We start from the raw sequence: 53,879 nt of genomic DNA, 5'->3' as shown, positions 1-53,879 counted from the left end.
AAGGAATATTTTTCGCCCCTCGTAGTGATCGAAAAATCTCCCTTCTGAGATGGATTTACTACGAATCCTCGATCTCTAAGACAAAACAGCACCCATCCTTTCAGCGTCTGGTTTGCCGGGTTAAACGGAACGGGGGGGCGATTAAACACATCTTGCATTACCTCAATCAGCGGCATGGCGGCGATCTCCTAACGTCTCTCTTCACTAGCCTAAACCGGAAGGGACGCCAGCAAACCTATAAGAAAGTTTGATACATTAATACTATACAACGATCACGGGTCGTGCGTTTGTCCCCATTTGGGAGTAAACGCCACATATAGGGTACGAGTTTAGAAAATTTTGTAGATATAGCGCGAATGATCGGTTACGCTTAGACTCATTCCTTCGCGTGGGTTGAGTGATTATGTCGTTTGTCGGTTTGCATATTCACAGTGACTATAGTTTGCTGGATGGCGCTAGTCAGCTTCCAGAACTGGTCGAGCGAGCGGTTGAGTTGGGAATGCCCGCGATCGCGCTGACTGACCACGGTGTGATGTATGGCGCGATCGAGCTGCTCAAGGTGACTCAAGGCAAGCTCAAACCGATCATTGGCAATGAGATGTACATCATCAACGGCGACATCACCAAGCAAGAACGCCGTCCCCGCTATCACCAAGTTGTTCTAGCAAAAAATACGATCGGCTACAAAAATCTGGTCAAACTGACGACGATTTCTAATCTGCAAGGCGTTCAAGGCAAAGGAATTTTCTCGCGCCCTTGCGTGAACAAAGATCTTCTGAAGCAATATCACGAGGGATTGATCGTCACGAGCGCCTGTTTGGGAGGCGAAGTTCCGCAGGCGATTTTGCAAGGTAAACCTGAAATTGCGCGTCGAGTGGCAAGGGAATACAAAGAAGTTTTTGGTGACGATTATTATTTAGAAATTCAAGATCACGGGCTACACGAAGAACGCATCGTGAATCCTGAAATTATTAAAATTGCTCGCGAACTTGATATTAAAATCATTGCTACGAACGATTCTCACTATATTTCCTGTTTTGATGTGGAAGCGCATGATGCCCTGTTGTGTATTCAAACCGGGAAGCTGATTTCAGAAGAAAAACGGCTGCGCTACACAGGAACCGAGTATTTGAAATCGGCAGATGAGATGCGGATGCTGTTTCGCGATCATCTGACGCAAGATATTGTCGATGCTGCGATCGCAACCACGTTAGAGGTGGCGGGCAAAGTCGAGGAATACCAGATTATGGGTGAACCCCGCCTGCCTAACTACACGGTTCCTGACGGGTTTACGCCAGATACCTACATGGAAAAGGTGGCCTGGGAGGGGTTATTACAACGTCAGAAAGTAACGTCTCGCGATCAAATTAGTGCCGTTTATCAAGAACGCTTTGTCTATGAACTGAACATGCTTCAGCAGATGGGATTCTCAACGTATTTCTTAGTCGTTTGGGATTACATCAAATACGCCAGAGACAATGGAATTCCGGTTGGCCCTGGACGCGGTTCGGCTGCCGGATCGCTTGTTGCTTACGCGCTTGGCATTACCAATATTGATCCGGTTCATCATGGCTTACTGTTCGAGCGATTTCTCAATCCTGAACGGAAATCCATGCCTGACGTAGATACTGACTTCTGTATCGATAGGCGCGATGAAGTGATCAAATACGTCACTGAAAAATACGGCACAGAGCGCGTTGCCCAGATTATCACCTACAACCGGATGGCATCTAAAGCGGTGCTAAAAGATGTCGCGCGAGTGCTGAACGTGCCGTATGGTGAGAGCGATCGCATGACGAAGATGATCCCTACTGTGCGCGGCAAGCCGACCAAACTGAAGGTGATGATCTCCGACAAAACGCCAGCACCAGAGTTTAGAGAGAAATACGAGAGTGGTGCGATCGTGCCTAACTCTTCTGTCACCTATCGGGATTGGATCGACACAGCCATTCGGATCGAAGGAACCAACAAAAGCGTCGGCATTCATGCGGCGGGTGTAGTGATTTCAGCCGATCCGCTCGATGAAATTGTGCCACTCCAGCGCAACGCCGATGGTGCAGTGTTCACGCAATACTTTATGGAAGATATTGAGTCGTTGGGTCTACTCAAGATGGACTTTTTGGGACTCAAAAATCTGACGATGATTCAAAAAACGGTTGAACTGATTCAGCAAAGCCGTAATTTCAAATTAGACATTGATGAGTTGTCGCTCGACGATCCAGAAGTGTATAAACTTTTGGGCAGAGGTGAACTTGAAGGCATCTTCCAGCTTGAATCTTCTGGAATGCGGCAAGTCGTTCGCGATCTGAAACCATCTGGAATTGAAGATATTTCTTCTATTCTGGCGCTTTATCGCCCCGGCCCACTAGATGCAGGACTCATTCCCAGATTCATCAACCGTAAGCACGGGCGCGAACGAATTGATTATGCCGATGACATTCTGAAGCCGATTTTAAAAGAGACCTATGGAATCATGGTCTATCAAGAGCAAATCATGAAAATTGCTCAGGATATGGCGGGCTATTCTCTTGGTCAGGCGGATTTGCTGCGCCGGGCAATGGGGAAGAAGAAAAAATCTGAGATGGAGAAACATCAAGCGATGTTTGTTGAGGGGGCAATCAAAAATAAGATTCCGCCTAAAGTCGCTGGCGAACTGTTTGATCAGATGGTGCTGTTCGCCGAGTACTGTTTCAACAAATCCCACTCCACGGCTTATGGGTATGTCACCTATCAAACGGCTTACCTCAAAGCGAACTATCGCACTGAATACATGGCAGCGCTACTGACCATTAACAGTGGCGATCAAGACAAGGTGCAGAGATACATTGGCACGTGTCTCAGTCTAGGTGTCCAGATTCAACCGCCGGATATTAACCGTTCTGGCGTGGACTTTACTCCCATTGGCGATCAAATTCTCTTCGGTTTATCGGCAGTGCGGCATGTGGGGATGGGCGTGATCGAAGCGATTTTGGAGGCGAGACGAGAGAAAGGGGCGTTTAAGTCATTGGCGGACTTGTGCGATCGCCTTGATCCCCGAACCGCAAACCGTCGTGCCTTAGAATCATTGATTCACTGCGGAGCCTTCGATCAGCTTTCCAACAATCGCCATCAAATGATCCAAGACCTCGAACTCTTGCTCGACTGGTCGCAGTCTCGTGCCCGCGATCGCGCCAGTGGTCAGGGTAGCCTATTTGATCTGTTAGGCGGTGGCAGCACGCCGCAATCGAGCTACGAACTTGCACCAAAAGCGCCGCCTGTCGCCGATTATCCTCAGCAAGAAAAGCTGCGGCTCGAAAAAGAAGTACTAGGATTTTATATTTCGGATCACCCGCTCAAACATCTGCGAGAAACAGCAAAGATGCTGGCTCCAATTAATTTAGGAGATTTGAAAGAGTGCAAAGAGGGATCGACCGTCAGCGCGATCGCGCTTGTCACTAATATCAAAGCGGTGACGACGAAAAAGGGCGATCGCATGGCAATTTTAACGATCGAGGACCTTACAGGCAGTTCTGAAGCGGTCGTCTTTCCTAAATCTTTTGAGCGGATTCAGCAGCATATTATTCCCGATGCACGACTGATGCTGTGGGGCAAGATTGACAGGCGGGACGATCAGACGCAGTTCATTGTAGAAGATGCGGAACTCATTGAAACCGTGCGGATGGTCATGCTCGAACTTGAACCCCGAATCGCGACTGATGCTTCGGAACAACATCGGCTGAGAACGTTGTTGCGGCAATATCACGGTGAAGGCGATCGGGCCAAGGTTGCTGTGGTTGCGATCGTGGGAGCAAAGGCTCGGCGTCATGTGGTGCGGTTCGGCTCTCAGTTCCGAGTTCAAGACGAGCAAGCGACGGTGATGGCGTTAGAGAAAGCAGGCTTTAGAGCGAGCATATCGTCACTTGTGGCAGGGTGACAGGCTTAGAAGTCCCTCTTCTGCGGGAGAGGGATTTAGGGTGAGGGCGAAAGACGGTTGCAAAAATTCTCATTCTGAACCCCAAAATAAAAAACCCCAGCCGAAGCCAGGGTGAATAATCAGGGTGCATCTACCATTCCACTATTCCCAAATACAGAGACCTATCCGGACAATTCTGAATATTTTTCGAGATCGTCTGCACTTCTTCAGTAATGAGCCGATGTATCGTAGAAATCATGAGTGTGAGAATTTATGGCAATCGGTTACTAAGAACCCTTCCTGGACAAGAAACTCGCCCAACGGTAGCACGGGTTCGAGAAGCGCTCTTTAACATTTGGCAAGGCACGATCGAGGGGTGTCGCTGGCTGGATCTGTGTGCTGGAAGTGGCTCAATGGGGGCAGAAGCGCTCTGTCGGGGAGCCGCGATCGCGGTTGGCATCGAGCAATCGAGCCGAGCCTGTGCGATCGTTGAGCAAAATTGGCGGCAGGTCGCCAAGCCAGAACAACAGTTTCAAGTATGGCGCGGTGATGTTGTAGATCGGTTGGAATCGCTGTCAGGGCAGTTTGATCGGATTTACTTTGACCCGCCCTATGCCAGTGGATTATATGAGCCTGTGTTAAATGCGATCGCGCAATTTCAGCGATTAGCGATCGTGGGCGAGATTGCGGTTGAACACAGTGCCGACCGTTCACAATTCGCGATCGCGGGATTAAAAGTCGTTCGTCAAAAACGCTACGGCAACACCGCCCTGACGTTCTATCAACGCAAAGAAGAGTAGAATTTCAGTAGGAATGAATCCACCCCTATGGCTCGATCTCTCTTCAAAATTGCGCTTTATTCGTCGTTCCTGCCGTTTTTGGTTCCTACACTAGCGGTTGCACTGCCGCCTGCCGACGATTTACCGGAAGAAATCCTGCGAACCGAGATTATTACAGAGGCGCGATCGCCGCTAGATGGCGAACCCCTCACTGCCGCCGAGTACGCAAAGCTTGAGACTCAACTGCAAAGTTCAGTTCAACCGATCGATCCAAAAACGCAAGTTTCACCGAAAGTGCGACGAACAATTAATCTCCTTAGACTACGGAGATTAATTAAGACAGTGTTTCCGTTTATTCCGATTAAGTAGGAGTTAGGGCAGTAAGAACATTTTGACCAAGCTACCGAGGGTACTCAGGATGGCCGGACCTAAACCATTGCCACCTCTATCTTTGGGTGCTTTCTCAGGCGTTTTAAGCACGGTGATTACGGCTTGAGTCGATTGAGCCTGCGCTGTGTCTCCTTGGCGAGTAAACAGGGTTGAGGCGTACTCTAAATCTTGAATTGCCCCAGACTGATCACCCAATTCTAATCGAGCCATACCCCGCGCTAGTTGAGCAGGTGCAAAATCGGGTTGCCTCGCTAGGGTTTGATTGAAATTCTCGATCGCACGCTCGTATTGTTTCTTACTGCCCGCCTCGACTCCCCAACGGTAAAAATCGGTCGCATTTCCAGTCGTAGCAGATAGCCCGATCGCGCCTTGTAGCAACGCATAATCAAGGCGCGTTCCGCTTAAATCTGTATCGGCCAAATAAGCATTCCGCAGATCGGCGCTGCTTAGGTTCGCTCCTGTTAACTTTGCCCCGCTCAAATTCGCGCCATTTAAGGTTGCGCCAGTTAGGTTTGCCCCAGTTAAATTTGCCCCAACAAGATTGGCTTGGCTTAAATTTGCGCCAGCAAGATTGGCTTGACTTAGGTTCGAGCCGCTCAACTGAGCAAATACTAATCCTGCTCTTGTCAAGTCACAATTTTGACATTGCTTTGTCGATAGCAATTTTTGAGTGTGTTCTAAGTTCTCTGCCTGAGCAGGAAGACAAACGCTGACTAGAAGGACAACGGGTAGCAAACGCAATTTCATGAGTTTAGGGGTGAGGAATGTATTGAGCAAGTTTGATGTGTTAAAACAAACTCTAGAATGCCCGTGAAAGTACTCTAGAACACCCCATCGTACTTGGATTTAGAAGTTGTGATTCAGAATTTATGGCACGATCGTAGATATACGTACGCTCTATCTAAGCTCCATGCCTAAGAAACAAAAATTTCCCCATCTCCTTGGCTCTAAATGGACGGCAACAGAGGAGATGTGGGGATGGCGACATTTTCAAGTTGTGAATCGAAAAAATGAAGGTCAGTGGGTGTTTGCTGAAATGACTGCCGCGTGTGACCCAACGGTTCGATTTTGGATGAACGCAAAGCTGCTCAAGAATCGAGATCAGTGGGAGGCGGGTTGGCGATCGCTAGAAGAAATTCAAGATTCAGAATTGAAGAGGAGTTGGTGACGTTTTAGATGTACCAAACTTGATTTTCCATATCCAGATACAAGCGGATGAATAAATCACTCATAAACCTCGCACCGACGGATCAATCAGATCATCCGGGATGCGATTGCGTTCAATATAAACGTTGATTTCATCTTGATGGTCGCTGTAATAACTCAACGCATCAAACACCTGCGCCAATGTTAAGTGAGGTAGACCTTTTGGGATTTCTTCAGGAGCAGTTCCCATTCGCCAAGTTTCGACAATTGCTCTAACAGATGTACGTGTTCCCTTAATAATTGGCTCACCCCTTAGAATACGATCGTCTCTAACAATATAAAGATGCTCTGTTGCTTGAATCATAGTTTTTTGTGTTGTGTCTAACGACCCCGTTCACCCGCATTAACTACTGGAACTTCAACAGCAAGACTCGATACAGTCGGCGTGAAACGGGATATGTTAGACTGCTTAAACTTCAACGAAGCGGAAGGATGTATATCGCTTCGACTGGTTCAGTTCACTATCAGCAGTCCCAATTATACAGAATCTCTGTATAATTCAGGTTTTTCAATGCGGAAGCCTTAATCCAAAAGTTACCTACACCAAGGTCGCGCCACTCAATAGAAATCTTCTCCATTTCACCTGGATCGAAATCAATTTGTAGCAGTAAGACATATGGCTCCTCGTTCCCCGGTAAAGCCTCCCTAAAATCTGCTTGAGTAAAGTGAGGATAACCACCGATTCGATGTCCATTCACGAACCTCTCCTGATATTCTGTCCCAAGCGCGTAGTTATCTGCCTGAAACACGTCCCAGATTTCGTTACCAATCAATTCCTCAAATCGATAATCACAGTCAGAAATTGGTGCAGCCTTCAGATCAAAACTGAGCGCGAAACAATCATCTCGATGAGGAACATAGGAAGGAAAAACATAGAAGGGAATGAATTCTTTACTGTAGTCCCACAATGTAGGCAGAAAATCGAAATCTGTAATGAGATTGTTCTCATTTAGATCTGGTTCCGGAAAGTAGAGAACACGAAAGTTGGATTGCCTCGTGGGATTTTCCCAATCCAGACCATACATTCCATCCCTGGCAATGTAGAACTGAAGAATTCCTGTTCTTGGAAACCCTGCTAAATTTGGAACTTCGTCAAAGTTGATTTGTGCAAGCAAATGAAGATAATCACCTTCTGGGGTTGTAGGATACTCAAAATCTTTAGGTAAATATGGAAATCCTGCAAACTTGCTTTGCCAGATTGTTGTCTTTCTAGTAAACCGCGTTTGAATATCAATATATGTTTTAACCGTTGGTTCGAGCTTGCTTCTAAAGCTCTCTAAATCACCTGGGAGATCAAGATTCACCATATCTTTGGTACTCGCAGTAATTCAACATACATCACACATGATAGAGAACTGAAATGAAGCAGTCTAACGGTGAAGTTATGCGGCGGCAGATATGCTCAAAACGAAGCGAAAGAACTATGCTCGCCGCTCCTACAGAAACGTTAGGCTTCTTTTACCGAGGACTGAAAATCCAGGATCTTGGAATATACACTGTCTACTGACTCTTGTGCGAAAAGTTCGTCCTTCAGCTTAAGATAATTGCCCCCTCTTAGATTACAGGCTGCCCAAAATCGAGCAACCTCGGACGGCTCCATGTGGGCTAAAAGAATTTGCAGTCCTTCCTGTAAGATTTGTTGCTCACTCTTCATTTGAATCATTGTTGCTAATCTCCAAAACGAATGTGACATTATATCTTCTCAAAAATGCGAAAAAGGTAGAGACTTCAATTGCCTCTACCTTTTTTGTGTTAATCAACTGGCAAAGCCAAACTCCAAAGAATTATTCCATTAGTTGCTCTCAAATATTGCCTATTTGGTAACTTTGAAACCGCTTAATTCTAAATACTGCCAAATCACTATCTAATGAAGTGGCGCGTCTTCTAAAAGCGTTCTGCTCCCTTAATTTCTTGACCTGTATACGATCGCGCCGCTTCCCCACAAGTGCGAGGCGTCGGAAATATCTTTGTTGGGTTTGCAATGCCGTGGGGATCAAACGCTTCTCTCACCCATTGCATCGTTGCTAGATCCGCAGGGGTAAACATTTCCGGCATGTAGCAGCGTTTATCAGCTCCAATGCCATGTTCTCCAGAAATGCTGCCGCCGACTTTGACGCAGAGTTTGAGAATTTCACCGCCCAATTCTTCGACCTTTTCTAGCGCTCCCGGTTCTGAGTTGTCGTACAGGATGAGCGGATGCAAATTTCCGTCGCCTGCATGAAACACATTCGCAACGTTGTAGCCATGTTTCGCACCGAGTAACTCAATTTCTCGCAGCACGTATTCTAGCTTCGTGCGCGGAATCACGCCGTCTTGCACGTAATAGTCGGGACTCATTTTACCCATCGCGGCGAAAGCGGCTTTGCGCCCCTTCCAAATCGTGAGACGGTCTTCGAGTTTGGTTGCGATCGCTACATCCCGCGCCCCGTTATGCCGGCAAATTTCTGCCACCCGCAGAGCGTTTACCTCAGCTTCAATCTCTAACCCATCCACCTCAATCAGCAAGATTGCTGCCGCATCGCGAGGATAACAGCCTGTTTTCACAACATCTTCCACGGCATTGATGCTCATGTTGTCCATCATTTCCATGCCGCCGGGAAGGATGCCTGCGCTGATGATGTCTGAAACGGTTGCGCCTGCGGCTTCAATACTGGTGAAGTCAGCAAGTAGAACATAGATCGATTCGGGGGTTTTGAGAATGTTGAGGGTGATCTCTGTCGCGATGCCGAGTGTGCCTTCTGATCCGACAAAGACGCCTGTGAGATCGTATCCGGGCATTTCTGGTAAGTCGCCGCCCAGATCGACGATCGCGCCATTGGGCAACACGACTTTTAGTCCCAATACATGATTCGTCGTGACGCCATATTTGAGGCAATGCACACCGCCAGAATTCTCTGCAACGTTGCCACCAACGGAACAAATAATCTGACTCGATGGATCAGGCGCATAGTAAAACCCAGCTCCGCTCACGGCTTGCGTCACCCAGCTATTGATCACGCCGGGTTGCACGACAACGCGCTGATTTTCAAGCTCGACGCTCAGAATCTGACGCATTAGCGAGGTGACGATCAGAACGCAGTTTTCGATCGGCAGTGCGCCCCCAGACAACCCCGTTCCTGAACCGCGTGCGACGAAAGGGACACGGTAGCGATCGCATACCCTTACGATCGCGGAAACATCTTCTGTAGTGCGCGGCAAGACGACAACAGCAGGGCGTTCTCGGTAGCTCGTGAGACCATCACATTCATAAACGAGTAATTCTTCTCGCTTGCGAACGACGCCATTTTTGCCGACGATCGCCTCAAATTCTTTGACGATCTGTTGCCAGTCTTGCCCAGTTTCCAGCGCGATCATAGGTAGTAATTTGGAACGCTACGTTTACCGTACCGCACTGAAGCAAGTTTTGGTGTTCCACTGCTGCCTCAGAGCTTTTCATTTATCACTGGCAATATTACTAACAGATATTGCTGTCTCGTCATTTTGAGGAGGTGCTGATTAAGCCTTGCACCCGTTGACGAAAAGATTTCAAAGTTTGGCTGCGTCCTGCTGTTTGAGCCTGATCAAGAAACTCAGAAATGAGATCAATGATGGGAAAATCAGGAAAGTGCAAACTTGTCTTTGAATCGTAGTACTGCCCATTTTGAAAAAGACTAACTTGCAGAGTTCCGTCTTTGAAGCGCCACAGTTCTCGAATACCTAATGCTTGATAGACATCCAGTTCAGTTTTAGAGGTAACATCAACTTCAATTGCAAGATCGGGTGGTGGATCAACTGTTAGATCAATGCGATCCTTCCCAATCATTTGAGCGGAGTTTTCAACATAAAAGCAATCATTAGGTTCGATCCCTTTTGACATATCTTGGCGTTTCAAAGTGCTAGAACCAAAACACTCCTTGTCAAGATCAAGTTCTTCTAGAAGAATTTTGACCATATCCCCGATCAAAACTTTGGCTTTTTCGTGTTTTGGTAAGGGCATCCGAATCTCCAAAATCCCATTGCTGTAAGCAATTCGGCTTGCACGCTGCTCGCCCAACTCATCGAGAATCGCTTCAAACTCGCTCCAGTTGACTTCCTGAAGTTGGACTCGTTGCCCAGGATGAACGACAAGTTGCCGAAGTTGCAGCATGACCATAACGGATTACGAGTGATAGATGGTTTTAGTATAAGTCTGTCATCTTTGTCTTTTAGAAAGGGACGCCTGTAGTAACGCTTCGCATTCGCAAAGAATCATGCTGACTTCACCTCAGCCCTACTTTGATGACACTAGCTGCCAGCCTTCAAACGTTGCAACGATTTGCTTGTTGGGATGAGGCAGTTTTGCCAAGTTTGGATCAATCCAAGCGTAGGCTGCTTGGCGCAGTTTTGACGAAGTATCAATGTTTTGGGTTGAGAACGTGCCAATGTTTGGGGTATAGAAGTTAAGCAGCAGGTAGGTTTTGCGATCGCCCCGGCTCAGCCTTTCTTCGTTGACGACAAAATTGATTGGATGAGAGCGCAGCACAGCTTGCACAGTTGATTGCTGCAAAAATGTCTTCAATTTAGGACTGTAATTTCCCCAAAATCCAGTTAAATTCATCGTCGCCAACGCTAACCAGGAGGTGAGTAATAGCCCCGCCATCCACTGTTGAGACGAGCGAACGAGTCCGATCTGCTCACGCCTAAACCACGCAATCGCTGTTCCTAACCAACCTAAACCAATCAGCAATCCCACGATCGCGCCTCGCTCAACGTCTTCGCCCAAAGCTGCGCGAATTTGCGGTGAGACTTGAATTCCAACCGCAAGAGCAATCAAGATTAGCGCTAAACATCCGAGTAGCAAATTCAGACTGGTGAGCAGAGTGCGGTTCTGACGAGTTTGATAAAAATGGATTAATTGGTCGAGCGCGATCGCGGCCAACAGTCCTACAAACGGCATCAGTTGCAACGGGTAATAATGCGTTTTTGTTCCGAATAGCGTTAATTCAACAAACAAAATAGCTGGATAGCCAACGAGCAATAACCAGCTTCGATTTGAACTGACTAATTCTCGAAGCCGTTGATCCCGAAGCGTCCACCAGACGCCACCCAACGCAAAAAATACCCACGGAAATCCATTGGCTGGAATATTCCAGAAATAGTAAAAGCGACCCGCTCCTAAATAGGTCTGTTCTCCCAGGTGAAAGAGTTTTCCAAACAGTCCTTCAACAGGCGAAAGATTACCGTATTGTCGGATGGCAGCGAGCATCCAGCCAACGGGCAGAACTGCACCCAGAACTAAACCTAAATAGAGCCACGGATTCAGCAGGTGGCGATGACGAATCGCGTAGGGAAGCAGCGCGATCGCGGCCGGAATCACCATAAATCCCTTGATCAAAAATCCCACGCCAAACATCGAGCCTGCCAAAATGTACCAAAAAGGGCGCTTCTGGCTACCCGCTTCCAGCAACGCCCAAATTCCCACCAGTTCGATTAAGACTAAAACAGCGTCTTGGGTCGCGAGGCGTCCATATTGCACAACCAGAGGAATAACGCTAAAAATCGCCGCTCCCAGCCACGCTAAACGAGCATTGAGCAGAAAACACCCAATTTGATACGTGAGCAAGACAGACAAAATCCACGCGATCGCGCTTGGCAATCGCGCCGTTCCTTCACTTGTGCCAAACAGCCAAAAGCAACCCGCAATCAGCCATTGAATGCCAATCGTACGATCGAAACTATAGCCACTTCCCCATTGCGGCGTGACCCAATCTCCGGTCAAGAGCAGCGATCGCGCCTGCATGGCATAAATGCCTTCGTCGTGTGCCATCAGACTTTGCTGAGTGCTCCGCAGAATCACCAAGGGCAACACCCAGAGGAGGAGGGAGAAGTAAGGGATGAGGGAGGTCTTCGACCCGCTTCGCGAGGAGGGATGAGGGATGAAGGGTAAGACTGCATTAAGTCGTTTCAAGGAATTACTCCACCTCTTGATCCCCTCTTTATTCATCCCTCATCCCTCATCCTTCATCCCTCCGATTATCCTCCAAAGACTGCACCCAGCGATCGCCCAATGTTACTCGGCTGCATCGCATCGACTGCTGCCGTTGGTTCATAGCCGCAATGAACCATGCAGTCTGCGCATTCAGGATTGCCACTCTTGCGACCGTACTGACTCCAATCGGTGTTGTCAATCAGTTCGCGGAAGGTTTTGTAATGACCTTCATTCAAGAGATAACAAGGCTTTTGCCAACCCAAAACGCTATAACTAGGGCTGCCCCAAGGAGTGCATTCATAATCTTTGTCACCTGTGAGAAAGTCTAAAAACAGGGGGTTGTGGTTAAAAACCCAAGATCTTTGACCCGCTTTAAACGGTGCCAAAATTTCGCGGAACAGGGCTTTGGTTTGTTCGCGCTTGAGGAAATGGTCTTGATCAGGTGCCCACTCGTAGCCGTAGCCAGGAGAAATCATCATGCCATCGACTTTCAAATCGCTGCTGAGAAAGTCGAAGAACCGCTGCATCTCGCCAACGTCAGCACCCTCAAAAATGGTCGTGTTGGTGGTGACACGGAATCCTTTTGCTTTCGCGGCTTTAATCGCAGCAACCGCCGTATCGAAGATGCCCTTACGATCGACACATTTATCGTGCCATTCCCGCATTCCATCCAGGTGAACGCTAAAGCTAAAGTAAGGCGACGGCTCAAATTTGGAGAGACTCTTTTCAAGCAAAATGCCGTTGGTGCAGAGATAGACAAATTTCTTTCTTGCCACCAAGCCCCGCACAATCTCGTCGATTTGCGGATGCAGCAACGGTTCACCTCCTGGAATCGAAACCACGGGCGCACCGCATTCTTCCGCGGCCGCAAAGCACTGTTCGGGCGTCAAATTCTGCTTGAGAATTTCAACAGGGTGCTGAATTTTGCCGCATCCTGTGCAAGCAAGATTACAGCGAAACAACGGTTCGAGCATCAGCACGAGCGGAAATTTCTTGCGCCCTGACAGTCGCTGCCTGACCAAGTAAGAACCAACTGAAATTGCTTGCTGTAACTGAATAGCCATAAATTAGGACTCCTCACGAGGATAGGGATGAGGGATGAGAGATGAGGGATGAGATGAATTGGAAAGCAGGGCGGGATTGAAGATCGCGGCCACTCGCATTACTGCCTCCATCCCTCCTTGCGTCAGCGTTGCCGTAAGGCGTCCCTCATCCTTCATCCCTTTTTTATGTAACCTTTCGATACAAACCAGTCTACGGCATCTTTCAAAGCAGTGGTGATAGGGGTTTGGGGTAAGCCAAGGTCCTGAACGGCTTTTGTTGCATCGTAGTACATTGGATGCTGCGACATCCTCACTCCGTCGATAGGGATAGAGGGGGTTTTGCCGAATCGGGTGAGAACTTGTTCGTCAATCCAGGCGACGCTGAGGGGAATCCAGGCCGACAGCGATCGCGTCGGGGCGGGCAGCCCAGTCAGTTGACTGAGATGGTCGAGCAATTGTTTCAGCGACAGGTTCTGATGGCCTAAAATGTAACGTTCTCCAGAACGTCCTTTTTCCCACGCGAGCAGATGTCCTTGCGCTACATCCCGGACGTGAATCAAATTCAGTCCGGTGTCAACATAAGCGGGCATTCGACGCTGGAGGAATCGCAGAATAATATCTCCAGTGGGCGTAGGCTTGATATCCCACGCGCCGATCGGAGTACTCGGATTGACGATTACCACGTCTTGTCCTGCCTTAGCCGCCGTGATCGCTTCTTGTTCTGCCCAATATTTCGATTGTTTGTAGGCTCCGATCAACGCTTCAACCGGAGATTGATAGCGCTCGGTAGCAGGTTGCCCAGACGGATCAACCCCAATCGCCGCAACAGAACTGGTATAAACTGTTCGCTCAATTCCTGCTTGCTCTGCGGCAGCTAAGATATTGCGAGTGCCAATCACGTTGCTGTGATAGAGAGCGTCGCGATCGCGCTGCCATAGCGAGTAGTGGGCGGCGACGTGAAATAGGGCATCGCATCCCAGCAGCGATCGCGCTAAATCTGGGTCGGTTAAGTCACCATTTACAAGCTCTAGATCCAATCCCTGCAGGTTGTCTAACACACTGTTGGGTCGAACCAGTGCCCGGACGCTGTGACCTCGTTGAAGCAGCGATCGCACTAAATTTGCGCCGACAAATCCGGTTCCGCCTGTGACAAATGCTTTCATGGAATTAGGGTTTGCGGCTAAATTTCTTCGGTTTGAGATCATCAAACAGGGTATACACCACAGGAACGACAACCAGAGTGAGCAGCGTCGAGGTGATGAGTCCACCGGAAATTGCAATTGCCATTGGCGATCGCAGTTCTGCTCCTGCGCCAAATTTTAGGGCGAGCGGAGCCATGCCTAAAATGGTGGAGGCAGTTGTCATGAGGATAGGACGGAGGCGAATCGGGCCTGCCTTGAGAATTGCAGCGCTGCGCTCAAGTCCTTCTCGTCGCAACTGGCTAATGTAATCCACAATCAGAATTGCATTCTTGTTCGCCAACCCTAGCAGAAACACAAATCCGATCAGCGAAACCATGCCAAAATCACTTTGAGTCAACAAAAGCGCCAACATTGCTCCAATTAGCGCCAATGGCAATGACAACGCAATCACTAATGGATCGATGATGTTCCGAAAAAGTGTCGTCAATGCCAAAACAATGCAGAGCGCTGAGAGGGCTAACGTTGTCCCAAAGCTCCTAAAGATCTGGTTGCTGGTTGCCGAATCACCCCCCAAACCTAACGTTACGCCTGGTGGCAAAACGCCTTTTGACGCCTCTACCAAGTTTTTCGTGGCATCTCCTAACGAAAGATTTTCGCTAAGATTAGCGCTAATTTCGACGGCTCGTTCTCCCTTCTGGCGATCGATCTGCTGAATCGTATTGTTAGTGATGGTACTTCCGCTAAGGGTAACGTCAACAAATCCTGGCAACGTTTGAACCTTGTTCTTCAAGTTTGTGGCTGCGGTAGTAAGGGTGGCAATATCATTGCCTCGAATGGAAGCCTGTAAAGGTTTCTGGTTTCCAGCTTCTACAAAGGGAATATCCTCAACGCCAGTCGTTACGCCCGCAATTTGAGGGAGTGTCGTTCGCAATTGATCCTGGACTTGAGCCGTTGGGATGGAGCGATCGTCGCTCAACTTCACATACAGCACGCCCTTATTGGGTTCACCTTCTCGCGACCCGACGGTTGTAAACACTGTCTCAACACCGGGTGCTTTTCTAACCGCATCTTCTAGCTGTTTTGCCACTGCTAATGAACTTTGGAGCGGATTGATCTGAGCCAGCAAGCTAGGATCGGCAGCCAGGGCTTCACGGGAGGGAATTTGGGGCAGGGGAGCAGTATAGCGAACATTAAATTCCCCCCGATCGAGTTTGGGAATAAATCCTTGGGGAATGAACGGCACGATCGCTAACCCTCCCGCAAAACTGAGGAGCGCAATGCCCACAACAATCCAGCGATGACGAAGCGACCACCTTAACAGATTGCGATAGGCATCGCTAAAGTATGTCCAAATCCGCCCGACACGAGGCGCAGACTGTTCGGGTCGGCGTTTGAGTAAATAGAGTGACATCACTGGAGTCAGGGTTCTGGCTACCAGGAGCGACATGATCATTGCCGCCGATACGGTAATGCCAAACGGCTTGAAAAATTGACCGACGACGCCGCCCATCAAACCGATCGGCAAAAACACCGCGACATTTGTAAACGTGGTCGCGGTGACGGTTAAGCCAATCTCATCGGTCGCGTGAAGTGCAGCTTGCTTAGGAGTCTCTCCGTTTTCAATATGACGACTAATGTTTTCAACTTCAACGATCGCATCATCGACGACATTACCCACCACCAACGCTAATGCTAACAGGGTGATGGTTTCCAAGTTAAATCCAAAAATCGCCATGACAATCAACGTGCCGAGCAGCGAAATGGGGATGGCAACCGCCGCAATAAAAGTAGCTTGCCAGTTTCGCAAAAATGGAAAGATTACGATAATAGCAAGCACAATAGCTTCAACGAGAGCCTCGATCGTGGAACTCGTCGCTTTACGAATGTATTCGGCCTGGGTTGCTGCTAAGGAAAGTTGCACATCGGGTAGGGTGCTTCGCAGGCGAGAAATTTCTCGCTCAACCGCCTCAACCACGTCTAAGGTGTTAGCATTACCGCGTTTGATCACCTGAATGGATAGGGCGTCGTTGCCATTAAACCGAACCAACGTGCCGAGAGGAGAAGCGGCGGGAAGGGACGCGGGATCAGGGGGAGCGGCAGGTTCGCCAAGAAGATTGACTTTGAGAACGCCAGGGAGGGCTGCGATCGTTGGCACAATCTGTTCGTTTGCCAGTTTGGATAGGTCGCTCAAGGAGCGGGATGAACTGTCAATCGCATAGCTGACCGCAGCAGATTCGTTGAGGTTGAGCGGAATTACTTTGAAGGTAGAGCCTTGCGGCAATGATGCCGATTTCATCGCCGTTTCTACAGCGCGGCTAGACGCTTCTAGCTCGGTGCCCACTTGAAACGAAAGGCTTACTGCCGACTGACCCGGATAGGACGACGAGCGGACATCGTTGACGTTAGGGAGCGATCGCAACGCATCTTCAATCGGTTGAGTAACCGTGCGTTCAGTATCCGTTGCGCTCTGGGTCGGAGCTTGAGCATTTACCACCACCACCGGAAAAGCAATATCCGGAAACAGCGCGTACTTGAGGGAACTAAATGCCATGATCCCAGCAACTATAGTCGCCAACCAAAAGCCGATCGTCAGCTTTGGAAAGGCGATCGCAAGACGAGAAATATTAAGAAACTCTCGAATTTTTGGCTTTTGAGTTGGCTGTTGCATGAATCCCCACCCGATAACACACTATAAAAATTCAAACTAGTCTGTCTGAATATTTTAACGTTCTAGCTTCAGTCGGCTCTTCTAGTTTTAGGTCAATTGCTCAGTCCGGAAACGCTATGCTGAAAAGCTGCTCACATTTAGCGCTCCATTCACGCGATTAAATGTTCCATGAGTCTACTGATTCTCGTTCCCCAAGGGGCTGAACATCAAGCCGTTTGTCAGGAGTTAAGCCGTTGCTCCAATCCTCCACGAGTGGAGGCAATTCCGATTGGATGCTCTGCGGTGCAGCGCTTTCTGCACTCGACTGATCTTCAAATTTCTCAGGTGGTAGTCATGGGATTGTGCGGCAGTTTGTCTCCTCGCTACGGAGTGGGAGAGGTCGTGCTGTATCAGGAATGCATGGATGGATTAGGACAAGTGAAAGAGTGCGATCGCGCCCTTACCCAACGTCTGCAAACGTGCCTGAACCTGACACCTGTGCGGGCATTGACAAGCGATCGCATCATTGCCTTAGCGAGCGAAAAGCAAGCCTTAGGCAAGCTCCACAACGCTGACGTGGTTGATATGGAAGGAATGGCGGTGATGTCGCTCAGTGCGGCAATCACGATGGTACGAGTGGTCAGTGATGATGTGCATGAGGACGTACCGGATTTGACGGGGGCAATTGATCCGGATGGAAAGCTGCGATCGCTGCCGCTGGCGATCGGACTGATTCGACATCCAATTAAAGGATTTCGATTGATTCGGGGATCGCTGATCGGGCTGCGATCGTTGCGGAGAGTAGCGCGGCTCGTCGTGGAATGTCTGGATGATGAACCTGGGATTGATCAGCGATCGCGTCAACCGTCGTAGAGACGCGACATGTCGCGTCTCTACCGATCCATCGGGCATCCTACCCATTACCCAATCACGGCAATACAATCAATTTCAACCAACACATCCTTCGGTAATCGGGACACCTCGACGCAGGCACGAGCAGGCGCGGTTGCCTCGTCAAAATAGCGGGCGTACACACTATTTACTGTCGCAAAATCATTCATATCTTTTAGAAAGACCGTCGTTCGCACCACATCTGCAAACGTTGCGCCCGCTGCCTCTAAAATTCCTTTTAGACTTTGCATCACCCGTTCGGTTTGGGCAGACACATCTCCTTCAACGATTGTACCCGTTTGCGGATCGAGGGCAATTTGCCCTGCCACAAACACGAGTTGACCTTGAGCCGCGATCGCTTGGTTATAGGGTCCAACCGGAGCGGGAGCCGCATCGGTACGAATAATCTTTCTCATAGGGTCTTTCTCAACATAAGTGGGGGCGGAGTCCATAATTTCGGTACTGTAAATAATCGTGCAAAATGAGATCGTGGTCAAAGCACAGGTTTTTCGGAATCTCCCAAATATTGATTACTTTGACATCTTTGGCGTCATCACCCGCTTTCGGTTCGCCTGTTGCGGTCGCGATGTACACCATACTGATCGTGTGGTGACGCTGATCGCGGGCAGGGTCAGAATACACTTGCAGCAAGTCAACTAACCGAATCTCTAACCCGATTTCTTCCATCGCTTCCCGCCGAGCCGTCTCTTCGGCTGGTTCGCCATAATCCATAAATCCGCCGGGAATGGCCCAGCCATAAGGCGGATTGTGTCGTTCAATCAAAATGATCGGGCGCTCTGGACGATCAATCATTTCGATAATGATATCGACCGCCGGAAACGGGTTTTTGTGATCCACAGATTTTCGCTCGTTGCAACGTTTCTAGAATAGTTGAAATCAGAATTTTGGGAGACTCAGATTTTGCCTGACGGAGAGATTCTAAACTACCTCATCGCTTCGATGGTAACGAGCCCGCCTTCAATAGCTTCAATCTGAAGCTTAAATCCATACAACAAACTCATTCCTACAAGTGGATCTGCATCTGATGCTGCTACGTCCACAACTTGGATTTGACCGTCCCAAATTACGGTTGCGCGGTACATCTCGAAGATAACTTCACTGCCGTCACCCAATGTCCCAACGTCACGAAATATCCACGGTAAGCTAAGAGACTCGATGATCGAGAAGGGAAGAGATAGAAAACCTGTGAAGCCTGTGTCAATCACTGCCTCAATCATTTGCTTAGAAGCATTACTATGACCAACCGCAACCTGGATCATGGCTTCACAACTCTGACTCACAAAGCCTTGCATCATACCGATTGCTTCAGGCTCCGGGAACCAAACCGATAGACTGCACGATGTCCAATCCGAATCACCCAAGGTTGAGCATCGGGGTATCGTTCATAGAGGCGATCGACTGCGACGATCGTGTTGTCTGCCACTTCAAAGGCTCCGGTTTCAATGTCGATCGCAACGATTCTGCCATAATTGCCTTCCTCGACTTGGGAACGCACCTGAGATTGGTAGATCTCATCGCCACGTCGAGCAAATTCCTCTTTGCTGTAGCGGGGTTGGCGAACTGCCATGGGTTGACCTTGTTTCAATGGTTGCCCTTTCATTTTAATCTAGGCGATCTCTTGGAGATAACTGCTTCAGCAGGTTGCTCTCAAGATCTAAGCTTCAACCACGATCGCACCTTAAATCAGAGCATAATCGCTTCACTGAACTAAGGACGCGGCATAACGGTTCGCTTCACCCGCCGCTAGTAATCTTCCGTTCTCAAGCAATCGACTCGATACAGTCGCGATGCAAGCGGATTGTTAGCTGCGCTCTGCCCATACTGTAGCAAAACGTTCAGCCGTCCATCCTACCAAGTCTGATACTTGACCATTCCCAATTTCTACAACTCGTTTGCAGCCATCTCTGCGCTCCACCACATCCACTGCAAAGAACTGACTGTTAATGCGTTTAGCGCACTCTTCAACAATTGCTGGAACTTCCTCATCTGGCAATGCAGCGAATGGCTTGCCGTACACCACAAAGTAACGTCTCTCTGTCTCAGCAATGAAGTCTTCCACTTGCCGCACACAGAGACCACCCTCAATAGTGCCTCTAAACTTTTGCATTTCAGCCACAACGGTTCTAATCGCTGACGGTTCATCAATTATCGACCCCACCGATGTTTTGAGAGACTTCACGTAATCTTTGATAAAGAACCTGCTCCACCCCAACTCACGTAATCCGTGCTCTAGATCATCATCGATCGAAAAGAAGCGCGTTTCTGGCGTTGAATCACGAATCAGTGGATACCAATTCGGTAAGTAATGTGTTGCCAAATATGCATCATCAGAAATTAAAACGTCTGCACCAGCATCTTTTACAACATTAACTAAGCAGGAATAATCATCAGGAGTGATCATCCAGCCCCGATAAATTAGCGTTTCCCCTTGTTCTGGAGTGGGGAAAATTTTGGCTGATCCCGAAGCCAAAACTTCCAAAGAGATAATGGATACTTTAAATCCTACATTTCGCAGACAATCAAGCTGCTCTGAATATGCTTCATCTACCTTCTTAGGATTGAAGTAGTCACTGGGAAAAAGAAATCTCACAAGATCACCTACCAAACTGCTTCGCTCACTAGAATGCCCCATCTAAAACGTACAGCTCTTGTATTTAGACGGATATAGCCCGCCTCATTCTGTGTATCCCCTCTGAAGTTGGAATCTTGAATAGACAGAGATGCTATATAGCACCCCAAATTAGAACATTGTTCAGATTGCATATCTTTCATATCCCTCCAAACTAGAGGATTAGACAGGCAGTTCTCCGCATAATATCCTCAAAGATTAAAGAGCATCCTTATCTCTTCAAAAAATATCTCTTCAGAAGATCATTGTGTTCGCTAAATTATTGACTTCTTTCTTCTAGCCGATTTTCCCTTCCACATCCCGTGCTAGAGTTCACGCATCTTTACTACTCTCTTCTTTATCTATGCATTTCCCTCGTTCTAGTGGTGTTCTGCTCCACCCCACCTCACTTCCCGGTCGATTTGGAGTCGGTGATTTAGGCTCTGAAGCCCATCGATTTATCGATTTTCTGGTGCAGAGTGGGCAGCAATGGTGGCAAGTGTTGCCGCTAGGCCCGACCGGATACGGAGATTCGCCCTACGCCTGTTACTCTTCATTGGCAGGACACCCGTTGCTCATTAACTTGGAGCGGCTCCAAGAACGCGGACTGCTAGACGATGGAGATTTTGCAAATGTGCCAGAGTTCCACCCCGATCGCGCCGACTACGATCGCGCGTATGATTTCAAAATGCCGCTCCTCAGAAAAGCGTGCGAGGCGTTTAAGGCTCATGCTTCTGACTCAGAAAAGGAAGCATTCCAGCAGTTCTGTGAAAAGAAAGCGTTTTGGCTCGATGATTATGCCTTGTTTATGGCGATTAAAAGTGAGCAGAAAAGCGCCAGTTGGCACAAATGGGAACCAGAACTGGCAAAGCGTGATCCAGAAGCACTAGAGCAATGTCGCCATCGCCTCAGTGACGAAATTTTTTACCAGAAATATCTTCAGTTCGAGTTTTTCTGGCAGTGGGCAGACATTAAGCGTCACACCAACGATCGCGGCATTTCAATCATTGGTGACATTCCGATCTATGTCGCTCACGACAGCGCTGATGTGTGGGCAAATCCTGAAAACTTTAAACTCGACCTAGAAACGGGCGAACCGGAACTGATGGCAGGCGTCCCGCCAGATTATTTCAGCGAAACGGGACAACTGTGGGGCAATCCGGTGTACGACTGGGATTACCTCAAACAATCAAACTTCAAATGGTGGATTCAGCGCTTTGAAGCCATGCTCGATTTGGTGAACTACATTCGCATTGACCATTTCCGGGGGTTTGAAGCATACTGGGCAGTGCCTCACGGGGAAGAAACGGCAATCAATGGCGAGTGGATCGAGGCTCCGGGCAAAGAGTTTTTTGAAGCCTTGAGACAGGATCTCGGAAACTTGCCAATTCTGGCCGAAGACTTAGGCACAATCACACCAGAGGTTGAAGAACTGCGAGACATGTTTGGCTTTCCAGGCATGAAGATTTTGCACTTTGCCTTTGGTTCAGATCCAGCCAATCCCTATTTGCCGTTCAACTATCCAACCAATTGCATGGTTTACACGGGAACCCACGACAACAACACGACGATCGGTTGGTACGAATCGCTCTCTGAACACGAAAAAACCAATCTGATGGATTACGTAGGCTGCATTAGCTCAGACGGCATTCATTGGGACATGATTCGGCTGGCATTAAGCTCTGTGGCGGCGCTCTGCGTTTTGCCCATGCAAGATCTCATGGGCTTAGGCGCAGAGGCACGCATGAATGTTCCAAGCCAGGCGAAAGGCAATTGGGCATGGCGCTATCGACCGGAGATGCTGAACAATAACATCCGCGATCGCTTAAGCACGCTCACCCGCATCTTCGGACGCGCCCCCGAACACTGGAAGTAATTAGCGGACGTTCAACAGTTTGTGGGTTTGCAGACTGATGCGCCATTCGGGATGCTGCAACACGTAGTCAAAAATTAGCGGCGTGGTTTGACTGCTCCACTCGGCTTGGAGATAGCGCAGTGCAGTCGAGGGAACCTGCCTCGACTGCTCCTCTGCCCACTCAAAATCGTCTGCCGTCGCAATCACAATCTTTAGTTCGTCCGCCTCAGCATAAGCGCTTTTATGAGGCGGCTTGAAGGGCTTGGGAGAAAGCGTCACCCAGTCAAAGGTTCCGCTGAAGGGATGTGCGCCAGAGGTTTCGACGTGAACGCGCAAACCTTGAGCGTGAAGGGATTCTGTCAGCGGGGCGAGGTTGTGCATGAGCGGCTCGCCTCCTGTAATCACCACGATCGCAGGGTTGACTGCTTTCGCAGCGGCGGTGAGATCTACGATCGCCATTGTTGGATGCCGTTTTGGATTCCAAGAGTGCTTGGTGTCGCAAAACCAACAGCCCACATCACAACCACCCAAGCGGATAAAGAAGGCATTTGTGCCCGTCCAAGCCCCTTCTCCTTGCACAGAATGAAACGTTTCAACGATCGGAAGTTCTGGAGGGATGAGAGCAGGCACCTCTCGGATCGGGGATGGGTTAATCATCTTCATACTCCGCCCAAGAATTAGGATTCTCCGACACAGACACCTTTAGCTTCACGCCATCCGGCAGCATCTTCTTCGTCTTGTCGTGAATGTATTGAGCGATCATCTCTGCGGTCGTTTCATACCCTTCTGGCAATACTTCATTCAACACACAATGATCTAAACCGCCCTTAAATACATCTTTTTTCGCCCATTTCAACGTTCTGAAATCTGCCACCATAACAGGATGCGGGCAGAATTCGGAGGTGTGAAGTTGAGCAGCGATCGCAGAAATTCGCACGGTGTAGGTATGCCCGTGCATCCGTCCACAAGGGCCGTCATAATCGCGAATCTGATGAGCCGCATTAAACGTAAATTCGGTTGTCACAGTCCATTTCGGCATAAGACAAATTTCAGTAACAAATTGAAGGGCAGGCTCCGTGCTATGTTGAATGCCAATTATCACAGAATGCGGAGTTCCATTCTAAAAGGTAAAAGGCAAAGATATGGAAACAAATACAGATGCAGACTCGCTCAAGCGAGTTTTTGGACTGCGGACGCTGGTGATCTACGGAGTAGGCGACATTCTGGGGGCTGGAATTTATGCTGTCATTGGGAAAATTGCGGGGCTTTCCGGGGCTTTAGTTTGGGCTTCGTTTTTGACTGCAATGGTCGTGGCCGCGTTCACGGCGTTAAGCTATGCCGAGCTTGGCAGCCGCTTTCCTGAGAGTGGAGGAGTTGCAACTTTCGTGCATCGAGCCTTTCGCACCAATTGGCTCTCGCTCCTCGTCGGTTGGCTGATGTTTTGCACCTGTCTCGTTTCGATGGCGACGCTTTCTAGGGCGTTTGCAGGCTATTTGAATGCCTTTATTCCCGCGCTTCCAGTCTGGTTGATTGTAATTACGCTGTTTGCTGCATTGGCGTTTGTCAACTTTAGAGGAATGGAGGAGTCTTCAGCGCTCAATATTGTTTGCACAACGGTTGAAGTTTCCGGTTTGCTCATTGTGATTTTGGTTTCGGCTTTGTTTTTAATCGACGGAGGTGGAACGGCAGCAGCGTCTAGCTTAGCGACTTCTCCACCCGTAGGTTGGACATCGGTGGCTCAAGGAGCGGCGCTTGCCTTTTACGCCTTCATCGGATTTGAGGACATTGTCAATGTTGCAGAAGAAGTGAAAAACCCTGAACGCAATGTTCCGAGAGCGATCGTGATGTCGTTGGGCATTGCTGGGGTCATGTATGTCTTGGTTTCTTGGCTGGCAACTCAGGTGCTTACTCCCGCAGAATTGGGAGCTTCAGCCGCTCCGCTGTTGGATGTTGTGCGGCGATCGCAGCCCAATTTTCCTCAGGTTATTTTTACGTTAATTGCCTTATTTGCCGTGATGAATACGGCATTGCTAAACTTTGTTACCGCATCGCGATTGATGTATGGCATGTCTCGCGATGGGTTAATTCCAGCTTGGCTAGGCAAGTTGCATCCGCGTCGAGCCACTCCGTATCGGACGCTGCTGGTGATTCTGCCAATCGTGATTGTTCTGGCGCTATCTGGAACGCTGCAATTCTTAGCTGGAACCACCGCAACGCTGATTTTGTTGATGTTTTGTTTAGTCAATCTCTCACTGTTAATTCTGAAACGACGAGAACCGCGAAATAGCGGGTTTCATGTTCCTATCGTGATTCCTGCGATCGCGCTGTTGTGTAATCTGATTCTGATTGCGTTTGCGTCTCAAGCCAGTTACGTCTTGGCAGCCGCATTTATTGGAATTGGATTGGTTCTGATTCTGATTCAGAGAGGGTTGACTAGGGGACGGATGCCCAGTGCTTAGAGCCACTACCATCCCCAAGAGCCGGGTTCACCTTTAAAGGGGCCGACCACATCACTTGTGACCCAGCCACCGTAAAAGTTTCCCGGCTGCGGCGTGACTTTCTCCTCGTTGACATAACAGATATCCATCGCCGCCGCGTAGAACGCTACGTAGTTTTTAATCGCCACAAAGTTTGGAGTCGGATCAGAATAGTACCAAGCCACATCGATCGCTTCTTTGTCGCCGACTTTGACCGTGTAATAGCTTCCGTTTCCCTTCCATTCGCAGAAGGTCTGGCGAGAGGATGGGATCAAGTATTCCTGTTTAATGTCCTCCAGCGGCAGGTAGTAGGTCGGCGGATGGCTGGTTTCTAGTACGCGAAAGGCTTTTTGGGTATCTGCGATCGTCACCCCATTAAACACAATCTGAATGCGTTTATCGGTCGATTCCAACCGAGGCGGACGGGGGTAATCCCAAACGGATTCTTGACCTGATTCTGGAGCAATAGGTTTTGGTCGAAACATTGCATGTCACTAAAGGGCTTCAGTCTCTAGTGTAGAAAATTTAAGCGAACGATTCGATTTGAGGGGTGAAATTCTCATTGATAGTGAGAGTCAATCCGTTGTTAAGAATAGATTTGTTTATAGCGATTAGCATTGCCAAGTTCTAAAGGGGTTCGCTGCCCGAAGTCCTTCGCGATCGCTCGTTACTCGGTAATGCCGTAGCGTAAGTTGGTATAGCTCAAGCATTCCTTAGTAATGCCGTAACGCAAGTCGGTATTGCCCAAGCATTCCTTAGTAATGCCGTAACACAAGTCGATGTAGACATAGCGTAAGTCGATGTAGACATAGTGTAAAGTCGGTATTGCCCAAGCGTTCCTTAGTAATGCTGTAGCGCAAGTCGATGTAGACGTAGTGTAAGTCGATGTAACCGAAGCATTCCTTAATTAAGCAATTGGAACGGTAGAAAAATGCTCTTGGTGGATGCGATTGGCTTTGCCAAGCTCCAAACGATTGCGCACTGAATACTTAGTTTTACAGGACAGGCTTTTACCAATCTTTTATCAATTAAGAAGTCAACATCTGAGTATGAAGGGACTCAACATCAACTTTGGTTCAGGGATTGATAGTAAAGTTTTACCGAGGGGATAAGAGTGCTCTTTAAATCTTTAGAGTTATTGTATGAGCAGTTCATTGTATAATATGCTACATGATGATGCTGTACAAATCCCTGTCTGTCTAATCCTAATATTTGGGAAAGATAGACAGATACTCAATATAGGTAATGTTCTAACTTGGGGTGTTAGACAGATATCTGTCTAGCTATGATTCCAATTCAGAGGAGATAGACAAATGAGGCGGACTAGCTCCGTCCAAATGCAAGTTGGACGGCATATTTTCCTTAGGGTTTTAGCATGAGTGGTTATCTCATTTATCATCCGGCTCGTGCTGTATCAGAGTTTGATACTGCTGCTGTCTACCATGACCATATTGGTGGCAATCAAGATCCGTACGTTTGGAACAAACAATTTCTGCATACGTATTGTCACATTACGCAAATGAAGCCTAATGTTGGCCATATAAACTTTTGGGTAAGTGGCGATTCCTTCCCAGATTTCTCTCATCTCTATTGTGATCTTGTATTTGTTGTTGCAGAGAAATTGTATTGGGAAAGCGCCAATACTATTGATTGCAATGAAACTATTGTTGATACTGCTGAGGCATACAATGATCATTACCGTTGGTCGCACCAGCATTATTTCAAACGCCTCCGTAGATATACTCTCAAAGCAGATCCAAAGCGCAGTTTTCAGCCGCAAGATCGTGAGATGAAGTTAATTGATATTCTTCCCTTTTTGCTCGAGCAGGGAATGACTAGTGATGATGTGCATCAAGGTCTGCGTTCAGGTTTCGCCTCCAAGCCATTACAATTGAAGCCTCTTCTTTCATCCAATCTTTACAATTGGTTTGAACAGCATGCTCCAATCAAGCTAGATGGAGTGCAATTACAAAGTCTTCGGAAAAACAATCCGCATCTTGCCAGTTTGTGAGTTCTACTTCGTTGCTTCGCTAATTAACACTTGATTGGCTTGAATTTCGACTGCTAAAGCGATCGCATGGAAATGTCTCAAATCCACTTATCGCCCTATTCCCATTCAACGCGTTTCTCCATTTGGAGAAGAGAAACGTCTTCAATCGCTACAGACTGTTGGCTTCACTCAAGACCAACTGCGTTTTGTACTTGATCCACTAGCAGAATATCTTGGAACTTCTAGAGATTGTAGATACAACCAATGCTTGAAGAGTAAAGTGCGATCGCTAGATTCACAGTTTGAAATCTGATTTCGCGATCGCATTCTATGCCTCAATGTCTTGAGAGAGGAAAATTAATTCAGTGCAAATCGTTCATTCCCGATTCAGAGATGGTGAGGCAAAACAGGAACGTCGTTGCTGCAATGGAGAAGATACAGAATGCCCAGAACCCAAATTGGCAATATTGGCATGTATTACGAGGTTCACGGCAGCGGTGAACCTGTAGTTTTAATTCACGGTTTGAGCATGGATAGCAGCACATGGTTCAACCAAGTTTCTGCTCTCTCGCAGAAATATCAAGTCATCGTGTTCGATAATCGCGGTGTTGGGCAAACTGATGCTCCTCATGAGACTTACTCAACCGAGATGATGGCGAATGACGTTGCCGCTTTGTTGAAGTTTTTGAATGTAGATAACGCTCATATTTTGGGCTTCTCAATGGGTGGCATGATTGCCCAGACCCTAACGCTGAAATATCCTGAGTTAGTGAAAAGCCTGCTACTAACCGCAACAGCCGCCCAATTTCCTGCAAGAGCAAAACATTTAGTTCAAATCTGGCTGAGAATGCTCAACGAAAATGTGTCTCTAGAAACCTCTGTCAGAGACAGCTTTTTGTGGGTTTACACCAATGAGTTTTTTGAACATGACGAAACGGTAACAGCTTCAGTCAATCTTGCGCTCAATCATCCTCATCCACTGTCCCCTCAAGGTTTTGCTGGACAAGTTGCTGCGCTAATGCAACATGACACGCGATCGGGTATCAATCAAATCTCAGTTCCGACTCTGGTGTTGATTGGTAGAGATGAGATCTTCATTCCTTTAGAGTTTTCAGAAGAACTTGCTGCCAAGATTCCAAAAGCAGAGTTAGTAATATTAGAGCGTGGCGGACATAATTGTTGGATGGAATTTCCTGAGCAGTTCAATCAAGCTGTGATGCAGTTTTTAGAAGGGGTAACATCGATGTGAGGAGCGACAAAGATACAGTCGTTCTAGCAGTAGAACAACCGCGCTGCACCAGAACATAGCCCGGCGAGTGCGATCGTGATGCCGCTCGTTTCCTGTTGGGACACAACCGACAACCTATTTGCTCGGATTCAAAGCTATGGTGGCGTGAGGTTATTGGTGGAAGACAGATTGAGGCTGGAAGCATCAGCAGCACTTTACAATAGATAGAGAATTGTTGGGAAAGGGCTGATGACATTGCAAGAATTACAAAACCAGGCATTACAGTTGTCTATTAGCGATCGCTGGCGTTTGGTGCAGTCATTATTGAGTTCAATTCAACAAGAAACGCGATTGTCTAATCCTCCAATCCCAAACGTGAATTCTTTTGCTGGTCTTGATCCCTAATCTCTCATGCAAAAGAAGTTTTGAACGTTATAAAAGAAGCCGCAGCAAAGAGCTAATTCTATCGCCCTGTTGAACTAAGTGATTGAAGCAACGAAAACGCGCTGCAAGCTCCGCAGGATTTCTAGACACGATTAGCGATCGCAAATCGTTCTATTCCCGCCAAATCTTGATGAACACCAATCCGTTTATAACTGCCTTCCGCCTTCAGTAACTCGATCACCGCATCGGCTTGTCCTGACATCAGTTCAGTCATCCAGATGCCGTTGGGCTTGAGAAAATCGGGCGCGATCGCCACAAGTTGCCGAATGCAGTCCAAGCCATCGACCCCGCCATCAAGCGCGGCGTGAGGTTCATGCAGTCGAACTTCGGGCTGTAGCTCTAAGATCATCTCGCTGGGAATGTAGGGCGGGTTAGACACAACAGCACTGAGTTGCCCTTTGAGATGGTCTAACGGCTCAAACCAAGAACCTTGATAAAACTGGATTCGCTCAATCACCCCAACATTGGCCGCATTAGTTTTTGCGATCGCCAACGCATCCGAACTTTGATCAACCGCATGAATCGTGGCATTAGGAAAAGCAAGCGCCAGTCCAATGGCGATCGCGCCGCTTCCGGTTCCTAAATCAACCCAATGTCCCTTTTGGTGATCTTGTTTCGCACGTGCGATCGCCAAATCAATCAATAATTCTGTTTCTGGACGGGGAATCAAAACCGCAGGCGAAACCTGCAAAGAAATATCGCGCCACGGCGTAACCCCCGCAAGGTATTGCACCGGAATCTGATCGCGAATCCGCTTTTGCCAAAGCTGCTCCAATTCATCCAACGACACAGAGAGCGTCACCTCGTCTTGCGTCTTAAACGATTCCAACCGAAGGGAAAGCCGATCAACTCCTGCAAATTCCTGCAACAGCCAATCGACTTCATCGGGGGAAATCGAGGCAGCACGAGCCGAAGCTTTTGCCTGCTGTCGCCACTGCCAAAGATCCGCACCTAAAACCATAAAACCTTCGTCACTCGTTACTTTTTCGCAGGGGCGGGTCGCGCCTGTTGGGGAGCGGCTCCTTTAGCAGGTTGCTGCGATCGCACAAATTCGAGCGACTCTTTCGACGGAATCAGCACCACTTTATCAAGTTGAGGATCATTTTCCTTCTTCAGCGCTTCCATCACTCCTTCGAGCGGAAACACTTGAATATCAACGGTTGAAGCAACGTTAGGCTGCTGTTTCTTAAAATTCTCTAATAGTGGAGATAAATCTTCTTTATTAAAGAACATCGGAATCACAGATCTGTCGCCTTGCTGAATGGTCAAGAATCCCTTTTCTTTACCAGCCCGCGCCACAAACAACGGCGTTCCATTGAACTGGTTGACCTTCTGACCCGATTGCTTCAACAACGCCAACGCCGACTCGACCTGCTGCTTAGTTGGCACATAGGCAAAGTCCAGCTTGTCTTTCTTACCCTGATTGGCTTGATTGAGTTGATACACTTCAGCTAAGGAAACTGGAACGACCTTCACCTCTTTAGCAAGACTCGGATTCTTAGATTGCAGCGCTTGCAAGAACGCTTGAGCATCACGCTGACTAATGAAAACGCCTGCCACCGCGCCCTGCTGACCTTTGGGCGGCGTTGCGACTAAAGGAGCACCCTGACCGTTTGCGATCGTAAACACTGGTACAGGCCGCAACTTTTGCGCCACTTGTTCAGGAGTCAAAGCAAGGGCACGGAACCCACCCGCTACCAATGACCCTACCAGCGTGCTGCCAACCAAGGTAACGGTTGTACCCCAACGAACCAATGATTTCATGATTACTCCTGGCTAAAAAATACACGTTTCGAGCAATTTAGTTGCGTTAGCTGTCCCATCGCTGTTTCAAAATCGAAGCACCGTACTTTGGCTAAACCCTTTCTTGGCTAACCTTTTTCAATACCTGCTGCTCAAATAGGTAAACCGATGCAGACGATAAACAACTGAAACAACGCCCATTCTATATTGAAAACTTCGGATCACTATCAAAGATAAGATTGACCAACCGGAAAGTGATAAAAGGGTTCAACTCTGAATGAATGACAGAATCAACGCTCCACAGGTTCCGGGTTGAACGAAGATTCAACGATAGAGATTCCCATTCTATCCCTCATGAGGGATGGATAGGACTTGGAAATAGTACCACCGATCCGTTCGCTTTAGCTGTTCAATACTGTTCGTGCTTACCTATCAAGCACAGCAGAATGATTGACAGCAAACGCCGTATACCAAGCTACAAACAGCACTCACCAAACCAAGCAATATCGAATCAAGATGATAGGATTCGCTGTTTCTGGCTCTGGTTGTTAGCACCAGCAAAAATAGCCGAAACCGAGAGATAACTTGCCAGGAACTATACAATTTCGGTGAGTTTGCGGGGCGGAAGACTGTTCTTCAGCCGTACATTGAGTTCACGAAGAGGCGATCGCAATTGACTCAAAGACGAGGGAACACTGTTGGGGTGTCCAAGAATGACCGTTGAGTTATTCATCCTAGGGTGGGATACGTTGCAACGGAGGTTTGTGAATGCACCTGATCGTAGTTATCAACGCCATCGTATGCGTGGTGGGATCCGTCCTTGGGCTACTGTTCGCCGGGGCCAGCATCATCAGCATCGCCAACATGACGGTTCCGTGGCGTGGGTGGCTCCTGGTGGCTGCACTCCTGGTTCCCGTTGCGTTTGTGGTGTCGGGGATTGGCGTGTGGCTGGCAGATGCACAAGGGGCTACCCAGGTTGCCATCGGGTTGGTGGCGTTGCCGTGGCTCTACGCTGTGGTCTTTGTCATCCTCATGCTTGCGTCCTTCTAGTGGTGACACTCCGATATGGTGGGGAAAACGCGGCATTTATAGATTTCGTACATCCAACAAAATTGGCCATATCTTACATGAGTGCCATAACTTTCCGGGAATACATCCTCTTAAAAAGCTATGAACCCACGGATCGATCGCAGGCCAACACCTACATTCAGTTGCCTTTCGGTTCAAGGCTGATTTAGGCGTGTTCCTATTTCAGATTTCCGAAACATATCGGGATGACAGGATTCGAACCTGCGGCATCCTGCTCCCAAAGCAGATGTACTAAACCTCTATGAATGGCGTTAAACTAGGACTGTAGAGAGTTTGAGCCGCTATCAGTAGAGGTGATAATCATCCTAAAGCGTCTCAAATCGTCCTTAACAAACCACAAAATTAGGGAAGATTTAGGGAAATGGTTGATTCGTTGCAGCAGATAAACGATCGCTTGAAAGCTGCGTGTAGTCCAGTTTCTGTCAATAAGCGAGGGAAAAGCCTTTATTTACGTGGCACATTCCCAAAGAAACCAGGGGATGGCATTGGACGTAAGCAGGCCGAAATAGCTTTGCATCTTAAAGCGAGTCAGGACGGACTGAAACGAGCAGAGAGAGAAGCATACAAGCTAGCTCAATCACTAGCTGATGGTTCGTTTGATTGGGCAACCTATCTCACGCCAGACCACGACCCTGAAGCCAAAACGATCGCACAATTAATTGAAGAATTCAAAACCGAATACTTTAAAAAGCCTTGCTCTCGTCGCAGTAAAAAAATTATCAAAGAAACGACTTGGCAAAACACCTGGGCTTGCACGTTTCGAAAACTACCACCAGACGAAACACTGAGCGAGGCTCTATTATTGGCGATCGTTATCAGCACGAAAGAAGATAGTCGCAACCGTGAGTTAACTTGCCAACGCTTACAAAAGCTCAGTGAATTTGCAGGACTGACAATCGATTTAGAGCCTTATATCGGGGAATATGAGCCTGAACCCCGTGATATCCCTGATGATGCGACGATTGTAGAATGGCGCGATAAAATTCCTAACCCTGCTTGGCAGTGGGCTTATGGGGCGATGGCTGCATTCGGCATTCGTCCACATGAGGTCTTTGCCTGTGAGCCGATCGACGCTGTAACTTTGAAGGTGCAAAACAACACAAAGACGGGATTTCGGATCACTCGTGCGATTCTGCCTGAATGGGCAGAGCAATGGAATCTAGTCGAAATGAATGCGCCACAGAGTACCCAGACAAACAATCGTTTACGAGGGCAACTGGTAAGCCATCAGTTCGGAAGCGATCGATATAATGTGCCGTTTGTTCCCTACGACTTGCGTCACGCATACGCTGTCAGGGCTTCAGTCGCTCACGGTTTACCCATCAGTACCGCTGCCGCAATGATGGGACACGGGAATGATGTTCACACCCGCGTCTATCACCGTTGGTTGAGCGATGCTGAAAACGAGAAAGTTTATCGATCGCTGATTCTGAAACAGAATTAAACTGCGCGAATCCCCCGAAAATGTCGCTGTAGAGCCTTTCTGCAATTCGGGACGTAATATTCCCAAGTCGGACGATCGCCCCGGCTCACGTTGCGAATTTCGCCTTTAGATTCACTGAAAGCCCCATTTAACCGCAATTTCTGAAGATGCCGCGCTGATTTGATGCCTTCTGGCTTAAGTGCGCTCGCTGCATCAGTCGGATTCATCCAGCCATCCGCGATCGCTGGATGTCCGTCCAATTGCGCTCGGAGCGCTCGTACTTCTGCCATTAGCTTTTGTTGATCGAGATACATTTGCGCGAGTAGCTTTTCAGAGTCAGATGTCATACTTGCAATTTGCCTTATATTCCGAATAAAGAGTTAATGCTTTCCCTGCTAGGTGCAGCAATTTTGCTGATCCGGGTCTGCGAGCGATTGTGTCGATTAGCCGATGGCAACGCAGGCGTAGTTCGTCCGGCCTCACGCGGTCTCCCTCAAAAGCGGTGGACATGCTCGATTAACCTCACTTGTAGCGACGGTTTCAGCAGTTTGGCTCGTTGCGCTGCTGTGTTCGGATTGTTGCCAATCCTGCGAGTTTGGTTGGGCTTTCGGCTCCGGTTCCTCGGTTGATAAATCCATCGGGCAAATTTCAGCTAACCGCCTGCGTGCTGCTTCAAGCGCCTTCTGGCGATATTCCCACGCCTCGGATTGCTGCTCTGGTGGTACGTTCGAAATCGCAACTTGATAAATCCGCTCACGATCGTTCCTCGCTCCGGTGCGCTTGATTGACTTCAATTCCAGATTGAGCTTGCCTAGCAGTTTCGAGCAAATATCGATCGGAGTATGACGCTTGCGCCCTTTGTCATCGATGTATTCTTCCAACACCGTCAAGCCCAGCCAGTAGCGGATCTCTTTTGCAAATTGCAGCGCACGCCCTTGGACGGCGAGGCATCGAGGATCTGAATTGCTCAACTCAACTCCTCGATCTGCCAGTTCTAAAATTCCTAGCTTATTAAGCAGCAAAGACTTAACGTGATTTCTGGGTAGACGGTGCGAGAGTCCTAACGAATTCGCAAACACTTTTTGGGCAGATTCGCGATCTAGTTCTTTTGCCGCCGCTAGATTTTCAGTCGTCGCCTGCAACTGAACACCGCGTCGCATTGCGCCTCTATCCCGCGTCACAATCCAGTAACACTCTTCATCGTCGTCGAAATTAATGTCGGGGAAGTGCGATCTCCAAATCGTTTTCTCAGCCTTGATTTCGTCTTCTAGGCTGCACTCGTTATTGAGAGTTTTGTAGGCTGCTTCGAGCGTTTCGCAGACTTCAGACACCGCCATTCTGTGAGCATCTTCACGCCAAATCTCTTCACGAGCCGATTTAAGCGCCTCTGCCTCGTTAGAATCAGTGCCCCACTCAACCCCCTCAATCTCGTGCCCTTCTCGTTCTAGCTCATAGCCCAGCGACTCACGAGCGATCGCTTTCTGGCATGAGCGCAATGCAGCAGAGCGGGAATAGTATTCAAGCGCTGCCAGCTTGATCGAGTCGTTGTACTCGTCATTTTCGCTCGATACCGCCTCAGCCTCATAAACGCCTGTCAGCGCCTTGTGATTGAGTTCTAGCCGCCGTCGCACTGCAACTGGACTCGTAAAGGTTTCGTCTCCGATCGTGTTAATAAATTCAGGCACGCAGATATAACGAGGCACATTCGGACGATACCGTCCTAACAGTTGCAGGTGTGTATCGCTGTCGTGACAAACAAAGTAACCATAAACCGCCGCGAATCCTTCCCATTCGATCGAGACGCCCGTTTTCGCACTGGGAGAGAGGATTAGGAAGTCTGGCTGATTGATTTCCAGCCAACTGAGCGGGTCATTGAAGAAGTCTGCAAACTGCCCTTGACGGTTTGTTTTCGAGTCAATTCGGACAATCTTTTTGCCAGGAAACTCTTTCAGCAATCGCCGCTCGACTAAACGGGCGTTTACTTGTGAATCAGTCATCCACAAGAACCGCCGCGCTGCTCGATCAATGAATCCTGATTCAGAAACCGCATCCAGCAAAAACTGATTCAGAAATCCCGACAACCGACCAGAGCCAATCTGCACTTGCCACGGATTATTAGTGCGCTCGTGTTTGAAATAGCGGACGGTTTCGCACTCTGAAAGCTTCTTAATTAGCTCAAGCGAGTGATCGTAAACCTCGGCTTCGGCAATGACGATCGCGCCCGTTTGTCCGGCAAGAAAGCAAATAGCCGTGAATCGCTCTAAGATTTCAGATTGACGATCGCCTAAAGTTTGTCCGTTAACGGTGTGATCGCAAAATTGATTCACCTCGTCGAGCACGAGCATCAACGGACGATCTCCTGCCCAAAACCATTTGGGAATTTTGCGTAGCGAGTCAATGCAGAGCACCGCGCCGTGCTTTTGATTGATTTCCGTTAGAAAATAACCAAGCTGTTGCTCTGCGTAATTGTGAATGTGCGGCAGCCCGAAGTCCTTTGCCGTTTGCTGCCCTAACGAATTCAGCATCGATAACACAAGCACATTGCCACCATCATCAATCCATTGTCGAACCAGATCGGCACCGATCCGAACGGTTTTACCACTCCCCATATTTGCGGCTAGAACGGTGATTGAACCTTGCTGGATACCAGACGGTAATTTGGGCATATACCCGTCCTCAGTCGCTCTTTCCGGTACAACCGACAGCGCTTTGAGCCGTTTGATTTGGCCCAACAGTTGTGCGGTTCTGCCGGACTTTTTAAACTCTGTCAACGTTAATGCCGCTGCGATCGTGTGGTCTAACCACTCCTGACCCGCCTCACCTTGGGTAAAAACCGCGTCGTCGATTCCCTTCCCGACTCTCGAATCCCAAAGCATGACCCAGAGCTTGCAGCCGTGATTTTGTAGCTCGGCCCCCAGCTTATGAATTTCCCGCGAGACATTCGCAATCGTCTTCGGTTTTTCGTCTTGGTCAAAGCAAATATAAGTTTGCCGTCCCTGGGTGGCAAATTCTTTAAGAACGGTGTGTAGCTCGATTGTGCCTTTCAGGTGCCAACAACTAACCCCACGAAGCGCGATCGCAACATAACCATGAGTCAGCAAACAGAGCGCTTTTTTCAATCCCTCTGTCAGGACGATCGGCAGATGGCAGCGTTTGACGCACTGCCAAAACGTCTCACCTTCAAGCGGGACTACGCTGTGCTTCTGGTAAATTGTTTGTGCCGTAGCATCATCGACCCAAGGCAGAATCGGTAGTGCTTCACACTTTGCAGGGGTTTCGTATTTGATCGGTTTGCGCTTCTCGAAGTCGATTCGAGGGTTGCGAGGTTTTAAGTAAGCAACGTCTCCGGTTCCACCGTCGATCGTGGTTCCGTAGGCACTCCATCCGCCCATTGCTGCAAACTCGTAGCGCTTCAGAATCGCTTGTGCTGGCTTAGTGGTGTAGCTGGTGACGTTCTGTGCCTGGGCGGTCGCGTGCTCAGCTAGCGCTTGAACGGCTTGATCTCCTTCGATGACTAAAATATTGCAGGTGATTAATTCTGGGCTGATTGCACTTGATTTGAGATCAGCAATTGCCCATTGATTGAGGTCAATAGCCGATTGGTTAGATGCAACTGGGCGTTGTGCTTTGATTTGTGGCCCAAATCCGAACGAAGGGGAGTGGCTCATAGCGCCCCTCCGTCGATCGTTTGCTCGATCGCGCTCCAGATCGATGCAGAATCGCGATCTCTGCCGATTAGCTCGATCGCCGTGTACGCCTCATCTCTCGTCAACTGGATGCCTGCGAACCATGACCCATAACGGATGTAGTAGCGATTGTCTGCGAGTGCGATATTGTCAGGAACGCGATCGACAATCAAATCTGGCTTCGACCCGATCAAGAGTCCTAGCTGTTTGCTTTCTGTGTAGGCAGGCAGCAAGTTTGTAGCGCATTTGCTTGCAGGTGAAGGGGAGTGATTCATTAGAACTCACCTCTCTGCTTCCGAAGCTCAGCAATGCGATCGCTAAAGTCAATTTGCAAATCTTGGAGTCGGTTGATCTCCTGATTCCAAGTCCGCTTTGTTAGCTCTACAGATTGATAATGATTATCGCTCTCGTCTCTGCTATCATTATGTGAGAAGGGGGCTTGATGATTTTGCCCTTTTAGAACTACCCTGAATAAACATGGGTAGATTTTATGCTTTTTCATTCAAATTTACCTTGATTAATTATTGAACAGAGGCTCCCTGCCAGGAGCCTTGTTTTTTTGAGAACTGATTGAGACTCGAAAATAAGGAAGTGCTACAACTGTCGGTAAAAGAACCAGTTTTGGCGAGTAGCAGGATTTTGCTACGCTCCATCTGGTCTCAAATCTGTCTCATTCACGCTAGCACAGTCCTCTAAACTAAACATTTGTACTAATCTCTCATCCAATTTCAGACCGAGGAATAGACCGGATCAACTCTCGAATCACCTGCGATCTGTTAGAGCCGCGATCTTTCACTGCCTCATCTAAGACTGCTGCATCTTCACCTGAGATTCGTACAGGCAAATACACTTCAAGTAAGGACGCCACAGGTGTAAAAGAAGGGTGGTTGACTTGTCTAATACCGCTATCCATGGTGTTAGCCCGCTTGCACTTGTGTTACTAGACAAACAATACCTTATATTTCCGGAAAAGCAACCTCTTCTCGATCGCTGAAACCTTTGTCCAGCAAGGGTTTGCTTATAACTATAAGCAGCTTAAGCGGAATCGGAAAGCTAATAGCATATTGCTTGCTGAGACTGAGTTTTAGCCTTTTTAGTCCAAGCACAATCGCGCCTTTTTACAAGCCTAAAAACTAAAAAACAGGTATTGACATTCATGCTTATCTGTGATGCACGTCACAGGAAGATCTATCTTTCGGAGTAGCTCGGTTATTGATCGCGATCGCTCTACTTTCTTAATTGAGCAGACAAGCGATTTTTACTGCGGCTCGTTTTCGTTGCGCTCCACGGTGTCAGAGGAGCGATCGCGATCGTGCTTCTCGGTTTGCTCCCTTAATTCTTCTTGCGCGTCAAACCTTTTTATTGCACCTTCTAGTGCTTGAAGCCAGTGTAGAGGTTCTGTTTCGGACATTTCAGCCTTCTTCTTTTTGCTCATTTCTTCCTGCTAATACTTGTTTGATTTGATGGTGAGAAATCTTTAACTATGGCGATCGCCTTGCTTGCTTCCCTAGCGATCGCCTTCCGTCAAATCAGATTCGCGCTCGGTTCGCTCTCTTAATTCTTTTTGCTCCTTAGACCGTTTTGACATGTCTTTCAACGCCTGTAGCCAATGCAAAGGCTTAGTTTCGGGCGCTTCAGTCTTATTATTTTTTCTTTTGGTCATTCTTCATCCTCCTTGCCGCGTTGGTTGAAGTGGATGCGTGCTCTGTCGCTTGAATCATTGGCTCTCATCATCTGAGAGTTCTTCCCAAATCTGTCTAACTTTTGCATTGATCTTATTGAACGGGATTAAAACGCCTTCTCCGTTAAGCCGAGTCAGTTCTGCAATGTTTGCGGCTTCTAAACGGATAAGATATTTCATTCATTCAGCACTCTCTAACGACTCGTCAGGAATCCATTCGATGATTTCGTTAGGTTGGACTCTGTAGTGTTGGCAGATTTTAGCTAGTACGGAAGAGTTAGGGAGTCTGTCGGGGTCGCCATACAAATCGTAAGCCGTAGATGCTGCAATTCCGATATCAGCCCTAAAGCGATATCGAGTAATGCCACGCGCATCTAAAAAACTTCGGATTTTGTTCCTCATAGCCATCTCCCTACTTTACATTTGTTCTTCACTCCTTAATAATACCGTCTAAAGCTTATTACTGACTAGTTAGCAGTAATTATAGTGCATCTACTTATACATAACTAATCGGTATTATTTATCAAAACCTATTATTAACTAGTAAGATATACCATAAACATGCGAGGGGAGAGACAACCTCAAGCTGAAGGTGAAAATCCTTCCCGGTGGGTTCGCTGCTTCTGATGCCCCGCGTAGAAAAAAGACCAATAAAAGACTTCAACGATCGCGCTCAGTTGTGACAGACCGAGCCGAGCCGTTGGCATCTAGCACAACGCCCCGTGTACCAATTGCAGATTTAACTATGAGCGACAAAGACTTCCAATCTTCAGACCAAACCAAGCTCGCAATCGCATTGAGACGGCTTGCACCATACGCTCAGCGCGGCGACATTCACGCATTCTCTAACGAGGTTCGTTCCTATCAAGAGCGATATGGGCATGACATCGCAGATGAGGCAATGCGGCTAACGCTTGCTAGGTTCCCAAGCTTTGCTAAGCGGGCGTTTGAAAGCCTGCCAGAGGAACTGCTAGAGCAAATCAACGACCAATCAGGCGACGCGATCGCTGAAGTTGTTGAGAGCGCAGGATTGCTACTTGAGAACCATTTTAGAGTTGGCGACGAAGGCATCGCATTAAGTAGGCAGGCAGTGAAGGCGATTGCTGAAACGGGATACCCGCTCGTTCTTGAGTTTGGCGAGGGTAACGATTCATTAGAAGGTGTGGGACTAAAACGAAAAGGCGGATTTGTTCACCCCTTGAGCGAGAACCTTGACGACGATCACATCAATTCATGGGCGGCAGTTTCGGTTACGATTTCCGGTGCAATGGGTTGGTTAGACGCGGATCAAGGCAAGTGTTCCGACTTCTTAAAAGAGCTAGTTTCCCGCGCAGCACCAACGATTGACTTACCAAGACTGATGAGACGGTCACGGTACGACGATCGCGCACTGCTTAAGCTTTACAACACAGCAAACCGAGGCTTCGAGATTCTAGCTCACGCCTCATCTAATAAGTAGACAGTCAAAAGGCGTTGCTTCCCTGGAAAGAAACACAACGCCTATCACCCCTAAGAGGTTCTTCAAATGATAGCGCTAAAACCCAAACCGCAGACTGCAACGTGTTCTCAATGCCGCTTCTACGATCGCGGCACTTGCATCACTAAAGCAACGGCTGAGTGGGGAAAAGATTCGAGAGTGCTTCCAACTCGCCCCGCTTGCTTCTTGGCTGAATAACGTTCCCTTCCAATCAAACCGACAACGCAAAACAAACGGCGTTGCCTTTGCAGAGGTAACGCCGTTCAGAATCAGATACTAAACACATGATGGCACAGCAAACAGCTACGCGCAAATCGAACAAGCTTACCGATCGCCAATGGGTTCGAGACGGAAAGATCACGGTAATAAGAGAGGGGAAGACGGTTTTCTTCTTCGTTTGGAACGCTGAGCAATGGCTCCGACTTAGCGAGGCTCACAAATCGCTAGTTCGAGAATTTGGCGCAAACTTCGACGACGTAAAGATTTTTGTTAACGGCGAATGGTGGGGACACCACAACCTGAAACCTGTCCCAGAAAGACAACGCAAATTTACAGCACACCAACAGCAAACAAAATGACGGCTCAACTTTCTCGATTCACACTCGTCGATCGCGATGGATATCTTTTCACTTATCGCGACTCGGTTTCTGGTCTGTTCTTCTCGATTTTCTTCATGATCAGTTTCTACAACGCCTGGATTCTTCAATCCCCGACCGACGACCAAACTTTCTTGGATCATTTCCAAATTCGCATTGATGAGCATCGCGACTGGGAAGCGATCGCGGCGAAACGAATCGACGACTATCTAGCCAGCCTTCCACCTTCCAAAGTTGAACAACAAGCCTTTTCCTTTTCCGACTTAACGACCTCTTGAGGGGAAGACGGTTGCGCATTCGTCGAGGTCAACTCATAAGTAGTGCAGCACTTTCAAATCCTTGCTCTATACACTTTTCAACCAATTTTGAGGGCTTTTGTGCAGCACCCTAAAGTGAAGACCAATTCTCAAACACTTACCAGGAATAACAACCATGACTCACCTTGACCTAGAGCCTAAATCTTCTCGCATGGAACTAGACCTAGACTATCAGACCAATTACGACCGGCACAGAGCATTGCAAGCCCAACACAGATGGACACGTCGCCTGACCTCACTTACAGGATTAACGGGCACGATCGCGCTAATTCGGTTAATCCTTTGGCTCATCGTTGTTCCCTTGCCCTACCCGATGTCAACCGAGACAAGCGGCGCTCGTCCGCCCGCGCAAACTCAGTCACGCGACTTCTAAACCCATTCAAAAGCCCCCTGCACTCTGCCAAGAACACTAGGGGGCTTGCATCCTGCAAACAACCATCAAAGCATTTGAGGACTTACCTAATTATGGCTACATTGACCCGTAAATCAATCGATTCTCTACTTTCCGGTTCCGCTCTAAGTCTTGGAGGAAAAGCAGGCGCGTACACCTTGAGTAATCGCTTCGCTCAGAGGGTTGTGTTTCGAGCAACGACGCTTCCAGAAATCAGAGCAAGAATCACTACTCTTTTGGGGAAGTAACTATGAACAATCACCGCGACGACGGCACGTTCATTAGTGGCTTCTTTATGTGCTCCTTAGTCCTGCTAAGTGGCTATTGCGGTTACTGGCTACGAGACAACGGTTTCAAGCTCAACATTCAAATGCCAAAAGTGGAGCAACGACGATGAAAGACTTTATTGGATGGGCGTTGATTGCGATCGCGGTTGTGATTATTGCTCCAAAGGTTCCACTGGCGATTGAACTGATTTCAACTCGCCTGAATCAAGACTTTGGGCGAATACCTCAAGATATGCCCCCGGTTCGCAATCCGAATCAGCAACGACCTCAACCGTAATTTGACAGCCCAATTCTATTTGGGCTGCTCCCTATCAAAAGTGAGGAGATTTAAGGCTATGACAAGTTCTGGACAACAAAAAGCACTTTTGAGCATTGCCGCCCGTCTGAATCTGACCTACACAGAGCTTATGGATTTCTTGGACGATCTGACACCAGATGAAGTGATTGCTTTGCACTCATCTTTAAGTGGTCAGCTATACGCCGTCGCTAAGGAGTTGTGATGAAGCAAAGCAAAGTAGCAATGATCTGCACTGGCTTTTGTGGGTTGAGTTGCCTTGCTTCGTTGGCTGTTTATGCCACGGGCAATCTACAGGCGAAACAGGCCTCAACTCAAGAGAATGCCAGATTTCAGCAAGAGCAATCCGCTAGGGTTCGCGCTCTTGAGGTTGTCGCTAAGGACTACCAGAGAAAAGGTTGCTGGATTATGCAAGGCGACTTTTTCATCGGGCGCGTAGTTCCACCAAACTCTAAGGGCGGCTATCCTCCAACGTCCTGCATTAGGAGCGAGGATCATCGCCTCTACAGCTACATCTCAAAGGACAAGGGTGCTTTGCAGATGCAATCAGTGTTTACCCTGCAAGAGCTACAAAACCAATTATCAAGGATGCAGTAATGAGAAGACCTTCTAAGCATGACTCCAACGAAGAAACGCAGAACTCGGAACCATCAACAAAGACCAGAAACAAGCCGAAAGTAATGAACGGAATACTTAGGTTTGTTTCGGTCATTTTCAACATTCTCAAGGGATTGATCGAAATCCTAGCGTCCATCTTCAAGAACGTGATCGCGTTGATTGTCTTCCTGTTCAAGTACCTGATCGAAATTCTGGCGAACCCATCGTTACCTTCTGTGATCGCGATCGCGTTCTTTATCTTTGTCTCTAGCGTTGCTGCCTATCAATGGGGCCAGATTGGAGTTTGGATCGGAGCGCTGTTAAATCTAACGGGTGTGGGCGGAATTGCAGCCGCGACGGTTGGCGTATTGGTTGGGCTAGGAATCAACATCTATCAACTCGCGCCCGAACTTTGGAAGATTCGGCGGGATATGGCAAAAGCCTACACGGACCTGAATATCGATCCTGACTCAGACCTTGAGAACTCCAACAGTCCGTCTGATAGGTTGGCTCACTGGTTAACGTATGACCACGGCACGCTGAAGGGCTTACGTCGAACCTCCTACTTGGTAGAGACAGGGTTGATCGTTGCCTACTGCGCCATCCCTGGCGGAATGGAAGTTATGGCGATCGTTATCTCTGCTGTGTCTTTAGCAGGGATCGAACTCGGTCTTAAAGGTGTGGGCGCGACAACTAATCTCGCTAACGCCGTCAACCAGAAAATGAGCGAACAAGAAGCCAACGACCCTGACAAGGGGACTTACGGTTTCTAACTAAAAGCGATCGCAGTCTATCCGGCTAGATGCCTGCGATCGCTCTGTCCCATTACACGCCAGGACATTTCTATGCTACCCGTTATTGAAAACATCCCCTTGCAGGCTCTCAAGTCTCAGCCATTCGCTGCACTATTCAAGGCAGGATTGCAAAACAGAAGTATTAAAACTTTTAACGATCGTCTCGCTTACTTATCTGACCTGTCTCAAGGATTGGCAAGAGTTGAGGAACTGTTGGAGAAGAACTTTGATACTCACGCGGGAATGACGATCGGTAGTGTCCTTGCTACTGCGATCACCGTTAGTGTTGGCTTTACGATCAACCCTTGGCTAATTCCCGTCGCTGCCGTTTCTGTCCTATCTGCCGCAGCAGTGGGCGGTTCTACTGTTATTTATTCAAACGATTACAAGCCGATACACGATCAACTGAAGAGAGTTAAAGCTTTGCTCGACGGTCGGACGTTAGAGGATTGGGCTGCATTGTGGGAAGTGTCAGGCAGTGACGAACTTTTTCTAAGTTCTATTGATGCTGGACAATTCAAGATACAGGACGGAGCCAGCGCGTCAGTTAAGGCGATGATCGATCGCATTGGGCATCACTTAGGGGTTCACCCTAGCTTGGTAGCTGAGCAGGCGAAACAGGTAAGAGAACAAATCACTAGAACCGCTCTGCCTGCAAGACCCGCTCACATTCCAGATGACGCACCCCGATTTGTTCCAAGCAATCAACTTATCGGTGAACAAACAAGACTATGCGCGATCGAGGTTTCAGCCATCCAACCTGGCACTCATCCAAAATACGACTTGTCTAATGTTGCCGCGCCAATCACGACTAAGGAGCAATTGATCGCAAGGTTGAGGGAAGAATGCCCACTACTTCTGAAGCTGATCAAGTCTCCACCTATTCGAGCGGTCGGAGCGCAGCGGACGGGCAAAACCACCTTCGTTAAAAAGTTGGTTCTACTGCGATCGCTCATTCTTCCAAATCATCAAGTGATCGCATCGACGCCACACAATGAGCCTGACAACTCTTACCCAAGAGTTTTTAAGGTAGTGGGGTTCAAGGATGGTAAGCGTGATTATTCATCTATCTCTCGTGAATGGTTCGCGATGGCTCAAAGAATCGAGAACTGTGAACAGAACTCGATTACAAACATCTGGGACGAGTTCGGCTTGATGAACAAAGTATTAGAGGAAGAGGATTTAACATCGGTTCTGACTTCAACCTTGAGAGAAGCTTCCAAGCATGGCGAGCGCCCGATCTATGTTGTTCATGGTGAGACTGCTGCATTCCTGCCCGGATCAAAGGGACTTGTCACAGTCCTTCTGAGTTCAACCGTCAGAGTCGAAACTGTGGGCGAGCTTGTCGCGGGTAGTGACGGTCTAGACGAGATGAAACCTACAGGACGTTTTACTGTTGGATGGCTTGACGGTACGACGGAGAAAGGGCAGATTCCAGAATGGTTAAAAGAGGAACTACTACTCGCCCTCATTCCTGATACCGCTTACCCACAGCAACAGCAAGAACCGGCAACAGTTGAGCCGCCGCAAACGACGCCAACCGCTCAACCTGTAGAACCTCAACAGCCTCACATCGCTTCTACGCCTGACGATCTAGAGAAGATGTTTAACTCATCGCCCGACGAAGTTGAAGAGGTAGGAAGTGAGTCTGAAGCATCACTACTGGCAAGGCTAAAAACTGCTTTTCCCAAGTGGGACGGGTCAACGATCGACACTGCCTTAAAGGTTCTGAACTATATCGGGCGGCGAGCAAACGCCAAATCAAACGATATCAAATCAGCTAACAAGATCCTAAAGGGGAGGGACATCAAAACGACTAGAGATCTCCTTACTCGCCTCGTTGGGAAAGGTTTTGTTGACCAAGACGGTGACTCTTACACCCTGACTTCTCAGCTTTCAGATGATGATTTCACCCTGTAATCTACTATGAACCTTCAAGACGTTCTCGCTTCCATTCCTACTGACAAGCCTTACCGGATTAAGCAGCCGCGCCTATGGTCACTCGTTCATCTTCTCGTAAGTGAAAGCGATCGCGAGAAGATGAGCGCTCTAGATTTGGTTGGCATCAGTGGGCAGTACCTTCTAGGTTTTAACTTTCCTCCAAGGGTTGGCGAGTATTTCCCTTACGAGAATCACATCTGGCAAATTATTGCTGATCCGGTGCAGTTCCCCACTCGATACCGCTCTCGTACTGTCAAGAAATCACCTTTGATATTCGCTCAATATATTGAGAGCCACACGGACGAAACGCAAATGTTAGGGCAATTGTTAAAGCTTTCGGCTAATAGCAACTGCCCATCCTAGGATTTGGAACGGGATAGGAATAAAATCCTAGGATGCGTAAGACAAATCCTAGGATTTATCCTAGGATTTTGTAAAATTGTCTGAGATGGCTATCCTATAAACGTCTCAAGCATCCTACAGAGCCATCCCATCCTAGGATTACAGCGTTCTATCCTACGAGCGTCCTAAGCAATCTCAGAATTAGCAATCACCACGAACACTTTTAGTTGATGTTAAAAAATACCTGAGTTTTTCTACAGGATGCTAACAGCAATTAGTGGTGTCTTTTGGCGCTGAAAATGGTGTTTCAGTCAAAGATAAGCGTAATTAAGCGATATCGAAACGAAACACACACGTTATGACAGCGACATCGAAACGATACATAAAAGACCACTAATCGACATCTTTTCCTCACCGTTTGAAATAAAGGACAAAGCGCAATGGCTTCGCCTCTCTCGACTTCCACCAAAAATACAGAACCGGAGTATAGAACGATGGACTTGCTAACGATGGCTCTCGATCGCGGCAACAGTGGCTCTAAAGTAGTTGCCTCTCTCAACGGTCGAGCTTTGGAACCGTTCAAAATTCCTTCAATCATTCGTCAAGTTTCAAGCCTTCAGGGTGCGTTACAGATTGGCAAAAATCAGTATGTCTGCGGTGACGCCGCGATCGGTCTAAACATCGGTCAATGGAGTACGCCGCTGACTGAAGGCGACAAGACCAAATCTCTAGCCGTCGTGGTTGCTAAAGCTATTCAAACGATCAATGAACGTGAGGCACTAACCGAAGCTCTCAAGTTAGACATTTCGGTGAGTAGCCCATTCTCTAACAAGGCACTCGCGATCGAGATTGAGAACGAACTAAAAAAGCTATCAAACGGTTTCACCGTGGGTGATAAGCGATTTACCAGAGTTGAGGTTGTTTCAGTCAAGACCAAATTCGAGGGGGCTGTTTTACTTTGGTCTAACCCGGAGTATGACGGAGTGATTGATGTGGGATTCGGTACGATCCTTGCAGCATTCAACAACCGTCAGACAAGAACGGCTGAGATCGTGACCGTCCCCGGTGGCGATTTGGGAGGAGTTAACATCGTCCTCAAAGCTCTGCTGAATGACGAGAAATTCCTTGCGGCAGTCAAGAAGTCAGGAGCGACGGCTCAGCCATCTCTAGAGCGTTTAAGCTCACGGTTGAGTGAAGGTGTGACCGAGTTGAGAGGAATCGATTTGAAACCGTTGCTTGCTCCTCACCTGAAAGTGTTGAGAGAGCGGATTGAGAATGCATCGAAGACGATCCTATCTGAGGTCAGAAACTCATCTGACTGCCCTAGGCAGAATCCTAAGATCGCTCTCATCGGTGGTGGAGCTTGCTTGCTTCGTCTTTGCATTCCCGCAGACAAGCTTGAGGCATGGAGCGCTAAGAACTCGATCGATGTGTTCGATCACTCGCCAGATTATCAGACCGCTATGATCATGCACCAACAAGCCCAAAGAGCTTTGGAGGCTGCATAGGTCATGACCAAATCGCCCCGCATTCCTATTACCGTCACCCCTGAACGCCAACAAGCTCTTGATGCTATCTGGGAAAGAGTACCGCATCTAAAAGGGTCTGTAACTGCAACATTTGATCACCTTTGCTCTATCTATCTTGACCCGTCCAAAACTCAGCCTCAACCTACTTCTGAAAAACAGACAGACTCTAAACCGGATGAGTCAGAACCGACAACGATCGCGCCTGCTATTGATGACGAATGGTAGCACCTGCAAACCTTGAGGAATTTGATCATGACTGAGACTCAGCCCGTTTTCACAATTACTAAGAAAGAGTCAGGCTTCTATAGTCACTCTTCTCGCTACTACGCCAAGTCGAGAGGAATCAGAGGCGAAGCCATTTTCAACGAGAGTAAAGGCTTCGCCCAAATTGGTGACAAGGTTTACTTTGATGAGGGAGTAGCCAAAAAGACTTGATAAAGATCGCGCACTAAAACCCCTAGCGACTCCTAACCGAGTTTCTAGGGGTCTTTTTTTGCTCCACAATTCGGGGGAATGGAGTCAGGGCAAGCGTTCTAGTGATTGTGTATCTGATTTTTCCGTTTTGAAAACGGATTATTCCAGGATGGAATCGGCAAGCGTTCTAGTGATCGTGCGCGATCGTTCTTTGAACTATGGAAGACAGTTGTGAACTATGGGGATTTCCATAGAATTATGATCGTGCGCGATCGTTTTTTGAACAGTCGATCGCGGTATGGTTAAGGGGAACTATTCGAGCGGTGAGCGAATGGAGAGCGGCGATCCTAGTGTTGAATCGACAAGATCGCTTTCAGACTTGCAAGAAGGCGATATCGTTGTCCTGACGTTAAAGCCTGCGTTTTGGGAAAGTCCTGCCGAAGAGAAAACCGCACGGATCAGCCTTAAGCTTTCAAACTCATTCACGGTAGAGCGCAGGCGTTTTTCACCCACAAGTGGCAAGGAATTAGATAGATCAGATACCGGAAAGTGGCGCGTCGCTGGCAGTGACGTTTTTATCTCAGTCCCCACAGAGGAGCAACTTGAGAGACTGCCTGATCCTGACGGGAAATATACAGAAGCTCAAACCCTGAGAAGATGTGAGGAATCTGTAGCACTTCTTTTAGAGCGAGTCAAAGAGTACCTAGATCCAAACTCACCCGAAATCTCCGAAAGAATTTTGACGGTTCAGTTCCTCATCATGGACGAAAAAAATCAAGAACTGCTAGGGAGAGTTTACAGTAACGCGATCGATCGCCTAAAGGCTGAAAACGAAGATTTGCGCGATAGGTTGAAAACACTATCAACGATGCTTGACGAAGCCTCAAGACTAGCAGCAAAACCTTAGTGGAAGGCGGTTGTGAGCAAAAAATTGATCAGCGCGATCGCGACTAAGAATGTTCTGGCAATGGCGCGATTGTGTGGCAAGGATGAAGCCTCACTCATGGGACTCATTACCCTTGCTAGAACCGATGATGCCGCCCTGAGATCGCTCATAAGTGAAATCAAAGTGATGCTGCAATCCCAAGCCGATCAAACATTGGGGAAGTAGGGCAATGAATGATTTGCAGGTGGGCGATCGCGTTCAAACTCAAATCGGAAGTTTAGGAACCATCCAGCCGCCACCCTACTGGATGCCCTACAAGAGCTACCCTGATTCAGCTTGGAAGTGGGACGTTTGCAGTCGCACAAAACAGTCAAGCTGGAAGAGACTCTCGAAGCCCCTACCGCAGAAACGGCGCGATGAGTTGCAGCAATTTTGGAACTCTCAAACAGACATCGGACTTTGGATCAGCGAAGCCAAGCGGCTGCTTCATCCGTGCGAGAGCGCGGCTTAAGTCTCGCTTTCCAGAGATCGATGAATGGCAGCGCGTAACCATGCTGTGAGTCGTTAATCATTTTTACGGCTGCCCGTAAAAACTTAGAGTAAGCCGCGATCTCGAAGTTCCTTTTCAACCGCCGCTCTGATGAGTTGCTGCATTTCATCAGATGGCATTGCTTTCAAGACAGCCTCAACATCTTCAGGGTAGCGAGTTCCAATCACCCGCTTCGATAGAGCGCGATCACCCACCTTAGCAAACGACTTTAGGTTCTCAAGCTTAGGGCGTGGATTCGGCATGGGACAAACACAGATGAGTTTATCAGAGTCTATCACGAGTTAACCGTGATAAGGATTCACATAAGCTTTATATAAATCCCCTCGTATCACGAGTTAACAGTGATATAGTAGAAATAGATAAACGAAAGAGCGGTACAGACTACCAATCACACACCGCTCTCTCACCCCACTAACGAGGCAATCAAATGATATCAACGATCGCGAAACCTTTCACTCAAGTCAATGATGAACGCGGCTCCGGTCACATCCAGGCAACCTGCGCTCAATGTCGCCACTATGATCGCGGCGTCTGCAAACTAAAAGCTCAAGCCGACTGGGGTAACTCTTCAAAAGTCTCGCCAACGCGCAAAGCTTGTTTCTTAGCTGAATTATTGCCGTTCTAAATTCATCCTCTTAGGCGCTTCTATAGCGCCTGCATTTCGCTGCAAACCGTTGAGGACTGATCATTGACACGTTCACGCTTTTGGAGACTTGCATCATGCCGAATCAAAGCCTAACCGAGAAGCAAAAGTTTGAGCAGTTCGTTAAGAACACGTTGGCTGAGGTAAAGCCAGATCCTAAATATGATCTTTGGCAAGAAGTTGTGATTTACAGATCCGGCGTATCCACGCCCAAAGAAGGTTTAATCGTTGGCTGCTACTGGCAGTCGGTGTACTGGTGTTTTCGCAACACCAGTCCTGATACAAGCTTCACGCCTGGGTGGTGTTATGTCGTCGAGGTTGACGGCAACGACCATACACAGCTAGACGAATTTGACATTGACGAGTTCGGCGTTATAGATGGCGATCGCCTCATTCTGCGTCCCTAATCATCATCAACTACAACGACTAGCAAAAAGCGCTTCTCTGCCGAAACAAAGAAGCGCCATCAAAATAATTTAGTGCGATCATCATGACATACACATCAACTCCGCGCAAATCGAATAAGCTGACTAACCGTAAATGGATTCAAGAAGCAAATATTACATTCACGACTCATGGAAAGGCGGTTTACTTTTTTGTTCACACTGACGAGCAATGGCTAAGGCTTAGTGAAGCTCAGAAATCGCTGATCCGAGAGTTTGGCGCAAACTTTGATGAACTGATGATCTTTGTTAAAGAGGAATGGTGCGGGCACATGAAGCTAAAGCCTTCTCGAAAAATGCAGCATTCACGGTGAGCGATCGCACTCCTATCCCTAAACAGAGCTTCTCAATTATGTCTGAATACCACGATTAAAAAACTACAGGCACGGATTTTACAGCTAGAACAGGAAACTAGGGACTGTTCTAGGGTCTGACTAGTTTTGGCGATTCTATCAAGATTTGGATTGAAAGGGTTTCGATCAAAGTTCCGATGCTAAGATAAGTTGCAACTCTATCTCTTCAGTGGGGATCAGGATAAGTTCTAGCCAAACGAGGGGCAAAAATATGCTAGAAAGTCTCATCCTATACTTCGTTTATAAGACCAAGGGGTTTATCACCAAAACTCAATTGGTAAAGTTCCTGTATCTGGCAGATCTCTACTCAGTTAAATGGACAGGAAATCAACTAACCCAATTGAATTGGTATTACTACAACTACGGCCCTTGGGACGAAGAGATTGATGATGCCCTGAGCGGTCTAGAGGATAAAGTAACTCAGCGACAAGAAGGCAACAGTATTTTAATTCAGGTCGCTGGCGAATTGCCTGAAGCGGACGATCTTGACCTGTCGGAAGGGTTGCGATTGATGCTGGAAAACATCAGAAAAGAATGGGCTGGGCTCACTTCCGAAAAGATCAATGAGTTGTTAGATCATGTCTACTCTACTGCTCCTATGGCTGAGGCGAAGAGTAAGCACAAGCCAGAAGATAGGGCACAGCTAAACCTTCAGTTGGAGCGGAAAAAGCTACTTGAAGAGTTAGGAGTATAGGGTTTGGCTGGACAACGACCCCGACAGGGTTGGATTTATATGATAAATCCTTACCGAGTTTCTCTTCAATGCCACGATAGGCATCAACATATTTATGAGCTAGTAGAACCCGGAGAGGTTAATTGTAAAACCACTTCATGCTCATTGACGATTAATTCGAGCCGTGTTTTTCGGGGAACTCATCCTCACATCATTTGGACAAGCGATGAGTTTCAAGATACATCTGACTACATTCAGACTTTTACTGCAATTCCATTAACTTCTCAGACAACCTTCGCAGGCTTGCCAACCACTTATCCAATTACAAATACAGCAAGAAATGGGCTTTCTGATAAGTCTTACGCTCTAGTGCATCAAGTTTGTACGGTAGACGGAAACTGTTTTAAGGATGCGTCTAGCAATTGGCTGGATCGAAAAGGGCAGTTAGACAAGAACGATAAGATTGAGATTGAAAAGCGATTGAAATATTTTTTAGGGTTCAACGACGAGCCAGATGAAGACTGGTTTAAGAAAAATGCATCTCCAGCGCTAGTGCAAAAGATCTATGGCTATCTGTCTGAGTCAGATCGGAGCGTATTGCTAAATAGCTTATTGGACGATTTTGATTAACCAGGAAGGGTTTTCCTTGGTCTTCCCTCAGCCGAGCCTGACACGATCGGAAGGCTTTGCGGTGGGTGGAGAAGATTTTGAAGGAACAGCGATCGCGGACTTCCTTGGGCAATCATCTTAATTTTGATCGAAAATATAGAGGGAAATTATGAGAATAACGCACGATAAAGAGGCAAATGCGGCTTACCTTTACCTTAAAACTTCTAGCATTGTTGACTCTGAAGAAATCGCACCTGGCATTGTCTACGATTACGACGAGAAGGACGAGGTTGTGGGCATTGAGATTCTGAACTTACGTCAGAGTACTCCTGAGCGAATTCAACGAGTCAACTTTCCGTTTTCTCCGCAGGATAGGACTGCTCTTAGAGAATTCTTCAGCCTGTGCAGGAATAAATTGTAGAGTGCAGGCTCTTAGTGAAGATTCGCGATCACGGCGTCAAGGGGAAGATACTAGCAGAAATCTTTGCGGCGGTGTGGTGGGTGACAAGGTGCAACTAACTAGATAGAAGTAATTTTTGCTGTAGGTAGCGCTTTGCGCTTGAATCTTTTATCTTCAGGAGTCATGGTAATGCCCATGATTTTCTTCCAAGTCTGAGAATCTGTAGCAGCAATGAATTTGCGCCCGTCGCTTAGTTCACACATAAAGGTAACTACGGTTTTTTGCCCTTTAGCGATCGCGCCAGCAACACCACCCGCAATTAAACCTAGTCCGCCTGTCAAAATTCCAGCAACCAACCCAGCCGCAATACCCCAGCCCGCTGAAGAGGCAATGCTTTTAATTTGCTCTTGATCTACTATTTCTGCTGACTTAATACTGTTCAGATCTAGCTTTCTAAATTGACCGTCAACATTGATAACTATTTCGGGAAAAACATCTTCAAAGAAATATTTTGTATCCCACTTGCCTGTTGGGATTTCCCCACCAAGTATTTCAACTTGCGCCATGATCACTCCTTCAAAATTTTATTAGTAGATTCCAAGCCAAAATTGTTGTGTTGCAGCCAGCTTTTTTTCAGTGTGTTACAACCGTAACTTCAAGCCATAACAGGATACCGAAACTATTCTTTGAGAGAAGGGCAGTACGATCTGATCGCAACGTTTGTCAGCTGCTCTCCAAAATACCTTGCAGTCAAAGGGTGCATTTTCGATCTTGTCGCTCGAATACTTCTAACGATCGCATTGACCAAAAGCACTCTTGGAATGCCGACAGAGCGCTCGTCACAGGTTACAGCGGCTAAATCGTAAATCTTTTCTGGGCTGTCTTCAAGAAGCCTTGCAATTACGTAAGCTGCTTCAACTGCTCTATTCCCTGACTCCGAACCGGAAACATTGCGCTTAAGAGCCTCGTTCTCTGAAGGTGAAAAGTGTTTTGCAAACATAGCATCGGTTTCAGAATTTCTCCAGTCGGACGGCGCAGCTTGCGCTGACGTTGCTACAAGGACTGATGCAATAGTAACGGCGATCGCTTTTAGCATTGGACTTTCAATTACTGACTCAGGCTACAGGTTGGGAATTAGTAGCCCCGGATCTTCATCAAAAGTTTGCAATAGTTTAACGCCGAAAAACTCAAAAGCATTACCAGATTGACCAGCAACGCCCTTTTTTGACTCGTCTATTCATTGTTTCGGTTTTCCCCTAAATAATGAATCAGAATTCCGCCAATAAAAATCGCGCCGCCTAGCTGAATTTGCTTGTTTTGCTCTTGTATCAAGCCAATGTTGTGAACAGAGCCGAACCCGCTAGAAACAGTGGTATCCATCTGAAAACCATGAAAAGCCACAACTACCCCAATAGCAGCAACGATCGTTCCAAGACTATTTTGCGTTTTTGTTCTACCAGATTTGTCTAAAGTCAGGTCAGTATCTTCCATTCGTACAGAAGCAGATTTTAGCGATCGCGGGAAATCTAGGCGTAGTCTAGGGTGCAAATAGCGAGCTTTGAATTCGCCAAGGGTTGACATCACCCTAAACCCAGTCAAGCTGGTCACAACACCTTGAACGTTTTCTAGTGGAGCTTCAAACAGCTTCATTTCAGGTGCGAGACAGATCATTCTTTGATCGGTCAGCACGAAATAAGCAGTGATTTGCTGATGATGGATGCCTATAACGTCAATCAGCTTTTCGTCAAAACTAAGATTGCTAGAAAGATAAGACGCGATCGCGTCTATCCTCAGTTTGCTAAACAATCCGCTGGGAAGGTGTCCTATTTTGCGGATAAGGTCTTGATACTCTTGGGGTGAGAGAACTGTAGACATATTAGGCAAGTGTTCTTACATCTTCACTTTGGTTATACGTTGTGAGGCTTGATCGTCAGGACGGCAGGTTCTTAAGTTCACTGAATTGCCACAAAGAGACTATCAAAGCAGAACATCTAAGCGCTCATGCCTCGCCTGCCTTCTTCAGTAGGTTGGTTAAGGGTTTCTAGAGTCGGTCTTTCATCTTCCTCGACTCTGAAAACGATTGATCTTGACTCTGGTGTACCTGGATAGGGCGAACGCATACGTTTCTTCATAATTTGCGGGAAGGTTTAGAAGGCTGAG

General features: G+C 47.9%; 70 protein-coding genes (1 of these 70 running past the window's edge). 36 read left to right on the top strand and 34 right to left on the bottom strand.

The genetic code is table 11. The features are described from left to right. Positions 1-176 carry the 5' portion of a hypothetical protein gene (locus tag AC5JLB_RS20960; protein ID WP_495875760.1) on the bottom strand. It extends 100 nt beyond the left edge of the window, so 176 of the gene's 276 nt are visible here — the first part of the coding sequence; it begins with the start codon at positions 174-176; its stop codon lies beyond the left edge, outside the window. Positions 177-403: 227 nt separating this feature from the next. On the opposite strand from AC5JLB_RS20960, the gene AC5JLB_RS20955 reads away from it, so the two are divergent. The 3 genes from AC5JLB_RS20955 to AC5JLB_RS20945 all read left to right on the top strand — a co-directional run bounded on the left by AC5JLB_RS20955 (position 404) and on the right by AC5JLB_RS20945 (position 5,040). Then, the gene (locus tag AC5JLB_RS20955) at positions 404-3,913 is read left to right on the top strand and encodes a DNA polymerase III subunit alpha (RefSeq protein ID WP_495875759.1); all 3,510 of its coding nucleotides are present in this window, start codon (positions 404-406) and stop codon (positions 3,911-3,913) included. Between the two features lie 236 nt (positions 3,914-4,149). Then, a complete protein-coding gene (rsmD, locus tag AC5JLB_RS20950; protein ID WP_495875758.1) occupies positions 4,150-4,692 on the top strand; it encodes a 16S rRNA (guanine(966)-N(2))-methyltransferase RsmD in 543 nt (180 codons plus the stop codon). Between the two features lie 27 nt (positions 4,693-4,719). Further along, complete coding sequence (locus tag AC5JLB_RS20945) at positions 4,720-5,040, top strand: hypothetical protein (RefSeq protein ID WP_495875757.1); 321 nt, start codon at positions 4,720-4,722, stop codon at positions 5,038-5,040. A gap of 3 nt (positions 5,041-5,043) precedes the next feature. Here the strand turns inward: AC5JLB_RS20945 and AC5JLB_RS20940 are convergent, their stop codons facing one another. Further along, entirely contained in the window at positions 5,044-5,808 is a 765-nt protein-coding gene (locus AC5JLB_RS20940) for a pentapeptide repeat-containing protein (protein ID WP_495875756.1), read from the bottom strand. A gap of 163 nt (positions 5,809-5,971) precedes the next feature. Here AC5JLB_RS20940 and AC5JLB_RS20935 point away from each other — a divergent pair, with 163 nt between their 5' ends. Continuing rightward, the gene (locus tag AC5JLB_RS20935; RefSeq protein WP_495875755.1) at positions 5,972-6,229 is read left to right on the top strand and encodes a TIGR02450 family Trp-rich protein; all 258 of its coding nucleotides are present in this window, start codon (positions 5,972-5,974) and stop codon (positions 6,227-6,229) included. A gap of 60 nt (positions 6,230-6,289) precedes the next feature. Here AC5JLB_RS20935 and AC5JLB_RS20930 read toward each other — a convergent pair whose 3' ends face one another. The 10 genes from AC5JLB_RS20930 to AC5JLB_RS20885 all read right to left on the bottom strand — a co-directional run bounded on the left by AC5JLB_RS20930 (position 6,290) and on the right by AC5JLB_RS20885 (position 17,067). After that, positions 6,290-6,571, bottom strand: a complete 282-nt coding sequence (locus AC5JLB_RS20930; RefSeq protein ID WP_495875754.1) for a DUF433 domain-containing protein — start codon at positions 6,569-6,571, stop codon at positions 6,290-6,292. Positions 6,572-6,731: 160 nt separating this feature from the next. After that, positions 6,732-7,574 (bottom strand): YwqG family protein, encoded by an 843-nt coding sequence (locus tag AC5JLB_RS20925; protein ID WP_495875753.1) that lies wholly within the window; start codon positions 7,572-7,574, stop codon positions 6,732-6,734. Between the two features lie 140 nt (positions 7,575-7,714). Next, positions 7,715-7,930: a hypothetical protein gene (locus AC5JLB_RS20920; RefSeq protein ID WP_495875752.1), complete on the bottom strand. Its 216-nt coding sequence runs from the start codon at positions 7,928-7,930 to the stop codon at positions 7,715-7,717. A 221-nt stretch (positions 7,931-8,151) separates the two neighbouring features. Then, positions 8,152-9,621, bottom strand: coding sequence for a glycolate oxidase subunit GlcD (glcD, locus tag AC5JLB_RS20915; RefSeq protein WP_495875751.1), 1,470 nt, complete (start codon positions 9,619-9,621; stop codon positions 8,152-8,154). Between the two features lie 121 nt (positions 9,622-9,742). Continuing rightward, complete coding sequence (locus AC5JLB_RS20910) at positions 9,743-10,399, bottom strand: Uma2 family endonuclease (protein WP_495875750.1); 657 nt, start codon at positions 10,397-10,399, stop codon at positions 9,743-9,745. Positions 10,400-10,516: 117 nt separating this feature from the next. After that, a complete protein-coding gene (locus AC5JLB_RS20905) occupies positions 10,517-12,193 on the bottom strand; it encodes an ArnT family glycosyltransferase (RefSeq protein WP_495875749.1) in 1,677 nt (558 codons plus the stop codon). 65 nt (positions 12,194-12,258) lie between these two features. Next, on the bottom strand, positions 12,259-13,278 hold the full coding sequence (gene hpnH, locus AC5JLB_RS20900; protein WP_495875748.1) for an adenosyl-hopene transferase HpnH: 1,020 nt from the start codon (positions 13,276-13,278) through the stop codon (positions 12,259-12,261). A gap of 3 nt (positions 13,279-13,281) precedes the next feature. Then, positions 13,282-13,434, bottom strand: coding sequence for a hypothetical protein (locus AC5JLB_RS20895; RefSeq protein WP_495875747.1), 153 nt, complete (start codon positions 13,432-13,434; stop codon positions 13,282-13,284). After that, complete coding sequence (hpnA, locus tag AC5JLB_RS20890; RefSeq protein WP_495875746.1) at positions 13,431-14,420, bottom strand: hopanoid-associated sugar epimerase; 990 nt, start codon at positions 14,418-14,420, stop codon at positions 13,431-13,433. Before hpnA ends, AC5JLB_RS20895 begins: the two co-directional genes overlap by 4 nt. 4 nt (positions 14,421-14,424) lie before the next feature. After that, positions 14,425-17,067, bottom strand: coding sequence for an efflux RND transporter permease subunit (locus AC5JLB_RS20885; RefSeq protein ID WP_495875745.1), 2,643 nt, complete (start codon positions 17,065-17,067; stop codon positions 14,425-14,427). 168 nt (positions 17,068-17,235) lie between these two features. Here AC5JLB_RS20885 and AC5JLB_RS20880 point away from each other — a divergent pair, with 168 nt between their 5' ends. Then, the gene (locus tag AC5JLB_RS20880) at positions 17,236-17,919 is read left to right on the top strand and encodes a phosphorylase family protein (RefSeq protein ID WP_495875744.1); all 684 of its coding nucleotides are present in this window, start codon (positions 17,236-17,238) and stop codon (positions 17,917-17,919) included. Positions 17,920-17,966: 47 nt separating this feature from the next. Here AC5JLB_RS20880 and AC5JLB_RS20875 read toward each other — a convergent pair whose 3' ends face one another. The 5 genes from AC5JLB_RS20875 to AC5JLB_RS20855 form a co-directional block, all read right to left on the bottom strand. Beyond that, positions 17,967-18,353, bottom strand: coding sequence for a RidA family protein (locus AC5JLB_RS20875; RefSeq protein WP_495694755.1), 387 nt, complete (start codon positions 18,351-18,353; stop codon positions 17,967-17,969). Between the two features lie 10 nt (positions 18,354-18,363). After that, positions 18,364-18,795, bottom strand: a complete 432-nt coding sequence (locus AC5JLB_RS20870) for an NUDIX domain-containing protein (RefSeq protein WP_495875743.1) — start codon at positions 18,793-18,795, stop codon at positions 18,364-18,366. A gap of 86 nt (positions 18,796-18,881) precedes the next feature. Beyond that, on the bottom strand, positions 18,882-19,253 hold the full coding sequence (locus AC5JLB_RS20865) for a clan AA aspartic protease (protein ID WP_495875742.1): 372 nt from the start codon (positions 19,251-19,253) through the stop codon (positions 18,882-18,884). Then, entirely contained in the window at positions 19,250-19,525 is a 276-nt protein-coding gene (locus tag AC5JLB_RS20860) for a hypothetical protein (RefSeq protein WP_495875741.1), read from the bottom strand. The genes AC5JLB_RS20865 and AC5JLB_RS20860 overlap by 4 nt, the downstream gene beginning before the upstream one ends. Positions 19,526-19,759: 234 nt before the next feature. After that, the gene (locus AC5JLB_RS20855; protein ID WP_495875740.1) at positions 19,760-20,548 is read right to left on the bottom strand and encodes an ATP-grasp domain-containing protein; all 789 of its coding nucleotides are present in this window, start codon (positions 20,546-20,548) and stop codon (positions 19,760-19,762) included. A gap of 382 nt (positions 20,549-20,930) precedes the next feature. Between AC5JLB_RS20855 and malQ the strand changes: the two genes are divergently transcribed. Then, positions 20,931-22,442: a 4-alpha-glucanotransferase gene (gene malQ, locus AC5JLB_RS20850; RefSeq protein ID WP_495875739.1), complete on the top strand. Its 1,512-nt coding sequence runs from the start codon at positions 20,931-20,933 to the stop codon at positions 22,440-22,442. Here the strand turns inward: malQ and AC5JLB_RS20845 are convergent, their stop codons facing one another. Together AC5JLB_RS20845 and AC5JLB_RS20840 are read right to left on the bottom strand one after the other, a co-directional pair. Beyond that, positions 22,443-23,078 carry a 7-carboxy-7-deazaguanine synthase QueE gene (locus tag AC5JLB_RS20845; protein ID WP_495875738.1) on the bottom strand — a complete coding sequence of 212 codons (636 nt, stop codon included), beginning with the start codon at positions 23,076-23,078 and terminating at the stop codon, positions 22,443-22,445. It abuts the gene before it with no gap. Continuing rightward, a complete protein-coding gene (locus AC5JLB_RS20840) occupies positions 23,071-23,460 on the bottom strand; it encodes a 6-pyruvoyl trahydropterin synthase family protein (RefSeq protein WP_495875737.1) in 390 nt (129 codons plus the stop codon). The genes AC5JLB_RS20845 and AC5JLB_RS20840 overlap by 8 nt, the downstream gene beginning before the upstream one ends. Positions 23,461-23,563: 103 nt before the next feature. Here AC5JLB_RS20840 and AC5JLB_RS20835 point away from each other — a divergent pair, with 103 nt between their 5' ends. Further along, positions 23,564-24,880, top strand: a complete 1,317-nt coding sequence (locus AC5JLB_RS20835) for an APC family permease (RefSeq protein WP_495875736.1) — start codon at positions 23,564-23,566, stop codon at positions 24,878-24,880. 5 nt (positions 24,881-24,885) lie between these two features. On the opposite strand, the gene AC5JLB_RS20830 is transcribed toward AC5JLB_RS20835, so the two are convergent. Then, positions 24,886-25,383: a DUF427 domain-containing protein gene (locus tag AC5JLB_RS20830; RefSeq protein ID WP_495875735.1), complete on the bottom strand. Its 498-nt coding sequence runs from the start codon at positions 25,381-25,383 to the stop codon at positions 24,886-24,888. 890 nt (positions 25,384-26,273) lie between these two features. Here AC5JLB_RS20830 and AC5JLB_RS20825 point away from each other — a divergent pair. The 3 genes from AC5JLB_RS20825 (at position 26,274) to AC5JLB_RS20815 (ending at position 28,521) form a co-directional block, all read left to right on the top strand. Continuing rightward, complete coding sequence (locus tag AC5JLB_RS20825) at positions 26,274-26,909, top strand: hypothetical protein (protein ID WP_495875734.1); 636 nt, start codon at positions 26,274-26,276, stop codon at positions 26,907-26,909. 421 nt (positions 26,910-27,330) lie between these two features. Next, positions 27,331-28,137 carry an alpha/beta fold hydrolase gene (locus AC5JLB_RS20820; protein WP_495875733.1) on the top strand — a complete coding sequence of 269 codons (807 nt, stop codon included), beginning with the start codon at positions 27,331-27,333 and terminating at the stop codon, positions 28,135-28,137. A 228-nt stretch (positions 28,138-28,365) separates the two neighbouring features. Next, the gene (locus AC5JLB_RS20815; protein WP_495875732.1) at positions 28,366-28,521 is read left to right on the top strand and encodes a hypothetical protein; all 156 of its coding nucleotides are present in this window, start codon (positions 28,366-28,368) and stop codon (positions 28,519-28,521) included. Positions 28,522-28,642: 121 nt separating this feature from the next. Here the strand turns inward: AC5JLB_RS20815 and prmC are convergent, their stop codons facing one another. Then, positions 28,643-29,521, bottom strand: a complete 879-nt coding sequence (prmC, locus tag AC5JLB_RS20810; RefSeq protein ID WP_495875731.1) for a peptide chain release factor N(5)-glutamine methyltransferase — start codon at positions 29,519-29,521, stop codon at positions 28,643-28,645. Positions 29,522-29,538: 17 nt separating this feature from the next. After that, a complete protein-coding gene (locus AC5JLB_RS20805) occupies positions 29,539-30,324 on the bottom strand; it encodes a Tic22 family protein (protein ID WP_495875730.1) in 786 nt (261 codons plus the stop codon). Positions 30,325-31,167: 843 nt separating this feature from the next. Here AC5JLB_RS20805 and AC5JLB_RS20800 point away from each other — a divergent pair. Together AC5JLB_RS20800 and AC5JLB_RS20795 are read left to right on the top strand one after the other, a co-directional pair. Beyond that, positions 31,168-31,353 carry a hypothetical protein gene (locus AC5JLB_RS20800; protein ID WP_495875729.1) on the top strand — a complete coding sequence of 62 codons (186 nt, stop codon included), beginning with the start codon at positions 31,168-31,170 and terminating at the stop codon, positions 31,351-31,353. A gap of 400 nt (positions 31,354-31,753) precedes the next feature. Next, entirely contained in the window at positions 31,754-32,836 is a 1,083-nt protein-coding gene (locus tag AC5JLB_RS20795; protein WP_495875728.1) for a site-specific integrase, read from the top strand. On the opposite strand, the gene AC5JLB_RS20790 is transcribed toward AC5JLB_RS20795, so the two are convergent. From AC5JLB_RS20790 to AC5JLB_RS20755, 8 genes are all read right to left on the bottom strand, one after another. Further along, positions 32,833-33,162 (bottom strand): hypothetical protein, encoded by a 330-nt coding sequence (locus AC5JLB_RS20790; protein ID WP_495875727.1) that lies wholly within the window; start codon positions 33,160-33,162, stop codon positions 32,833-32,835. The genes AC5JLB_RS20795 and AC5JLB_RS20790 overlap by 4 nt on opposite strands. 132 nt (positions 33,163-33,294) lie before the next feature. Next, positions 33,295-36,483 (bottom strand): DUF3854 domain-containing protein, encoded by a 3,189-nt coding sequence (locus AC5JLB_RS20785; protein WP_495875726.1) that lies wholly within the window; start codon positions 36,481-36,483, stop codon positions 33,295-33,297. Further along, positions 36,480-36,776 (bottom strand): hypothetical protein, encoded by a 297-nt coding sequence (locus AC5JLB_RS20780; RefSeq protein WP_495875725.1) that lies wholly within the window; start codon positions 36,774-36,776, stop codon positions 36,480-36,482. Before AC5JLB_RS20780 ends, AC5JLB_RS20785 begins: the two co-directional genes overlap by 4 nt. A gap of 443 nt (positions 36,777-37,219) precedes the next feature. After that, positions 37,220-37,414 (bottom strand): ribbon-helix-helix protein, CopG family, encoded by a 195-nt coding sequence (locus tag AC5JLB_RS20775; protein WP_495875724.1) that lies wholly within the window; start codon positions 37,412-37,414, stop codon positions 37,220-37,222. Positions 37,415-37,759: 345 nt separating this feature from the next. Then, a complete protein-coding gene (locus AC5JLB_RS20770; RefSeq protein WP_495875723.1) occupies positions 37,760-37,936 on the bottom strand; it encodes a hypothetical protein in 177 nt (58 codons plus the stop codon). A 72-nt stretch (positions 37,937-38,008) separates the two neighbouring features. Continuing rightward, the gene (locus tag AC5JLB_RS20765; RefSeq protein ID WP_495875722.1) at positions 38,009-38,164 is read right to left on the bottom strand and encodes a hypothetical protein; all 156 of its coding nucleotides are present in this window, start codon (positions 38,162-38,164) and stop codon (positions 38,009-38,011) included. 54 nt (positions 38,165-38,218) lie between these two features. Further along, complete coding sequence (locus AC5JLB_RS20760) at positions 38,219-38,362, bottom strand: hypothetical protein (RefSeq protein WP_495875721.1); 144 nt, start codon at positions 38,360-38,362, stop codon at positions 38,219-38,221. Beyond that, entirely contained in the window at positions 38,363-38,584 is a 222-nt protein-coding gene (locus AC5JLB_RS20755) for a helix-turn-helix domain-containing protein (RefSeq protein ID WP_495875720.1), read from the bottom strand. A 343-nt stretch (positions 38,585-38,927) separates the two neighbouring features. Here AC5JLB_RS20755 and AC5JLB_RS20750 point away from each other — a divergent pair, with 343 nt between their 5' ends. The 18 genes from AC5JLB_RS20750 (at position 38,928) to AC5JLB_RS20665 (ending at position 48,559) form a co-directional block, all read left to right on the top strand. Then, complete coding sequence (locus tag AC5JLB_RS20750; protein WP_495875719.1) at positions 38,928-39,641, top strand: hypothetical protein; 714 nt, start codon at positions 38,928-38,930, stop codon at positions 39,639-39,641. 66 nt (positions 39,642-39,707) lie between these two features. Beyond that, positions 39,708-39,857, top strand: a complete 150-nt coding sequence (locus AC5JLB_RS20745; RefSeq protein WP_495875718.1) for a hypothetical protein — start codon at positions 39,708-39,710, stop codon at positions 39,855-39,857. Between the two features lie 86 nt (positions 39,858-39,943). Further along, positions 39,944-40,237: a hypothetical protein gene (locus tag AC5JLB_RS20740; RefSeq protein ID WP_495875717.1), complete on the top strand. Its 294-nt coding sequence runs from the start codon at positions 39,944-39,946 to the stop codon at positions 40,235-40,237. Further along, positions 40,234-40,533, top strand: a complete 300-nt coding sequence (locus AC5JLB_RS20735) for a hypothetical protein (protein ID WP_495875716.1) — start codon at positions 40,234-40,236, stop codon at positions 40,531-40,533. The genes AC5JLB_RS20740 and AC5JLB_RS20735 overlap by 4 nt, the downstream gene beginning before the upstream one ends. Positions 40,534-40,687: 154 nt before the next feature. Then, positions 40,688-40,945 carry a hypothetical protein gene (locus tag AC5JLB_RS20730; protein WP_495875715.1) on the top strand — a complete coding sequence of 86 codons (258 nt, stop codon included), beginning with the start codon at positions 40,688-40,690 and terminating at the stop codon, positions 40,943-40,945. A gap of 268 nt (positions 40,946-41,213) precedes the next feature. Beyond that, a complete protein-coding gene (locus tag AC5JLB_RS20725; RefSeq protein WP_495875714.1) occupies positions 41,214-41,360 on the top strand; it encodes a hypothetical protein in 147 nt (48 codons plus the stop codon). Next, entirely contained in the window at positions 41,357-41,527 is a 171-nt protein-coding gene (locus AC5JLB_RS20720) for a hypothetical protein (protein ID WP_495875713.1), read from the top strand. Before AC5JLB_RS20725 ends, AC5JLB_RS20720 begins: the two co-directional genes overlap by 4 nt. Before the next feature lie 58 nt (positions 41,528-41,585). Then, a complete protein-coding gene (locus AC5JLB_RS20715) occupies positions 41,586-41,750 on the top strand; it encodes a hypothetical protein (protein ID WP_495875712.1) in 165 nt (54 codons plus the stop codon). Next, positions 41,750-42,142 (top strand): hypothetical protein, encoded by a 393-nt coding sequence (locus AC5JLB_RS20710; protein ID WP_495875711.1) that lies wholly within the window; start codon positions 41,750-41,752, stop codon positions 42,140-42,142. The genes AC5JLB_RS20715 and AC5JLB_RS20710 overlap by 1 nt, the downstream gene beginning before the upstream one ends. A gap of 83 nt (positions 42,143-42,225) precedes the next feature. Next, positions 42,226-42,915 carry a hypothetical protein gene (locus AC5JLB_RS20705; protein ID WP_495875710.1) on the top strand — a complete coding sequence of 230 codons (690 nt, stop codon included), beginning with the start codon at positions 42,226-42,228 and terminating at the stop codon, positions 42,913-42,915. Between the two features lie 72 nt (positions 42,916-42,987). Further along, on the top strand, positions 42,988-44,856 hold the full coding sequence (locus AC5JLB_RS20700) for a hypothetical protein (protein ID WP_495875709.1): 1,869 nt from the start codon (positions 42,988-42,990) through the stop codon (positions 44,854-44,856). 6 nt (positions 44,857-44,862) lie between these two features. Further along, positions 44,863-45,240 carry a hypothetical protein gene (locus AC5JLB_RS20695; protein WP_495875708.1) on the top strand — a complete coding sequence of 126 codons (378 nt, stop codon included), beginning with the start codon at positions 44,863-44,865 and terminating at the stop codon, positions 45,238-45,240. 419 nt (positions 45,241-45,659) lie between these two features. Continuing rightward, entirely contained in the window at positions 45,660-46,727 is a 1,068-nt protein-coding gene (locus tag AC5JLB_RS20690) for a hypothetical protein (protein ID WP_495875707.1), read from the top strand. Positions 46,728-46,730: 3 nt separating this feature from the next. Further along, on the top strand, positions 46,731-46,973 hold the full coding sequence (locus tag AC5JLB_RS20685; RefSeq protein ID WP_495875706.1) for a hypothetical protein: 243 nt from the start codon (positions 46,731-46,733) through the stop codon (positions 46,971-46,973). A 27-nt stretch (positions 46,974-47,000) separates the two neighbouring features. Next, positions 47,001-47,183, top strand: coding sequence for a hypothetical protein (locus AC5JLB_RS20680; RefSeq protein WP_495875705.1), 183 nt, complete (start codon positions 47,001-47,003; stop codon positions 47,181-47,183). Positions 47,184-47,460: 277 nt separating this feature from the next. Further along, positions 47,461-48,069: a hypothetical protein gene (locus AC5JLB_RS20675; RefSeq protein WP_495875704.1), complete on the top strand. Its 609-nt coding sequence runs from the start codon at positions 47,461-47,463 to the stop codon at positions 48,067-48,069. 12 nt (positions 48,070-48,081) lie between these two features. Then, positions 48,082-48,273 (top strand): hypothetical protein, encoded by a 192-nt coding sequence (locus AC5JLB_RS20670; RefSeq protein WP_495875703.1) that lies wholly within the window; start codon positions 48,082-48,084, stop codon positions 48,271-48,273. Positions 48,274-48,277: 4 nt separating this feature from the next. Beyond that, positions 48,278-48,559, top strand: coding sequence for a hypothetical protein (locus AC5JLB_RS20665; RefSeq protein ID WP_495875702.1), 282 nt, complete (start codon positions 48,278-48,280; stop codon positions 48,557-48,559). 83 nt (positions 48,560-48,642) lie between these two features. Here the strand turns inward: AC5JLB_RS20665 and AC5JLB_RS20660 are convergent, their stop codons facing one another. Continuing rightward, positions 48,643-48,840: a hypothetical protein gene (locus AC5JLB_RS20660; protein ID WP_495875701.1), complete on the bottom strand. Its 198-nt coding sequence runs from the start codon at positions 48,838-48,840 to the stop codon at positions 48,643-48,645. Between the two features lie 185 nt (positions 48,841-49,025). On the opposite strand from AC5JLB_RS20660, the gene AC5JLB_RS20655 reads away from it, so the two are divergent. The 6 genes from AC5JLB_RS20655 (at position 49,026) to AC5JLB_RS20630 (ending at position 51,740) form a co-directional block, all read left to right on the top strand. Beyond that, positions 49,026-49,223, top strand: coding sequence for a hypothetical protein (locus AC5JLB_RS20655; RefSeq protein ID WP_495875700.1), 198 nt, complete (start codon positions 49,026-49,028; stop codon positions 49,221-49,223). Between the two features lie 95 nt (positions 49,224-49,318). Continuing rightward, positions 49,319-49,648: a hypothetical protein gene (locus AC5JLB_RS20650; protein WP_495875699.1), complete on the top strand. Its 330-nt coding sequence runs from the start codon at positions 49,319-49,321 to the stop codon at positions 49,646-49,648. Between the two features lie 83 nt (positions 49,649-49,731). Next, a complete protein-coding gene (locus AC5JLB_RS20645; protein ID WP_495875698.1) occupies positions 49,732-49,998 on the top strand; it encodes a hypothetical protein in 267 nt (88 codons plus the stop codon). Between the two features lie 250 nt (positions 49,999-50,248). Beyond that, positions 50,249-50,731: a Panacea domain-containing protein gene (locus AC5JLB_RS20640; RefSeq protein WP_495875697.1), complete on the top strand. Its 483-nt coding sequence runs from the start codon at positions 50,249-50,251 to the stop codon at positions 50,729-50,731. Positions 50,732-50,875: 144 nt separating this feature from the next. Beyond that, positions 50,876-51,340, top strand: a complete 465-nt coding sequence (locus AC5JLB_RS20635; RefSeq protein ID WP_495875696.1) for a type II toxin-antitoxin system PemK/MazF family toxin — start codon at positions 50,876-50,878, stop codon at positions 51,338-51,340. A gap of 148 nt (positions 51,341-51,488) precedes the next feature. Next, positions 51,489-51,740, top strand: a complete 252-nt coding sequence (locus AC5JLB_RS20630) for a DUF2283 domain-containing protein (protein WP_495875695.1) — start codon at positions 51,489-51,491, stop codon at positions 51,738-51,740. Positions 51,741-51,838: 98 nt separating this feature from the next. On the opposite strand, the gene AC5JLB_RS20625 is transcribed toward AC5JLB_RS20630, so the two are convergent. The 3 genes from AC5JLB_RS20625 to AC5JLB_RS20615 form a co-directional block, all read right to left on the bottom strand. Next, on the bottom strand, positions 51,839-52,285 hold the full coding sequence (locus AC5JLB_RS20625) for a hypothetical protein (protein WP_495875694.1): 447 nt from the start codon (positions 52,283-52,285) through the stop codon (positions 51,839-51,841). A 113-nt stretch (positions 52,286-52,398) separates the two neighbouring features. Next, positions 52,399-52,815, bottom strand: coding sequence for a hypothetical protein (locus AC5JLB_RS20620; protein ID WP_495875693.1), 417 nt, complete (start codon positions 52,813-52,815; stop codon positions 52,399-52,401). A 137-nt stretch (positions 52,816-52,952) separates the two neighbouring features. Then, on the bottom strand, positions 52,953-53,594 hold the full coding sequence (locus AC5JLB_RS20615) for a hypothetical protein (protein ID WP_495875692.1): 642 nt from the start codon (positions 53,592-53,594) through the stop codon (positions 52,953-52,955). Positions 53,595-53,879 lie beyond the last annotated feature (285 nt).

Source organism: Myxacorys chilensis, assembly GCF_059505265.1.
Note: the sequence above shows the minus strand (reverse complement) of the source record. Positions and strands in the feature narration are given on the sequence as shown.

Bases quoted from the DNA above. Each gene is read 5' to 3' on its own strand.
- AC5JLB_RS20820 (WP_495875733.1), top strand. From the start codon at position 27,331: ATGCCCAGAACCCAAATTGGCAATATTGGCATGTATTACGAGGTTCAC.
- AC5JLB_RS20925 (WP_495875753.1), bottom strand. From the start codon at position 7,574: ATGGTGAATCTTGATCTCCCAGGTGATTTAGAGAGCTTTAGAAGCAAG.
- AC5JLB_RS20800 (WP_495875729.1), top strand. From the start codon at position 31,168: ATGACGGTTCCGTGGCGTGGGTGGCTCCTGGTGGCTGCACTCCTGGTT.
- malQ (WP_495875739.1), top strand. From the start codon at position 20,931: ATGCATTTCCCTCGTTCTAGTGGTGTTCTGCTCCACCCCACCTCACTT.
- AC5JLB_RS20615 (WP_495875692.1), bottom strand. From the start codon at position 53,594: ATGTCTACAGTTCTCTCACCCCAAGAGTATCAAGACCTTATCCGCAAA.
- AC5JLB_RS20660 (WP_495875701.1), bottom strand. From the start codon at position 48,840: ATGCCGAATCCACGCCCTAAGCTTGAGAACCTAAAGTCGTTTGCTAAG.
- AC5JLB_RS20880 (WP_495875744.1), top strand. From the start codon at position 17,236: ATGAGTCTACTGATTCTCGTTCCCCAAGGGGCTGAACATCAAGCCGTT.
- AC5JLB_RS20720 (WP_495875713.1), top strand. From the start codon at position 41,357: ATGAAAGACTTTATTGGATGGGCGTTGATTGCGATCGCGGTTGTGATT.
- AC5JLB_RS20725 (WP_495875714.1), top strand. From the start codon at position 41,214: ATGAACAATCACCGCGACGACGGCACGTTCATTAGTGGCTTCTTTATG.
- AC5JLB_RS20685 (WP_495875706.1), top strand. From the start codon at position 46,731: ATGACCAAATCGCCCCGCATTCCTATTACCGTCACCCCTGAACGCCAA.
- AC5JLB_RS20910 (WP_495875750.1), bottom strand. From the start codon at position 10,399: ATGGTCATGCTGCAACTTCGGCAACTTGTCGTTCATCCTGGGCAACGA.
- AC5JLB_RS20825 (WP_495875734.1), top strand. From the start codon at position 26,274: ATGAGTGGTTATCTCATTTATCATCCGGCTCGTGCTGTATCAGAGTTT.
- AC5JLB_RS20885 (WP_495875745.1), bottom strand. From the start codon at position 17,067: ATGCAACAGCCAACTCAAAAGCCAAAAATTCGAGAGTTTCTTAATATT.
- AC5JLB_RS20845 (WP_495875738.1), bottom strand. From the start codon at position 23,078: ATGATTAACCCATCCCCGATCCGAGAGGTGCCTGCTCTCATCCCTCCA.
- AC5JLB_RS20780 (WP_495875725.1), bottom strand. From the start codon at position 36,776: ATGAATCACTCCCCTTCACCTGCAAGCAAATGCGCTACAAACTTGCTG.
- AC5JLB_RS20770 (WP_495875723.1), bottom strand. From the start codon at position 37,936: ATGAGCAAAAAGAAGAAGGCTGAAATGTCCGAAACAGAACCTCTACAC.
- AC5JLB_RS20775 (WP_495875724.1), bottom strand. From the start codon at position 37,414: ATGGATAGCGGTATTAGACAAGTCAACCACCCTTCTTTTACACCTGTG.
- AC5JLB_RS20690 (WP_495875707.1), top strand. From the start codon at position 45,660: ATGGCTTCGCCTCTCTCGACTTCCACCAAAAATACAGAACCGGAGTAT.
- AC5JLB_RS20655 (WP_495875700.1), top strand. From the start codon at position 49,026: ATGATATCAACGATCGCGAAACCTTTCACTCAAGTCAATGATGAACGC.
- AC5JLB_RS20675 (WP_495875704.1), top strand. From the start codon at position 47,461: ATGGTTAAGGGGAACTATTCGAGCGGTGAGCGAATGGAGAGCGGCGAT.
- AC5JLB_RS20815 (WP_495875732.1), top strand. From the start codon at position 28,366: ATGACATTGCAAGAATTACAAAACCAGGCATTACAGTTGTCTATTAGC.
- AC5JLB_RS20700 (WP_495875709.1), top strand. From the start codon at position 42,988: ATGCTACCCGTTATTGAAAACATCCCCTTGCAGGCTCTCAAGTCTCAG.
- AC5JLB_RS20620 (WP_495875693.1), bottom strand. From the start codon at position 52,815: ATGCTAAAAGCGATCGCCGTTACTATTGCATCAGTCCTTGTAGCAACG.
- AC5JLB_RS20745 (WP_495875718.1), top strand. From the start codon at position 39,708: ATGATAGCGCTAAAACCCAAACCGCAGACTGCAACGTGTTCTCAATGC.
- AC5JLB_RS20790 (WP_495875727.1), bottom strand. From the start codon at position 33,162: ATGACATCTGACTCTGAAAAGCTACTCGCGCAAATGTATCTCGATCAA.
- AC5JLB_RS20680 (WP_495875705.1), top strand. From the start codon at position 47,001: ATGACTGAGACTCAGCCCGTTTTCACAATTACTAAGAAAGAGTCAGGC.
- AC5JLB_RS20760 (WP_495875721.1), bottom strand. From the start codon at position 38,362: ATGAAATATCTTATCCGTTTAGAAGCCGCAAACATTGCAGAACTGACT.
- AC5JLB_RS20865 (WP_495875742.1), bottom strand. From the start codon at position 19,253: ATGATGCAAGGCTTTGTGAGTCAGAGTTGTGAAGCCATGATCCAGGTT.
- AC5JLB_RS20840 (WP_495875737.1), bottom strand. From the start codon at position 23,460: ATGCCGAAATGGACTGTGACAACCGAATTTACGTTTAATGCGGCTCAT.
- AC5JLB_RS20795 (WP_495875728.1), top strand. From the start codon at position 31,754: ATGGTTGATTCGTTGCAGCAGATAAACGATCGCTTGAAAGCTGCGTGT.
- AC5JLB_RS20665 (WP_495875702.1), top strand. From the start codon at position 48,278: ATGAATGATTTGCAGGTGGGCGATCGCGTTCAAACTCAAATCGGAAGT.
- AC5JLB_RS20955 (WP_495875759.1), top strand. From the start codon at position 404: ATGTCGTTTGTCGGTTTGCATATTCACAGTGACTATAGTTTGCTGGAT.
- AC5JLB_RS20650 (WP_495875699.1), top strand. From the start codon at position 49,319: ATGCCGAATCAAAGCCTAACCGAGAAGCAAAAGTTTGAGCAGTTCGTT.
- AC5JLB_RS20930 (WP_495875754.1), bottom strand. From the start codon at position 6,571: ATGATTCAAGCAACAGAGCATCTTTATATTGTTAGAGACGATCGTATT.
- prmC (WP_495875731.1), bottom strand. From the start codon at position 29,521: ATGGTTTTAGGTGCGGATCTTTGGCAGTGGCGACAGCAGGCAAAAGCT.
- AC5JLB_RS20695 (WP_495875708.1), top strand. From the start codon at position 44,863: ATGAACCTTCAAGACGTTCTCGCTTCCATTCCTACTGACAAGCCTTAC.
- AC5JLB_RS20730 (WP_495875715.1), top strand. From the start codon at position 40,688: ATGACTCACCTTGACCTAGAGCCTAAATCTTCTCGCATGGAACTAGAC.
- AC5JLB_RS20710 (WP_495875711.1), top strand. From the start codon at position 41,750: ATGAAGCAAAGCAAAGTAGCAATGATCTGCACTGGCTTTTGTGGGTTG.
- AC5JLB_RS20805 (WP_495875730.1), bottom strand. From the start codon at position 30,324: ATGAAATCATTGGTTCGTTGGGGTACAACCGTTACCTTGGTTGGCAGC.
- AC5JLB_RS20785 (WP_495875726.1), bottom strand. From the start codon at position 36,483: ATGAGCCACTCCCCTTCGTTCGGATTTGGGCCACAAATCAAAGCACAA.
- AC5JLB_RS20935 (WP_495875755.1), top strand. From the start codon at position 5,972: ATGCCTAAGAAACAAAAATTTCCCCATCTCCTTGGCTCTAAATGGACG.
- AC5JLB_RS20735 (WP_495875716.1), top strand. From the start codon at position 40,234: ATGACGGCTCAACTTTCTCGATTCACACTCGTCGATCGCGATGGATAT.
- AC5JLB_RS20830 (WP_495875735.1), bottom strand. From the start codon at position 25,383: ATGTTTCGACCAAAACCTATTGCTCCAGAATCAGGTCAAGAATCCGTT.
- AC5JLB_RS20755 (WP_495875720.1), bottom strand. From the start codon at position 38,584: ATGAGGAACAAAATCCGAAGTTTTTTAGATGCGCGTGGCATTACTCGA.
- AC5JLB_RS20705 (WP_495875710.1), top strand. From the start codon at position 42,226: ATGAACGGAATACTTAGGTTTGTTTCGGTCATTTTCAACATTCTCAAG.
- AC5JLB_RS20945 (WP_495875757.1), top strand. From the start codon at position 4,720: ATGGCTCGATCTCTCTTCAAAATTGCGCTTTATTCGTCGTTCCTGCCG.
- AC5JLB_RS20860 (WP_495875741.1), bottom strand. From the start codon at position 19,525: ATGGCAGTTCGCCAACCCCGCTACAGCAAAGAGGAATTTGCTCGACGT.
- hpnH (WP_495875748.1), bottom strand. From the start codon at position 13,278: ATGGCTATTCAGTTACAGCAAGCAATTTCAGTTGGTTCTTACTTGGTC.
- AC5JLB_RS20740 (WP_495875717.1), top strand. From the start codon at position 39,944: ATGATGGCACAGCAAACAGCTACGCGCAAATCGAACAAGCTTACCGAT.
- AC5JLB_RS20920 (WP_495875752.1), bottom strand. From the start codon at position 7,930: ATGATTCAAATGAAGAGTGAGCAACAAATCTTACAGGAAGGACTGCAA.
- AC5JLB_RS20875 (WP_495694755.1), bottom strand. From the start codon at position 18,353: ATGAGAAAGATTATTCGTACCGATGCGGCTCCCGCTCCGGTTGGACCC.
- AC5JLB_RS20765 (WP_495875722.1), bottom strand. From the start codon at position 38,164: ATGACCAAAAGAAAAAATAATAAGACTGAAGCGCCCGAAACTAAGCCT.
- AC5JLB_RS20640 (WP_495875697.1), top strand. From the start codon at position 50,249: ATGCTAGAAAGTCTCATCCTATACTTCGTTTATAAGACCAAGGGGTTT.
- AC5JLB_RS20835 (WP_495875736.1), top strand. From the start codon at position 23,564: ATGGAAACAAATACAGATGCAGACTCGCTCAAGCGAGTTTTTGGACTG.
- glcD (WP_495875751.1), bottom strand. From the start codon at position 9,621: ATGATCGCGCTGGAAACTGGGCAAGACTGGCAACAGATCGTCAAAGAA.
- AC5JLB_RS20715 (WP_495875712.1), top strand. From the start codon at position 41,586: ATGACAAGTTCTGGACAACAAAAAGCACTTTTGAGCATTGCCGCCCGT.
- hpnA (WP_495875746.1), bottom strand. From the start codon at position 14,420: ATGAAAGCATTTGTCACAGGCGGAACCGGATTTGTCGGCGCAAATTTA.
- AC5JLB_RS20750 (WP_495875719.1), top strand. From the start codon at position 38,928: ATGAGCGACAAAGACTTCCAATCTTCAGACCAAACCAAGCTCGCAATC.
- AC5JLB_RS20895 (WP_495875747.1), bottom strand. From the start codon at position 13,434: ATGAAGGATGAGGGACGCCTTACGGCAACGCTGACGCAAGGAGGGATG.
- rsmD (WP_495875758.1), top strand. From the start codon at position 4,150: ATGAGTGTGAGAATTTATGGCAATCGGTTACTAAGAACCCTTCCTGGA.
- AC5JLB_RS20940 (WP_495875756.1), bottom strand. From the start codon at position 5,808: ATGAAATTGCGTTTGCTACCCGTTGTCCTTCTAGTCAGCGTTTGTCTT.
- AC5JLB_RS20645 (WP_495875698.1), top strand. From the start codon at position 49,732: ATGACATACACATCAACTCCGCGCAAATCGAATAAGCTGACTAACCGT.
- AC5JLB_RS20630 (WP_495875695.1), top strand. From the start codon at position 51,489: ATGAGAATAACGCACGATAAAGAGGCAAATGCGGCTTACCTTTACCTT.
- AC5JLB_RS20625 (WP_495875694.1), bottom strand. From the start codon at position 52,285: ATGGCGCAAGTTGAAATACTTGGTGGGGAAATCCCAACAGGCAAGTGG.